The organism is Streptomyces sp. NPDC057287, assembly GCF_042667905.1.
Lineage (GTDB): Bacteria > Actinomycetota > Actinomycetes > Streptomycetales > Streptomycetaceae > Streptomyces.
The window spans coordinates 156069-212684 of sequence record NZ_JBHUYV010000011.1 but is presented as its reverse complement, the minus strand read 5'-3'; the positions used below and the strand labels follow the sequence as shown (position 1 = coordinate 212684).

Below are 56616 nucleotides of genomic sequence, written 5' to 3'. Positions count from 1 at the left end.
ACGCGGTGTCCCGCGCCCGGCCCGGGGCGGCGTCGCTTTCGGGGCCGGGGGCCGCGGCGGGAGCAGGGGTGTCCTCCTGCGGGATGCCGGCCAGTTCGTCCACGCGCTGCACGGCGGCCCGGCCCTGCTGGTAGGTGCCGAGCGAGAGGAACACCAGGACCAGCGGGGAGACGAGGTAGAAGAGGTACATCGTGAAGGCCGTGAAGTCGGCGACGCTCAGGGAACCGGTCGCCACCCTGGCCATGCCTACGCCCATCACGGCCGCCAGCGAGGCCTGCAGGCCGACGTTGAGGACCGGCGAGAACAGGGCGTTGAGCACGGTGACCCGGTTGCCGGACCGGCGGACCTTGTCCGCGCGCACCGCGAGCCGGTCCTCCTCGCGGCCCTCGGCGCCCGCGGCCTTCACGGTGGGCAGGGCGGCGAGCACCCGCTGGAGGTCCGCGCCGAACTCGCCGGTGTCCGCGCGGTTGACCAGGGCCGCCCGGCGCAGCCCGCGGGCTACCCCGATGGAGGCGACGCTCGCGACACCGAGGCAGCCGACGGTCACCAGCAGCAGCCAGACGTCGATCAGGGCCATCATCACCACGCCGCCGAGCACGATCAGCCCGTTGAGGAGGATCTGCGCGAGGCTCTGGGTGAGCGCGATCTTCATCAGCGCGGTGTCGCCCACCAGCCGGGTGTGCACGTCGCCCTGCCGCTGGGTGTTGAGGTACGAGAGGTCGGCGCGCAGCACCCTGCCCGAGAGCAGGACCCGGGCGTCGCGGACGATGTTCTCGCCGGCCCGGCCGATGAGACATCCCTGGGTCGCGGAGAGCGCGGCGTCCGCGACGAACAGGACGGCCAGCAGGGTGATGAGGAGGGCGACCGGCTCGTGCCGGCCGACCGCCTCGATGAGATGCGCGACGAGCTTCGGCTGCACGAGAGTGGAGGCCACACCGAGTATCCCGAGCAGCACCCCGCCCGTCAGGAGTCGGGTCTGGGCACGGGTCAGCTCCGCGACGAGGCCACGCGGCGCGGTCGTGGTGCTGGTCATGACTGCTCCGTACGGTCGGCACGGACGAACCGGCTGATGTGCACGGGGCTCTGGGCGGCGACGAACGGCCCGCCCGACCAGTCGCCGTGGAGGCTGACCCGTTCGAGTCCGGCTTCGGCCGCGTAGGCTTCGATGTCCTCCGGGGTGGTGAGCCGCGTGATCTCGGTTCCTATCCGGGTCCCGCCGGGCTCGTGCAGCAGGTGTGAGGTGTGCCAGAGCCCCTGTTCGGCGAGGAGCGTGGAGTAGGTCTGGAGCCCGGTCCCTGGTGCGGGGTAGGGCGCGAAGAACGAGGTGCGGCTGAGTCCCTCGTGCAGGGTGTGGACGAAGCCCGGGTTGTGGGTCTCCACCACGAGGGTTCCCCCGGCCGTGAGACGGCGCGCGGCCCCGGCGACGGCGGCGCGCTGGCCCGCCGGGTCGAGGACGAGGGACATCGTGCCGCAGACGCAGTAGACGAGTCCGTGGCGGCCGCCGTCGTCGTAGGTGCGGATGTCGCCGTGCACGGGGGTCACGGCGACCCCGGACTCCGCGACGGCGGTCCGGAGCCGTTCGAGCATCTCCGGGGACGAGTCCACTCCGACGACCTCGCCGGTGAGACGCGCGAGCGGTACGGCGATACGGCCCGTGCCGACGCCGAGTTCGAGGGCGGACCCGCCTGGATGCCAGGCGGCCAGCGCCGCGGCCGTGCGGTCGGCCGAGCCGTCCTGGGGGAAGAGCCGGTCGTAGAAGTCGGCGAAGACCCTGCCGTAACCGATGTCCGCGATCGCGGGGGCGGCGGTGTCCGACGGTGCGGTCGCGGTGCTCATGCCTGCTCGCTTTCTGCCGCCGTAGCGGACGGGTTGCGCATCGGGGTGTAGGGAGAGACGAAGATGATCTCCGGCTCCTCGGAGTCGTCGTAGCCGGCGTTGCGGGCCAGCGTGAATTGGAAGCCCTTGACACCGGTGGCGCCCGAACGTTCGATGCCGGCTCGGAAGTAGGCGCTGAGGATGCGGTATCCGGGCAGGGTGCGGGCCGTCGCGAACCCCTTGTCGAGGTGGCGCATCACCTCGGTGCCCAGGTCGAATACGGCCTTCTCGGTCCGGCGGGCGGGGAACCAGACGATCTGGTGGGCCCTGCGCCCCGCGATGACCTCCACGGGCGCCCAGTCGGAGGTCTCGCCGGCCTCGTCGAGGGTGCGGCAGTAGAACTGGAGATCGTGCTGGGCCGGAGTCGGAGCGAAGAAGCGCCAGTTCGGGAAGAGCGTGGAGAAGACGTCGAGCCGGGCGAGCCTGCTGAACGTCGGCTGGGGGTGCTGGGTGCAGAGGGTGCCCACCAGCAGCAGGCCGGCGAGCAGCCGTACATTGCCGTCCGTGCCACCGAAGTGACGGGCGAGCAGGCGGCGGGCCTGGGCGGCGCGAGCGGTGCCGCTCATCGGTCCCCCTCCTGACCGGCCATGGCGGAGGGCCGTACTTCGGTGGCGGAAGGCGGCACGGCCGTGGTGTCGCCGAGGAAGGCCACGAGCCGGCGGGCCGCCTCGCAGGCGAGCTGCGGGTCGGTCAGGATGCCGTCGTGGTCGGCGGTCTCGACGACGGTGCTGCGGACGGTCCGGCCGGCCAGGTGCGCGTCGGCGAGGTCCTTGTGCAGGAGCAGGTGGTCGGGGTCCCGGTCGACGGTGTGCTGGGCGGACAGCACCAGCGCGTGGGCGTCCAGCCGGGGCAGGGGGCCCTCGAATGACCGGAAGTCCCTTTCCGCGGCCCGCCATTCACGCAGCGCGGCGGTCCACACGCGGTGGTCGGTGTACTCGGCCATCGCCCTGCTCCGCACCGGGGCGGGCAGGTTCCGGATCCAGCCGGGGGTCTGCATGAGCACGCCGAGGCCCGTCCGCAGGCTGACGGACGTGGAACGGATCATCTCCTCGACGTGCCGGGCGTTCGCGCCCTGCTGGCTGGACCGGTCGAGCTGCTGGGGGTGGGAGCTGTCCACGTAGACGACGGAGTGCACCCGCTCGCCGAGCCGCACGGCCGCCCGCCGGGCGAGCTCACCGCCCAGGGAGTGCCCGACCAGCGAGACCTGGCGTCCCTCCGGGACAGCTGCCTCGATCAGATCGACCAGGTCGTCCACCGATTCACCCAGGTGGTACGGCGTCGGAGCGTGCCGTCTGCTCGCCCCGTAGCCGGCCCGGCTGTAGGCCAGCCACGGGCGTCCGTCGGCGTTGAGGGCCTTGGCGTACCAGCTGAAGTGCGCGGGCAGGGCGCCGAGTCCGTGCACGAGGACGGCCACGGGGCCCTCGCCCGTCCGGCTGACCGTGCCGTCGTGGGCCAGCTCGTTGCCGTGGCGGGTGGTGACCGTGGCGCCGAACGCGTGATCGGTGGTCCGCATCCTGCGGTGGACCGCCACCCCGGCCGCCGCAGCCGCGGCGCCGGCCATGAGCAGTGCCGCGGCCGCCGGCATCCGGTCGTCCCGTCCGGCGACGGCGGGGTGGCTGCGGGGCGTGCTGGTGTACGCGACCATCGGATGCATCGCGGTGAAAGCCGGAATGAACCTCCCCAGTCCCATGACGGAGCCGTTGGCGACGTGGAAGGCGGCGACGCCGGCGATCACCGGGCGGGCCAGCAGACCGCCCTTGAGGTACAGCACAGGGAACAGGCATTCCATGGCCAGCACACCGTGGGCCAGGGCCCGTGCGGACCGGGGGTGACGGCGGGTCAGTCGCCACACCTTCTCGTGCCCGTAGGTCCTGGTGCGCATGACACCGGTCAGGGCGGAGCCGGTGCGCCAGTCCTTCCCGAGGAGCTTGATCCAGCCGGAGACGACGTACGACAGGTTGGACTGGAGCGCCACGTACCACACCAGCGCGTCCTGGGCGGCGGGCGAGGGGGCGAGCCGGGCCAGGCCGGTCGCGGTCTGCACGAGGTTGGACGCCTGGTCGGAGCCGTCCGTGCCGTAACGGTGGGTGGGATAGAGCAGGGCGCCGCTGAGACCGAGGAAGAGGTTGGCCGCTCCGCGCGCCCGGCTGTCGCCCGGAAGCAGGAGAGCGGCGCTCGCGGCCACCCGGGCGGCGTGCAGGGACCGGCTGGTCCGCTCGTCGGCGACGAGGTCGAGCAGCTTGCGCAGTGGCCTGCCGTAGTGGGCGTGCCCGTACCGGGCGAGTGCCCAGTCGTTCAGTCCGCCCGGCCGTTTCTGGTCCGGGGTGGTGAGGTGCTCCAGGCTGGACAGCAGGGAGGTGACCGCCGCGATCCGTTCGGAGGCGCCGATGGCCTGGCTGCGGGAGACGGGCAGGGGGCCGGTGAGCGCCGAGAGCGCCGCCCGGGCGGTCGGCCCGGCGGCTCTGAGCTTGGCGAAGCGAGCGAGCATGGAAGGTACTCCTGGGCGGAAGTCGGGCAGGGCCGGCCGGCGGCGTGGGCGTTCGGCGTGCGGACTGCCCGGATACGGATGCGCTCCGGTGCGGGAGGCCGGTGTCCGGCCGTCCCCGTCCGGTCCCGGCCGGGCGGCACGCCGCTCCGGCCGGGACCGAACGTCTGTGTCAGCCGAGGATTTCGACCTCGATGGGGGGCTCGAGAGGCCCGCCGTCCCGCCCGGCCACGAACGCGTTCACCAGGGCCACACCGATGATCACACCAGCCGCGACGGCTGGCGTGGCCATGACAGGCGTATGGGCGGTGATGAACCGGCCCTGCGGGTCGTCGACCCTGATGTCGGTGAGGGCACCGGGTCGTGTCAGGAAGGAAACGTCGTTCATCTGGCTCTCCTTGTTCGTGTTCCGGTTCGGGTGGGGGCCGCGATCACTGCTCGACGGGCGACGTGTCGCCGATCGCGTCGCAGACCACCACACCGGCCACGAAGCCGGCAGTGAACACCGCCGCCACGAGCACGGGCGTGGCCGCGACGGGGGCCGTGCCCGTGGCGGTGCAACCGGGGTCCCCCTCGGTCAGTGGGCGCGCCGCGGCCGGGACGGCCTGGAAAACGGCAGCGTTCATGGACTTCCTCCTAGGGTGTGAAGGTGTGTGGGGCGGTGTCGCGGGGTTGTTCAGAGCTGCGGCTCGTGAGTGCCGCCGGTGCCGTCGATCGCCGGACCGACGACGAACTCCGCCACGACGAACTGCACCGAGGCGATCGGGCTCGCGGCCGGGCCGGTGTACCCGGCGTCACTCTCGGACAGGGCGCGCGTCGTGACCGCGCTGGCAGGGCATACGGAGGCCGTCGCCCGCCGGGTGCCGGTCACAGCGAGGGCTCGGTGGTGCTGCCGATGATCGTTCCGGCCGCGTAGGCGACGACCACGGCGGCGGCGACCGTCACGATCACCTGGGTGGCGGCGATCGGCGCCGCACCGCCGAAGGTCTGTCCCTCGGTCCTCTCGTCGAGCGGACCGACGGCGGCCCAGCCCGGTGTTCTGACCTGCTGCATGTTCCCTCCTCTGTCAGCCTGGACGGCGCCCGGAGGCTGCCGCCACAGGTCCGTACGGCAGCGCGGCCCCCCGGACCCCGAGGGGCCCGGCCGGGCGGCGTTCCGTCTGTGCCGTCAACGATGGCGGGGCCACCGGCCGGGCGGAAGGCCGTCAGCTGGCACAAGGCTGCAGGGCTGCCCGCAGGATGGTGCAGGCGCGGCGCTGCCTCCGCCGGCGCGGTGAGGGGACGGCGAGAACGGCGCATGAGCGGTCGACGAGCAGATCGCGTACGGGTCTGCACCCGATGTCGTAGCAGTCGACCAGCGCCGCAACGTTCAGCTGCCCCTTGGACCGTGTCCTACGGGGTGAGCCGGACGAGTCGTTCGCAGCAGCGGAGGCCGGCTGCGAGACCGAGGGGGGCCAAGTAGTGGCGAGGCTGTCGTTCGTAACGGTGGTTGAGGCGGCAGTGGCCGGTCAGCCAGGACATGTGCCCAATGACCCGACGTCGGCGCCCTGTTCGTTCGCCGGACACGACTCCCTTGCGGGCAATGCGGACGCCGATGCTCTTCTCCCATAGCCGTTTCCGCAGATGAGGGACGCCGCAGGCCTGGCACTTGGCTCGAATGGGCGGCCGCGGTGGGGGCGTGTCTCGCCCGGTGCCCGGTGCCCGGTGACCAGCGGGCCGGTGGAATCCATGCATCGACACCACAGGCTCGGGCAGCGAGTTCACCTGGCACACACCTGACATGGCAGGAGTCTCGGGCGAGCAGGCGCCCTACATCCTGTGGAACTTCGCGGATGCGACCGACATCACCATCGAGGACGGCGACGAGGTCGAAGGAACGATCTACGCCCCTCGCGCCAGCCTCACCGACCTCGACCCGGCCAACCTCGAGGGCGACATCATCGCCCGCTAGCTGGTCGCGGGCCCGCTTACGTCGGGTCCGCCACGTTGGTCGGCGGCAGCAGAGTCACCCGCCGGTCCACCGTGATCAGTTTCGTCGGCAAACCCGTTCCCACCCGTATCTGCACGCCCGGCGCGGCCAGATCGTCCAGGCCTCGGGCCCGCCCCTGGAAGCTCAGCCCCTCACGGTCCACCGCGACGCGCACCCGTACCCCGCGCCTGACGGGTTCGGCCACGTCGAGCGGCGCGGGCATCCCATCCGCCTGACTGGCCGCGTAGGGCGGGCGGTCCAGAAGCGCCACCTCCTCGCTCGCCGACACCAGCAGCGAAGCCACCCGGGGCGGCGATCGCCGCCCCGCCTCGGACCGTCTCGATGCCGGTGGCACGGGGGGTGTTCGCGGAGCTCAGCAGCTGGGCGGCGATCCGGTCTACGCACCCGGTGAGCTCTTCCAGCTCCGCTGATCCGTGCAGGAGCTCGGCCTGACACAGGTGGATCAGGCTGCGCAGCGCGGTGGAGGGGGCCACGGTGGCGGGCAGCCCCGCCACTCCTCCGGCCGGGTGGGTGAAACTGTGCTCGGCCAGCTGGTCGAGCGCGGTCGTGACCCTGCGCACGGTCAGCCCGAGGGACTGGGCGAGGGCGGTGCGGGAGGCGGGTTCGGGTACGTCGAGCAGCGCTTCGTACACCCGGAGTTCGTCCGCTCCGAGCCCGAGCGCCTGCCAGTGCTTGTCCCACCCAGTCAGTCCCACTGGCCGAACTCTTACCTGTCAATGCAGGCCACACAAGTGTGGACGTCCACAAGTGCGCACCCGGAACGCATTGTTCACATCCCTGCTCCGGTACTTGCATGTCCGCATCCGATATCCGTTCATGCAGCAGTGGCACCGGAGGGCACCGTGCGGAGTTCATCGCGCAAGAGATCAGCCAGAGCAGGACAGGGATCCGGCAGCTTGATCGTCGGCCAGGGCATAGCCGCAGTGCTGGCCGTTGCAGGCCTGTTGGTGACGGCGATACCGGCCGCCCATGCAGACACTGCCACCGCGTCCACCTCGTCCGAGGTGACACCGGGTGCGGAGACCGAGACACCGTCGCTCGTCACCGGGCTGAACGAGGTGGCCTCTCCCACCGGCACCGCCGCCGACGCCGCCCGCGGCCACCTCAAGGCCAGGAAGGGCCGCTACCACATCGCGGACACCTCGACGAAGGACCTGGCCTCGACCGGGACCACGACCGAGAAGGGCGGCAGGGAGACGGTCCGCCTCCAGCAGAAGTACAAGGGTGTCGAGGTCCTGGGTGGCCAGTACCTGGTCCGGATGACCAAGAGGGACGGCAAGCGCACTGTCACCGGCACCTCCGGCAACTACTTCACCGAGCTCAAACTCGACTCGGTCGCCCCGAAGATCTCCGAGACGACCGCCATCGAGCGGGCGGTCGGTGCTGTCTCCTCGCAGCTGGGCGACGGGCTGCTCAGGGCCCCGGCCGAGGGCGAGAAGCCGGGCAAGGTCCAGCTGGCCGGTACGGCCGGTGCCGTGACCGTACTTCCGCAGGGCACCGGCGTGCTGACCCGGCACGTCACCGTCACGGGCACCAACCCGGCCGACGGTTCGCCGGTCCAGCAGGAGGTGTACATCGACGCGCACTCCGGCTTCCCGGTCATGCAGTACAGCGGCATCCAGACCTTCGGCGCCGCGAACACCGCAACCGGTGCGACGGACGGCTCCGCGGCCCCCGCCGGCGCCTCCACCGACGCCGCCGACCAGCTGATCGTCAAGGGCAGCGGCGTCCGGTACAACGGCCAGAAGGTCGACGTCAATCTGTACAAGGACTCCAAGGGACTCCTGCAGATGATCGACTACAGCAAGCGGGCCGCCGGCTCCCCGTACGAGGGCCCCATGATCGCCACGTACGACGCCCGCGGCCGTGAGGCGTCCGGCGCCTCCGGCGTATGGCCCGTCGGCGTCAAGTACTTCCAGCCCGCCACCCCGGAGCTCGGCGAGGACTACACCAACTCCGGTGCCGTGGACGCCCACTGGGCAGCCGGCAAGGTGTACGACTACTACAAGAACCACTTCGACCGGAACAGCCTCGACGGCAAGGACGGCTACATCTACTCCCTGGTCGGAGTCGTCAGCAACGGCCAGCCGTACAACAACGCCTTCTGGGACGGCACCAAGATGGTGTACGGCCAAGGCGGCGGCGACTACCGCACCTTCTCCGCCGACACCGACGTCGTCGGCCACGAGATGACGCACGGCGTCGTCACGCACACCGCGAACCTGGTCTACGCGGGCCAGTCCGGCGCGATGAACGAAGCCATCGCCGACTACTTCGGCAACGCCATCGACCTGGAGGCCAGCGGCCAGTCGATGGACGACCCGGAGGCCGGGCTGCTCGGCGAGGACCTGTGCACCACGCTCAGCCCGCGCGAGTGCGCCCTGCGCGACCTGAACGACGGTGCCACCACGTCAAAGGACTTCATCGGCGTCACCTACGGCGGTGACAACGGCGGGGTGCACCTCAACTCCACGATCTTCTCCGGTGCCCTGTGGGACATGCGCGAGGACCTCGGCGCCGAGCTCGCCGACCAGATCGTCTACCGGGCCCTGTCCGCGTACATGACCCCGCTCGACGGCTTCACCGAGGGCCGCTCAGCGGTCGTCGCCGCCGCGCAGGAGCTGGGCGTCACCAAGGCCCAGCTGAAGATCGTCAAGCGGTCCTTCGACGCTCACGGCATCGCCCTCGGCTGGGAGAAGGCCCTCGGCGTCGACACCGACACGATCCTCTCCAAGGTCAACATCTCCGGCACCGGCGTCGGCGCCGGCGGCGGCAAGTACGCCGTCTCCCGCTCCAATGAGGACGGTAGCGAGCCGTACTCGGTGTGGCTGGGCAACACGTCCGACAAGGGCCAGCCACAGCTGGTGAGCGCCAACAACGGCAACTACAACGTCTACGCCGACACCGACGGCAAGACGGTGGTCTGGGCCGACTACGGCAGCGACGGCGTCAGGATCATGGCGCGCCCCGTCAAGGGCGGCCTCACCAAGGTGATCGACGGCGTCGGCACCAACATCTCCGGCCTCGTCGTGGACGGCGACTACGTCGCCTACACCGCCTTCAACCCGCAGTTCGGGGTCACCAACGTCCGGTACGTCAACATGAAGACCGGCAAGGTCGGCCTGGTCGACGGCGGCCGTCCCTACAACGTCTCGGGCCTGCCCTCCATCAAGGACGGCAAGATCGCCTACGTCAAGCTGGCCCCTGACGCGAACAGCGACTTCCAGCTCGGCGTCGAGGTCTTCGACGGAGCCACCGGCGCCAAGACACAGATGCCCGTCGCCGCCGACGTCATGGGCGTCGGCCAGACCGCGATCACGGACGACGGAGTCTTCTGGATCGAGGACGACGACGCCACCGACGCCGGCCAGGCCGCGGCGCGCCGCGCGAACCCCGACGGCTCGAACCCGGTCACCGTCACCCCGGAGGCGGGCGAAGGTTCCCTCTTCGCCTACTCGCTGACGGCCTCGGACGACGCGGTCAGCATCTCGACCGCGCTTCCGGCCACGACGTGGGCCAACGAGACGATGATGAAGCTGTACCAGGTCGCGCCCGACGGCAAGGGCGGCTCGCAGCGCGTGTCCTGCAACCGCGGCGAGCAGGCGTTCGGCGCGGCCGACGAAGGCCGGCGCGTCCTCTGGCTGGACGGCACCACCGGCTACACCGAGCTGGTGACGCGCGAGCGTCCGGCGGGCCGTTGCTGATCTGATCCGGAACACATGAACGGGAGGCGGCCGGCTTTGGGGAGCCCGGCCGCCTCTCCGCATGTCCTCCGCCGGGAGCGTGCCGCCCCGGCCGGCCACCCGGGCCCGCGCATGATCCGTTCGGAGTAGCTCTGCTGGCAGCGGAGTGACGTTGCGGCAAGGCTGGCGGACAGGGCCGCCGGCGGGCGGCTTCTGTCTGTCGCACGGGAGCGCACCATGTCCGGGAGTACGCAGTCCAAGCCTGCCGAGTCTTCGATCAGTCGGGCCAACGAGGATACTCTGAGGCGATTTCCATTCGATGACACCCAGGACATGGACGACGCCCGGCGCGGGTTCATGGGAACGGCACAGAGCAGCGAGATCAGTACGGCCGACGGCACAGCCGTCTGGAATCTGGACGCCTACGGGTTCCTGGCACAGGACTGCCCGCCCACCGCCAATCCGAGCCTGTGGCGGCAGAGTCGGCTGGTCGCCGATCACGGGCTGTTCGAGGTCGTGGAGGGCATCTACCAGATCCGCGGATTCGATCTGTCGAACATGACGGTCGTCGAGGGCGAGCGCGGCGTCCTGGTGGTCGACCCGCTGATCTCCTCCGAGACCGCCGCGGCGGCCCTCGCGCTCTACCGCAGCCATCGCGGCGACCGCCCCGTGACCGCCGTGTTGTACACGCACAGTCATGTCGACCATTTCGGTGGGGTGAAGGGCGTGGTCACCGAGGAGGAGATTGCCGGGGGCGTGCCCGTGATCGCGCCGGAGGGATTCCTGGAGCACGCGGTCAGCGAGAACGTGTACGCGGGCACGGCGATGGCGCGCCGCGCCGCCTACATGTACGGGGCCGCCCTGCCCAAGGGACCGCAGGGACAGATCGGCGCGGGTCTGGGGCAGACGACCTCAACGGGATCGGTCGGACTAATCCCGCCGACGCTCGACATCACCCGCACCGGGCAGACGGAGACCGTCGACGGCATCCGCATGGTCTTCCAGCTCACCCCCGGCACCGAGGCCCCCTCCGAGCTGAACATCCATTTCCCCGACCACGCGGCACTGTGCCTCGCCGAGAACGCAACCCACAACCTGCACAACCTGCTGACCCTTCGGGGTGCGGAGGTCCGGGACCCGCGGGTCTGGGCCCTGTATCTGACGGAGGCAATCACCCTGTTCGGCGACTCCACCGACGTTGCCTTCGCCTCCCACCACTGGCCCGTGTGGGGGCGGGAGAAGACACAGGGCTTCCTATCCGAACAGCGCGACCTGTACGCCTACCTGCACGACCAGACGCTGCGCATGATCAACCAGGGAATGACGCCTCTGGAGATCGCCGAGACCATCGAAATGCCTCCGGCGCTCGAGCGGGCGTGGCACACCCACGGCTACTACGGTTCCGTGAGTCACAACACCAAGGCCATCTACCAGCGGTACATGGGCTGGTTCGACGGAAACCCGGCGCATCTGTGGGAACACCCGCCCATCGAGGCGTCGAAGCGGTACGTGGAATTCATGGGCGGTGCCGACGAGGTGGTACGCCGAGCACTCGACGCGTTCGCCGCAGGCGACTTCCGCTGGGTCGCGCAGGTCGTGAACCACGTCGTCTTCGCCGACCCGACCCATGCACAGGCCCTCGCTCTGCAGGCCGACGCACTGGAGCAGCTGGGGTACGGCAGCGAGAACGGCACCTGGCGCAACTTCTACCTGACGGGCGCTCTGGAGCTTCGGCGGGGCCCGGTCGGGTCGCCGACCGTCACCACGTCCCCGGACTTCCTGAGCGCCCTCTCGCTGGCCCAGCTCTTCGACGCACTGTCCATCCGGGTCGACGGTCCCCGTAGCTGGGACGCGGACATCACCGTGCGCTGGAACGTGAAAGGCGGGGAGCCCGTCACACTGCGGCTGCACAACGGCGTGCTCACCCACGTCGTCGGCACGGGCCCGGCGGCCTCCGCTCCGGACGTCGAGGTGACTCTGGACGAGGCCGCTCTGCGCGCTGTCCTGCTGGGCAGCCTCCCCCCGTCAGAACTTGCGGGACGAGCCACCATCACCGGTGACGCGGCGAAGATCACCGAACTCCTCGGTCACCTCAGTGCTCCGGACCCGGAATTCGCCATGGTCACTCACTGACCCGACCGGCCACGGCGGCGCGGACCGGCACGGGCTGGTCCGCGCCTGCCTGGTCCATGAACTGTTACCGGCAAGGAGAACGCCCATGGCATCCGTCGACGTTGCCACGCTGCGCCGGATGAGCGACGCGCTCTTCATCGAGCGGGGTCTGCGCAGCGCCGGCTCGACCCGGTTCTGGGGGCTGCTCGTCCTCGCGTCGGTCATCGCGAGCGCGGGCGTGGTCGGCGATTCGACTGCGACCGTCATCGGGGCGATGATCGTGGCTCCGCTGATGACTCCGATCCTGGGCAGCGCACTGGCGTTGGTCCTTGCCGACCGGTCGCAGGTGGTGCGCTGCGTGCTGCTGGTGCTGGGCGGTGCGCTGGCCGTGGTGGCGGTCGGCATGCTTCTGGGCTGGATCGCCGCTCCGCCTGACGCGTTCGCCTCCAACAGTCAGGTCACGTCCCGGATCAGCCCGCGTCTGATCGACCTGCTCGCCGCGCTGGCCACGGGTACCGTGGGCGCCTTTGCACTGGTACGCGCAGATATCTCGGACGCCCTGCCGGGTGTGGCGATCGCCATCTCCCTGGTGCCGCCGCTGGCCGTGACCGGGCTCCTCCTCACGGTGAGCCGCTATCACGACGCCGGTGAGTCCGCGCTGCTCTTCGCGACCAACGTGGCGGCCATCGTGGCGACCGGCACGGTCGTCTTCCTCGTCTTCGGCGTGCGAGGCGTGGCACAGGAGTCGGGCTTCGCCGTGGGACGGTTCCACGGCGGTTCACTGGCGGCTGTGGTGGGGCTCATGCTGCTGGTTGCCGTACCGCTGACCACCGGGACGATCAGCGTGGCCAGGGACCGCTCCCTGGCCGCCGACGCCCGCCCGGTCGCCGAGAGATGGGCCGCGACCGGGAAGTGGCAGATCGCCTCCGTCGAGGGCCGCAACGGTGTCGTGGTCATCGGCGTACTCGGGCTGCCGCCCCAGCCGGCGCCCACGGCGCTGCGTGCCGCCCTCGACCGCAACGGCATGCGGGACGCGGATCTCGAACTCCATCTGGTGGGCGGCCGCACCCACTGGTGCCCGGCGGACACCGACACCTGTACCGTGCGGGACTCGGCCATCGGCTGACCTGGGCCGACGGTAGTGCCAGAGCGCCGCGTGAACCCCGGCGTGGTGGCCGGGAGGCCGCGCCCCGGGCCCTGCGGGCTCAGAGTGCTCGGCTAAAGTGGCTCCCCCATGAACACGCAGCAAACACCCCCACCACCGGTCACCATGTCGCCCCTTTGCTGCGTCTGCACCTTTTCGGCCGCTTCCGCGTCTCGCGGGACGGTTGTCCCGAACCGACCGGCCGGTGGCCGCGGCTGACGGCACAGACACTGGTCAAGCTGCTCGCGTTCACTCAGGGCCATCGGCTGCACCGTGAGCAGATCATGGACCTCTGCCGGCCGGATACCGATCCGCACGCGGCCGCCGGCAATCTCCGCGTCGCTGCACGCCGCGAGGCGCGCGCTGGAGCCAGAGCTCGCCCCGCGCGCCGCGTCGTCGTACCTCGTGTCGGACGGGGCGCTCGACCACGCGGTCTTCGCCTCGTCGGACATCCCGTACGCGGACGGATACGCGATCGTCTACACCTGGATCACGCGCAGTGACCCCACGGTCGCGGTGAGCTGGACACCGCCACGCCCCGCGTCCTCATGGAGATCCGTGACGGACGCATTGGTGAAGTGCTGCACCAGGCGGTCGGCGGCAGTCCTTGGTCACACGACAACTACTTCATCGACGGCAAGAACAACCCGCTGTACCACCTCAGCTACGGCACGTTCCTGGGCTTCGGCGCGGATGGTGCGGACACCTCAAGCTCCGTGGTCGCCCCGTTGCGAGGCGTCCAGTTCATCAATGGCCCCGATGGCCGCAGGCTGCTGGCGGGCGGCATGGAGGGCGGCGTCGGCGCCTGGGACCTGTCGGTGCTGACCACGGGCTGGTCCTTCCAGGCAGGCCTGGGGACCGCTGCCCGGATGGGCGGTCGCAACTACCTGGCGGCCGACATCGACGGTGACGGTGTCGACGACATCATGCCGCTGAAATCCGACGACTTCGGTCGTAACCGGATGGCCGACCAACTGGGCGGAGGCGTCCTGTCGCTGAACAACGCCATCCAGCAGATGACCACGTACACACCGTCCTGACCCCTGCCGGCTGACCGCCGGACACTACTCCGAGAACCCCCTGGGCCCTGCCCAGGGGGTTCTCGGCATGGCTGGAGTGCACCTGCCTGCGCACCACAACTCCCTCTACCCACGCATGACACCGCCCACTACATTAATCCGGAACACATATCCAATATCTGGAACTTCTGAGAGATGAGGCGCTGTGCACACGCTCACCTTCCTGACCATCGGCCAGGCCCCGCGTCCGGACCTGTCCGAAGCCATCAAGGCGCATCTGCCAGCCACCGCGCGCATACGGCAGGCCGGCGTGCTCGACGGCCTGAGCCATGGGGAGGTCGAGCTCCGCTTCGGGGCGACAGAGGGACGAGCGACCCTGCTGAGCCGGCTGACCGACGGCAGTTCCGTGGCCCTGGACGCCGATGCGGTCGGAGCGGGGCTGCAGTCCTGCATCGATCAGGAGGAGGCCGCGGGCGCTGATGTCGTGGTGCTCCTGTGCACCGGTGAGTTTCCGAGCCTTCGGACCCGGCGGGCGCGGCTCGTCGAGCCGGACGCCCTGGTCACGGGGTACGTCGGCACCGTCCTGCGGGGCAGCCGTGTCGGGTTCGTCGTCCCGCTGCCCGAGCAGGTGACCGAGGCCCGGAACAAGTGGCGGGCCGTCGTTCCGGACCCCGCCTTCACCACGGCCTCGCCGTACGCCGAAAACGACGCGACCCTGCTCGCGGCGGCCTGCACTCATCTCGAGGCCGGCGCGGACGCCCTGATGCTCGACTGCATGGGGTACGGGGCGCGGCACCGCCGGTCCCTGCGCGCGGCAGGGATCACCGTGCCGGTCCTGACGCCGGGCGCGGTGGTGGGCGCCGCCCTCGGACCCCTGCTGGACTGAGGGCGCCTCAGCGGCCGGCGTCGGTCTCGACGTACCGCAGCCAGTACGGGTCGCCGATGCGCTTGCCGACGCGCAGGGCGGCGTCCCGTACCGCCCGGCCGAAGCGGGCCGCGTTCCCGTCGTGCAGCTCGGGCGCGGGCAGCGCGACGCCTATGCCGAAGATCTGCCCGGTGTCGCTGTCGAGCACGGCGGCGGAGACTCCGGCGACGTTCGGTACGTACTCGCCGCGCGAGGACTCCCAGCCGTCGGCGCGCACCCTGGCCAGGCAGGACGTCAGTTCGCCGGGGGTGCGCGGCGCCGATCCCGTGCTCTGTTCCAGGCGCGCGTCGACGAGGCGCAGCACCTGCGCGTCGTCCAAGCGGGCGAGCAGTGCCCGCCCCATGGAGCTGGCGTAGGCCGGTGCGCGGGTGCCGGCCGGGGTGTACGCCTGGAGGGCGCCGGTCGTCCCGAGCCGCATGTGGAGCACGAGCGACTCGGACCCGTCGAGCACGTCCACGTATCCCGTGTATCCCATGTCGGCGACCAGCCTGGCCAGTTCCTCCTCGAGGAGGGAGGCCGTGCTGCGCGAGGCACGGAAGTGGTACGAGGCCTCCATGACGAGTACGCCGGGGCGGTAGGCGCGGCTCGTCGGGTCGCGGTCGAGGAAGCCGTAGTCGGCCATCATGCTGAGCGTCCGCGAGACGGAGCTCTTGGGCAGATCCAGTGCCCCCGCGACATCCGTCACGGTCAGATCGCGCTGCAGACGCGCCATCAACCGCAGGACATCGCGCGCGTTGGCGAGTGTGCTCACCGTTCTCCCGCCTCCCCCGAGCTCCCCCGAGTCATGTCGTCCGATCGTAAAGGGCGCCCGGGCGCCTTCTAGACCGCCCCTCGTCCGTGACTCCGGACCGCCCACATTTCGAGAACCCCGGCTCAGCCCTTGACGGCGGACTGCGCCATATGGATGATCCAGATAGATCCCAGATATTCACACTCTGTTCCATATTTTAGAACTTCCCCAGGCGACTGACAAGGCGCCCACCCGCACGGGAGCACGAAGACCCATGAGCACTGACGCCTCTCCCCAGGCAGAGACCTCGCAATCCGCGAGTGAGGGCCACCGTCATCCCCGCGCCCTCGCCCCCGGCAATCTGATTCTCACCGTGGTGCTCAGCGTGTTCGGCGCGATCGTGGGAGTACAGCTGCTCGCCACCCTCGGCGTCACTCCCAGCACCTCGCTGATCGGCGCGCTGGCCGCGATGACGCTGGCCCGGGTGCCGCTCGTCTGGTTCCGCGGCTTCCGCTCGGTGCACGCCCAGAACCTCGCGCAGACCAGCATCTCCTCGGCCACGTTCGGCGCCGCGAACAGCCTGTTCCTGCCGATCGGCATCCCGTTCCTGTTCGGGATGGACAACATGATCATCCCGATGCTCATCGGGGTGGCCGCCGCGATGCTGGTCGACGCCTGGCTGCTCTATCGGATGTACGACACCCCGGCCTTCCCCGCGAAGAATCCCTGGCCGCCGGGGCTCGCCGCCGCCCAGGCCATCAAGGCGGGCGACGAGGGCGGCCGCCGCGCCAAGGTGCTCGGCCTCGGTCTGCTGACCGGTCTGGCCGGCGCCGCGTTCGCGCTGCCGATGTCGGCGTTCGGCGTGGCGCTGATCGGCGGCCTCGGAGCCATGGCCGCCTTCGGCGTCGGCCTGCTGTTCAACCAGTACGCCGATCCGCTGTTCGGCCTCGATCTGGGCGCCATGTACCTGCCCCACGGCATGATGATGGGCGCGGGCCTGGTCGCCCTCTTCCAGGTCGGCCGCACCATCGTCCAGGCCCGGCGCACCCCGGCGGACGACACCCGCGCGACCGGACCGGCCGACGCACCGGAAGGCGCCCGGCGTCTGGGGCGCTCCATGCGTCTGGGATTCGGCGCCTACCTCGTGATCTCGGTCCTGCTCGCGTTCGGCACCGGTGCCGCCACGCACATGAGCCCCGGCATGCTGATCGGCTTCCTCCTGTACGCCTCCGTCGCCGCGTTCCTGCACGAACTGCTCGTCGGCATTGCCTCGATGCACTCCGGCTGGTTCCCCGCCTTCGCGATCGCGCTGATCACTCTGCTGCTCGGCATCCTCATCGGCTTCCCGCCCGAGGCTCTCGTCGTGCTCTCCGGCTTCACCGCCGCGACCGGTCCGGCCTTCGCCGACATGGGGTACGACCTGAAGGCGGGCTATCTGCTGCGCGGCGAGAACGCCGACCCGGCCTTCGAACTGGAGGGCCGCCGTCAGCAGCTGATCGCCGCGATGATCGGCTTCGGCGTCGCCATCGCCGTCGTCCTCGTCTCGTACCGGATGTTCTTCGACAACGGGCAAACCGCCCCGATCGACGCCGCCTACGTCGCCGCGATCAAGGCGGGCCCGTCCGCGGAGACCGCCCGGGACCTCGCCCTGTGGGCGATCCCCGGCGCGATCGTGCAGCTGATCGGCGGATCGAAGCGCCAGCTCGGCATTCTGCTGGCGACGGGGCTGCTGATCACCACACCGATGGCCGGCTGGATGGTCGCCGCCGGCGTCGCCGTCCGCGTCCTCGCCCCGCGCGTCCTCGGTCCGAAGGCCAAGGACGACCTGGAGGTCTTCGCCGGCGGCGCGATCGCCGGTGACGCCCTCTACTCGTTCGGCAACGGCGTGTTCAAGGCCGCCAAGTAGGCCGAGCAGCCAGCCCCCGAACCTCCTCTCGCACCCCTGTACAGAACCACCCTGGGAGACCCCCGTGAAGCGACAGTTGACCCATGACGACATCCGCGCGGCCGTGTACGGCGGTGCCGTACTGGGCGGAGGCGGCGGCGGCTTCGTCGAGCGGGGTCTGCGCACCGCCGAACTCGCCCTCGACATCGGCGTGCCGGAGCTGTGGACGGCCGAGGAGTTCGCAGCCGACGACCTGACCGCGACGGTGGCCCTGGTCGGCGCCCCCGCAGCGCCCGACCCGCAGGTACTGCCCAAGCACCTGCTGCGCGCCCTGGAGCTGCTCCGCCGTGACCTGCCGCGCCCGCTCGTCGCGATCCACACGAATGAGAACGGCGCCGAGACCACCATCAACGGCTGGTTCCACTCCGCGATGACCGGCCTGCCCGTCATCGACCTGGCCTGCAACGGCCGCGCGCACCCCTCCAGTGTGATGGGCGCGATGGGCCTGCACCAGGAGGACGGCTATCTCTCCTCCCAGGGCTACGCGGGCGGCAAGCCGTACGCGTACGTCGAGGGCTCGGTCTCCGGCGGCCTGGAGGCCACGTCGAACGTGGTCCGGCGCGCCTCCGTCGAGGCGGGCGGCTGGGTGGGCGTAGCCCGCAACCCCGTCGAGGTCGGCTACGCGGTGCGCAACGGCGCGCCGGGCGCGATCGGTTTCGCCATCGACCTGGGCCGTCGCTTCCTGGCGGGCGGCGTGCTCGGCGCCGCCCAGCATCTCGGCGGCGAGATCGCCGTGACCGGCACGGTGCGCGAGTACAGCTGCGAGCAGCGGGAGGGCCTGGACGTCGGCGTCGCGGTCCTGGACGACGCGGCGCGCACCACCCTGTACATCGTCAACGAGTACATGGCGCTCGACGTCGCCGGTGCCCGCCGGGCGTCGTTCCCCGATTTGATCACGACGTTCGACGAGGCCGGTCAGCCGCTCGCATCGGCGGACGTCGAGGTCGGCAAGCAGGTCAGCGTCCTGGTCGCCCCGGCCGGGAACCTCCTGCTCTCCCGGACGATGTACATGCCCGAGGTGTACGCGCCGGTGGAGGACCTGCTCGGCATCAGCTTCGCCCCGGCCGCGAAGGTCCTCGCCGATGCCTGAGCAGGTTCCGTCCGGTGTCGCCGACGCCGGCCCCGTACGGGACTTCTGTGACGCCCAGTGGGAGACGGAGGTACTCCCCCTCATCCAGCGGCACATCCGCGTCCCGGCGGTCAGCCCCGCGTACGACCCGGACTGGGAGGCTCACGGACACCTCGACCGGGCCGTCGACGAGGCGGCCACGTGGCTGCGGGACGTACCGCTGCCCGGGCTGCGGGTGGAGGTCCTGCGCGCGGCCGGACGTACGCCGCTGATCTTCTTCGAGGTCCCCGGCGAGGGCACGCGGGCACAGGAGACCGTCCTGTTCTACGGCCATCTCGACAAGCAGCCCGAGGGCGACGGATGGACCGAGGGCCGCACGGCGTGGGAACCGTCATTCGATCACCCCCGGCTGTACGGCCGCGGCGGCGCCGACGACGGGTACGCACTGCCCGCGTCGGTGACCGCGGTGCGGGCGCTGGCCGAACAGGGCGCGGCCCGGCCGCGCTGCGTCGGCGTGTTCGAGGCCGGCGAGGAATCGGGCAGCCCCGACCTCGACCACTGGTTCGCCCAGCTCGCGCCGCGCATCGGCGAGGTGGGCATGGTGGTCTGCCTGGACTCCGGCGCGGGCGACTACGAACGGCTTTGGCTGGTCACGTCGTTGCGCGGGGCCTGTGGCGGGACGCTCGACGTGCGGGTCCTCGGCGACGGCGCCCACTCCGGGGACGCGGGCGGCGTGGTGCCCTCGTCGTTCCGGGTGCTGCGGCAGTTGCTGGACCGGCTGGAGGATGGCGCGACGGGTTCGCTGCGCCCGGAAGCGGTGCACTGCGAGGTGCCGGAGGAGCGCCGTGTCCAGACCCGTGACGCGGCGGCGCTCCTGGGCGAGCACGTCTGGGGCCGCTTCGACTGGTACGGGAACGCGTCCCCGGCGACGTGCGATCCCGAGGAGTTGCTCCTCAACCGGGCCTGGCGCCCGAGCCTGGAGGTCACCGGCGCGGACGGGATCCCTCCGGTCGCCTCGGCTGGCAACGTGCTGCGCCCGCGCACACGGGTGAAGGTCTCGCTGCGGCTGCCCCCGACGGTGGACAGCGCGGCGGCCCTCGCGGAGGTCGGCCGAATCCTCGAGGCGGACCCGCCGTACGGCACCTCGGTCCGGTTCACGCCCGACCGGGTGCTCGCCGACGGCTGGCACGCGCCCGCCGAACAGCCGTGGCTCACGGCTGCGCTGTCGGCGGCGAGCCGGGCCTGTTTCGACGGGGCGGACGTCGCCCGGATCGGTCAGGGCGGCACGATTCCCCTGATGGGGAAGCTGACCCGGCAGTTCCCCGAGGCGCAGTTCCTGGCCTGCGGAGTTCTGGGCCCGGGCGCGAACGCCCACGGCCCGAACGAGTCCCTCCACGTCCCCTACGCGCGACGCCTCACGTCGAGCCTGTCGCTCGTCCTGAACGATTACGCGCTGCGGGCCTGCCCTGTCTGAACGACTCGCAGGTGCCGAAGGGCCCGCCCCGGAGTGCTTCCGGAGCGGGCCCGAGTCAGCTGACGCGCGTACCGAATCAGCTCGTCAGATCAGGGCGCTGCGTCACCCGGATCGAGTTGACCAACGTCGTGCCGGTGACCGACTTGAAGGCCACGTTCAGCTGCCCGTCGGTGACCTTGACCGTGAACGTCCTGGACAGCGCGGTCCGGGCGCCGCCCGACTCCAGGCGGATGTCCACGTTCGGGACCTTCTCCATGCCTTCGGCCGTCACGTCGAAGACACGCTTGCCCGGCTTCCCCCGCCGGCTCGGCGAAGCCCAGCTCCATCTGGTAGACGCCGTTCGGAACGGCACCGAAGCGGTACTCGCCGACGCCCTCCCGGCCGGAGCGCAGCAGTTGCTGCTCCTGGGAACTGCCGGCGCCCGCGATGTCCTTGCGGGTGTAGGTGAGGGACGTACCGTCACCCAGGTATCCGAACGCCCCCTCCGCATACGGCCGATCCTGGGTCCAGGCGTCACCGCGTGCGTCCACGGACGCGGTGTCCGCACCGACGTCGACACCCCGCTGGTAGGCGGGGACGACCAGCTTCAGCGGCAGGAGAGCGTCGGCGTGCGGGCGCTCTCCGATGTCAGCACGAGGGTTCCCGTGTAGACGGTGCCGGGCTTGGCGGCCGCCGTGTCGAACGTCAGCGTGACCTGCTGTCGCGCGCCCGCGCCGAGGGTGCCGGGCGCCGGGGCGACCTTCAGCCAGGAGGCACCGGACTTCTCCGCGACGGTGTACGGGGCCGAGGATCCGTCGTTGGTGAGGGCCAGGGTGAGTTCGCGCCGCTCCCTCACCGGTACGACCAACTGCCAGCCGGCCGCGTTGTCCGCCCGAACGGCGCCGGTGGTGAGGGCGGTCTCGGTCCGCACCGTGGACAGGCTCCGCAGTTCGGCGGTGCGGGTCGCGGTGGTGTAGTGGGGCGCCGCGACCGTGACCTTGTGATCGCCGGCAGAGGCCGCCGGCACCTGGGTCAGGTACGCCCTGTCGGCCCGGGTGGTGGCGGTGGCGACGGTTGTGCCGTCGCGGGTGACGGTGACGGTGGCACCGGCGACCGGCTTGCCGTCGTTGGCGTCGTTGGCGTCGGTCACCGTGCCGGACACGGCCGCGTGGCCCTCGGGCCGGAACCGGATCGCCATCCCGTCGCGGATGGAGAGCTGGTTGTACGAGTACTGCAGGGCGTCGGTGCCGTCGTGGTTCTCGGCGCCGATGGTGGCGCCGGTGGCCTGCTCGAATCCCTTCTCGCGCAGGTCGATGTCCTTGTAGTGGAAGGGGTACGTGCCGTCCTCGCCGATCACGGCGGCGAAGCCGATGCGCTGCGTGGTGTCCCGGGCGAGAAGCATGTCGCGCCACTCGACGACGTACTCACGGTGCGGGGCGGTGCCGCGCACCGCTGTGTAGACGCCGGAGGAGGCGTCCATGGCGAGCTGGTCCCAGAACGGGGAGAGCGCGCCGTTGGAGGGCGCCTTGTTCGGCAGCGGGCTGTTGTCCAGCACCGAGAGGTAGCCGAAGACCGGCTGGCCGTCGCGGGAGACCCAGCCCTTGTCATACGTGTGGCCGTACAGCGCGACCGGGAACGGCGGAGTGACGACCGCGTACGCATCGGACGGCTTCACGAGGTCGACTTTCGTCTCGCCGATGGGAGAGTCCGCGGAGACCAGTCGGCAGGTGGTGCCGAAGGCGTCCGTGCGCGTGGCGAGGGCGACGTCCCTGGTGGCGGTGCCCGTGGCCACGTCGGCCACGATGCCGACGGTGGCCGCGCAGTGGTTGAGCGGGGTCAGGCTGATCCGGTACCCGCCGACGGGCAGGGTCAGCTTGTACGTGCCGTCGTCGCGCGCACCGGGGTGCCCTGCACCTTGATAGCGACGTCGGCCTCGGTACCGGAGTCGCTGCGCACGGTGCCGGTCACAGTGCCGGTGGGGGCGGTGGCGAGCGCCGTGTCGTGGAGCGCGGAGCCGCCGTCGGTGACGGTGAGCGTGGCCGTGTCCGTGTCCGTGTCCGTGAGGTAGCCGAACTTGGTCACGGTGACCGTGTACGCGCCGGAGACCAGGCGCGGGAAGGCGTAGGTGCCGTCCTTCTTCGTGGTCAGGGTCGCGTGCGTGGGACCGACCACGGAGACCTGGACGTCGGCGGCCCGGTCGCCACCGATGGTGACGGTGCCGGTGAGGGCGCCGACGTGGTCGCGCGGGGCCGCGTTGACGGCGGCGTACGCGTCGAGCCGGCCTTCGCCGTACACGTTGTTGAACGCCGCGTGCCGCCGCAGGTGGTGTCGTCGACGTCGGTCGCCGACTTGTTCAGCACCGCCTCGGTGGCGGTGACGTCACCGCGCAGCGCCGGAGCCGCCGACCAGAGCAGAGCGACGGTGGCCGCGGTGTGCGGTGAGGCCATCGACGTACCGGACTTGGCCGTGTAGCCGCCGCCTGGGGCGGCCGAACGGATGTTCACACCGGGTGCGGCGATGTTCGGCTTGACCGTGCCGTCGACTCCGGGGCCGCGTGAGGAGAAGGAGGCGATCTTGTCGTTGTAGTCGAAGGCGCCCGAAGCATACGTGTTGACGTAGGCGCCCGGGGATCCGGCCGTGTCGCAGCCCGGGCCGACGTTGCCGTTGGAGAAGGCCGGGAAGATACCGTCGTCCCGCCAGGAGTGGACCATCGCCTGGTACCAGGTGTCCCGGATGTCCGAGCCCCCACGTACTACACGGAGCACGGCACCCATGTCGCCGGCATCATCGCCGGCCAGGGCGCCGACGCGAAGGCGCGGGCCGCGCACGGCGTCGCCCCCGGCGCCTCCGTCCACGCCTACCGCGTCCTCGGCCCCTACGGCAGCGGCAGCACCAGCACCAGCATCGCCGCCATGGACAAGGCGGCCGACGACGGCATGGACGTCGTCAACATGTCGCTGGGCGCCGCCATCAACGACCCGCTCAGCCCGCAGTCCATAGCCGCCGACAACCTCGTCCTCGCGGGCCTCACCACCGTCATCGCCGCCGGCAACAGCGGCCCGAAGCCCGGCATGAGGCCGCCCAGCAGTACGTCATCGGGCGTCAGGTGGAACAAAGTGCGCGCGGCCATCTCGCAGTTGCGGCCGAGGTTTTCGTGGGTCAGCTCCGCTCCCTTGGGCAGACCCGTCGTTCCGGAGGTGTAAGAAAATACGGCCCGGAATCGCTGCGGAAGTAGGCCCAGGGGGCAACCGCTGTGCCGCCCCGTACGGGTGGGCAGCGGCGTCGGCGGTCGGGCGCCAGGGCCTGTCTCCCGAATGACCTGGCCGGTCAGGGTGTGGCAGCGGAGGCGTCGGCGAGGTTCGCGCCAGCGTCGGTAGCCCCCTCTACGTGGCCAACCCCGCGCCAGTCCAGGCACATGACGGTCGCGTCGTCCTGCAGGTGGCCCTCGTTGGCGTCGACGACCGCCGCGATGAGGGTGCCGGCGGCCTGGCGAGGTGGTGAAGGTGGAGGCAGTACACGGCGACGCAGGGCAGGGAGCGGGGTCTCGGAATTCCGGCACGCTCCGCTACATGACAGGTAACGGGCAGCTTCCCAAGTGCCAGGCGGCCCATATGCTGCCGCCTCCACCTGGCCCTATATTCCGTTTCCTTCACTTTGCACTCTTCTTCAGGCCTGCGCGGGCGGGCCAGCGCTCGAACTGCGAACACGTGACTGCTGACCGTCCCCGCTCCCGAGGACGGGCTTGTTGCGGTGCATCAGGTACCCGAGGGTAGCTTCTGACAAAAGGATGCTCTTCAGGCTCTGTGGAGACCACGGCCGACCTCCTGCCGACTTGCCGTACATCACAGCCGGGTGATCTGCCGGTGACAGCTCCCCGGCACGGTTGAGACGCGCGGCCTCACTGCTGCAGGTGACATTGTCTGGATCGGCCAGGATGCGACGGGCGACCTCTCGCAGCACTTCGGAGGCATGCGGATGCAGTTCGACCTGATCGATCTTCCCTCCCATCGCCTTCCGCACGTAATGGAAGTCGTACGATGGCTTGCCCTTCGGACGGCCGGCGGCACGGGTTTTGACGGTGGCGTCACGGTTCCTGCGCTGGATCGCACGCAGTTCCATCTGCGCGCCCCAGGCTTCCATGGTGAAGCGGTTCTCGTCAGCGGAGTCGTCGAGATCCCAGGCTCCGCCATGCCCGTACGTGACGAGCATCTTCTTCTCGTCCCGCATCTTGTAGCCAGTGTTCAGGCAGTCGACGACATTGCGGCCCAGCCGGTCCACCGCTGCCGCGACCAAGCCGTCGTACGGGCCCCTCTCGTCACGGAGCCACGGGCCCAGGCTCGGGCGGGTCACGGGATTAGTGGCGCCGGAGACCTCCCAGTCGTCCGCCCAGCCGATGATGTGCGCCCCGATGGAGGCGGCGGCAGTGAGCCCGTTCTCGCGCTGCCACTCAGGCGAAGACGTCGCCAGTTTCACGCGCGACAGTCGCCGCACGCCAAGCAGGCATTTACCGCATCCGTCGTAGGGACGCTCGATCGCATGTGGGGTCGTACCGTGCAAGATTCTCTCCGTACGCGCACGCATGGTACGGAGAATCGGCGGCACGACCCCTGGGAGCGATCTTGATCAGCCCAGGAAGCTCAGACGAACCTCACGGTTGTCTTTAGCAATGTTCGTGTCCACGAGGCACACCGACTGCCACGTCCCCAGCTCCAACTGCCCCCCGATCACCGGCAGCGTGGCATGTGGCGGCACCAGGGCGGGGAGCACATGGTCGCGGCCGTGGCCGGGGGTACCGTGACGGTGGTGCCAGCGGTCGTCGGCGGGGAGCAGGGTCTGCAGGGCGGCGAGGAGGTCCTCGTCGCTGCCCGCCCCGGTTTCCAGGATCGCGATCCCGGCCGTCGCGTGCGGCACGAAGATGTTGAGCAGGCCGTCTCTGCCATCGGCGGTGCGGGCGAGGAACCGCGCGCAGTCCTCGGTCAGGTCCATGACCGTTTCGGTCCGTCCCGTGGTGACGCTCAGCAGGTGCGTGGCAAAGGTGTCGGGCATGGCTCCATTCTCTCGCCGTCCGGGCGCATCGCGCCCAGGGAAGATCCAGGGCCCCCGCAGGGTTGGTAGAAACGTGAACGACTTTGGGACGCGCGAACTGGACGTGGTGGTCATCGGCGCCGGGCAGGCGGGCCTGTCCGCCGCCTATCACCTGCGGCGCGCCGGTCTCGTGCCCGACCAGGACTTCGTGGTGCTGGACCACGCGCCCCGGCCTGGTGGCGCCTGGCAGTTCCGCTGGCCCTCGCTCACGTACGGCAAGGTGCACGGCATGCACTCCCTGCCCGGCATGGAGCTGACGGGCGCCGACGACAGCCGCCCCTCGTCCGAGGTGATCGGTGCGTATTTCGACGCGTACGAGAACCGCTTCGGCCTGCGCGTGCACCGCCCGGTCGAGGTGAGCTCCGTGCGCGAGGGCGAAAGCGGGCGGCTGCTGGTCGGGACCTCCGAGGGCTCGTACGCCACGCGGGCGCTGATCAATGCCACGGGCACCTGGGACCGGCCGTTCTGGCCGCGCTATCCGGGCCAGGAGACGTTCCGTGGACGGCAGTTGCACACGGCGAACTATCCGGGGCCGGCAGAGTTCGCCGGCCTCCGCGTGATCGTGGTCGGCGGCGGCGCGTCGGGTACCCAGCATCTGATGGAGATCGCCGGGACGGCTGCCGAGACCTATTGGGTGACACGGCGGCCCCCGGTGTTCCGGGAGGGGCCGTTCGGCGAGGAGCAGGGACGCGCCGCCGTGGCCATGGTCGAGGAGCGTGTACGTCTCGGGCTTCCGCCGCAGAGCGTGGTGAGCGTGACGGGGCTCCCGCTCAACGACGCCGTCCGACGCGCTCGCGAACAGGGGGTCCTCGACCGGCTGCCGATGTTCGAGCGGATCACCCCGGCAGGGGTGGCCTGGCCCGACGGCCGGACGGTCGAGGCCGACGTGATCCTGTGGGCGACCGGATTCCGGGCCGCTGTCGATCATCTGGCGCCGCTGCGACTCCGCGAGCCGGGCGGCGGCATCCGCGTCGAGGGCACCCGGGCGGTGCGGGACGCGCGCGTGCACCTCGTCGGGTACGGCCCGTCCGCGAGCACCATCGGCGCCAACCGGGCCGGCCGGGCGGCGGTCCGTTCGGTCACCCGGCTGCTGGACCGTGTGCCGGCCTGATCGTTGACGTCGGCCATGGCACCGGGGCACAGGTAAAGGATCACGCGTACGGAGGATCGGGATCGGATGTTCGCCCGCGCCTGATCGTCCCGGCATGTTCGCTCAGTTGTCGCGCCGCGGCGAATGATTGTCGAGCGCACACGACGGGCCACGGGTGGCGGTCAGCCGACCCCGGACACCGCCACGGGGCGACGCCTCAGGTGGCGACGGGAGCCGGGTGGCTGTCGCCGCGGATCAGGGCGGCGTAGCGTCCGTCCTGGGCGAGCAGTTCCTCGTGCGTGCCACGCTCGGCCGCACGGCCGTCGTCCAGGACGACGATCTGGTCCGCGTCCCGGACGGTGGAGAGCCGGTGCGCGATGGTGAGAGTGGTGCGGCCCTTCGACAGCGCGTCGATGGCCTGCTGCACGGCGTGTTCCGTGCGAGTGTCCAGGGCGCTGGTCGCCTCGTCGAGGATCAGCACCGGCGGGTCCCGGAGAATCGTCCTGGCGATCGCCAGCCTCTGCTTCTCCCCGCCCGAGAAGCGGTACCCGCGCTCGCCTACGAGGGTGTCGTAGCCGTCGGGCAGCCCGGAGATGTGGTCGTGGATCTGGGCGGTGCGGGCCGCTGTCTCGATCTCCTCGTCGGTGGCGTCCGGTTTGGCGAAGCGGAGGTTCTCGGCGACGGAGGCGTGGAAGAGGTAGGTCTCCTGGGAGACCACGCCGACGGCCCGGGCGAGCGTGTCGAAGTCCAGGTCGCGGACATCGACTCCGTCGATCGTGACCCGGCCCGCCGAGACGTCGTAGAGCCGCGGAACCAGGTAGCTGAGCGTGGACTTGCCCGATCCGGTCGGGCCGACGACGGCCAGGCTGTTCCCTGCGGGCACCTTCACGTCGATGCCGCTCAGGGTCGGTCCGCTCTTCGTGTCGTAGCTGAAGGTGACGTCCTCGAAGGCGAGGTCGCCACGGATCTTCTCCAGGCGGACGGGTGTCTCGGGCTCGGTGATGTCCACGTCGAGGTCGAGGTATTCGAAGATGCGCGCGAACAGGGCGAGGGACGTCTGCATCTGCACGCCGGTGGAGAGCAGGCTCACGGCCGGACGGAAGAGGCCCTGCTGGAGGGAGACGAAGGCGACCAGTGTGCCGATGGAGACGGCTGTGACACCCGACTGGAGGGTGAGACCCGCCGCCCAGTAGATGACCGCCGGCATGGCGGCCATCACGATTCCGATGGTCGACATCCGCCACCGCCCGGCCATGCTGGAGCGCACCTCGAGGTCGACCAGGCGCTCGGACTCCTCGGAGAAGGCCTTGGTGAGGGAGTCGGAGCGGCCCATGGTCCGGCCGAGAAGGATTCCGCTGACCGAGAGCGATTCGGTGACCGTGGCCGCCATCGCGGCCATCTGCTTCTGGCGCTGGGTGGTGATCTTCTTGCGCTCCCGCCCGACGCGACGGCTGATCCAGACGAAGACCGGCAGCAGGAGCAGCGAGACGACGGTGAGCCGCCAGTCCAGAGCGAGCATCGCTACCACGGTGGCGACGACGGAGGTGAGGTTGGAGACCAGGGAGGTCGCCGTGGAGGTGACCGTCGCCTGCATGCCGCCGATGTCGTTGGCGATACGGGACTGGACCTCGCCGGTGCGGGTCCGGGTGAAGAAGGCGAGCGGCATCCGCTGCAGCTGGGTGTAGACAGCTGTGCGCAGGTCGTGCATGACGCGCTGGCCGACCGTCGTGGAGATCAGGGTCTGCAGGACGCCGAAGACGCTGTTCATCACGGCGGTGAGGATCATGCCGAGCGCGAGCAGCGTGAGCAGCCCCGTACGCCCCTGGGGGATCGCGGTGTCCAGGACTTCGCGGAGCAGGAACGGCGAGGCGACCGACACGAGTGAGGAGGCGCCGACCAGCAGCCCCACCACGGTGAGTCTGGCGCGGTAGGGACGGAAGAGCCGGAAGATGCGGCGCAGCTCGGCGGGCGGCTGCCCATTGTCTGCGGCTGGAGGCGTCCAGGCGGGTTCGTCGGGTTTCATGGGCTCCTTCGAGAGCGTGCGGCGGAAGGGGGTGGGGCGGGCGGGCGGTTCTCGCGGCTGACAGACCTCGGAGACCGACACGCGAGCCCGACGGTTGGGAGCTTAGCTCATTGTTACCACTATTCACAATGAACGAGGTCCTGATATTGTTCCCGTATGGACTCCCCCGACTCCGACGGCATGCTCGCCGAGCAGCTGCTGCGGCTCACCCGCCGGCTCCAGCGCATCCAGAGCCGGCAGCTGGAGCCGATCGGCATCACCCCGGCCCAGTTCCGCCTCCTGCGCACGACCGCTCACTACGACGGTCCGCCCCGGATGGCCGATCTCGCCGAGCGCCTGGACGTCGTCCCACGCGCGGTGACCACGCTCGTCGACGGCCTGGAGGCGAGCGGCAGGGTGCGGCGCGCCCCGGATCCGACCAATCGCCGGGTGGTCCGTATCGAGATCACGGAGGAGGGCCGGGCTGTGCTCCGTTCGATGCGCGACGCGCGGAAGGCCGCCGCGGAGGAGATCCTGGCTCCATTGACCGCCGAACAGCGTGAGGTGCTCGGCGGGCTGCTCACCGCTCTGGTGGACGGGATGCCGGAGCGCCGCCGCTGCTGAGGCATGCGGTGCGGCCACCGCACCGCGCCGCCGAGGGGACCCTGACATGCCGCTGCTGGAGCCGAAGCCGGAATCCCTGCGCCCCCGTGCGCCCCGCACGCCGTCCCCCGATCGGGTGCCCGGCTGGAAGGCGTCGGGGACCCCGGCGGAGCTGCGGGCCGGTCTGACGGCCCTGCTCGGTCCGGAGAAGGTGCTGTGGAAGGTCTCCGACCTCGTGCGGTACGCCTCCGACGCGAGCCCCTACCGCTTCCTGCCGCAGGTCGTGCTGGTCCCGGAGGACCTCGACGACATCTCCGCGATCCTCTCCTACGCGCACGGCAACGGCCGGGGCGTCGTCTTCCGGGCTGCGGGCACCAGCCTCAACGGGCAGGCGCAGGGTGAGGACATCCTCGTCGACGTACGCAGGCACTGGACGGGGATCGAGGTCCTGGACGACGGCGCACGGGCGCGGATCCGGCCCGGGACCACCGTCATGCGGGCCAATGCCGCCCTCGCCAGGCACGGCCGGATCCTGGGGCCCGATCCTGCCAGCGCCATCGCCTGCACCATCGGCGGGGTAGTGGCGAACAACGCCTCAGGGATGACCGCGGGGATCACCAGGAACTCGTACCGTACGGTCTCCTCGCTGACCTTCGTCCTGCCGAGCGGCACGGTGGTCGACACGGGCGAGCCGGACGCGGACGAGCTGCTGCGTCACGCGGAACCGCAACTGTGCGACGAGCTGCTGGCCCTCAAGGCGGAGATCGAGGCCGACGAGCGGCTCACCGCACGGATCCGGGCCAAGTACGAGATCAAGAACACCAACGGCTACCGCCTCGACGCGTTCCTCGACGGATCGACCCCCGTGGAGATCCTGCGGGGCCTGATGGTCGGCTCCGAGGGCACCTTCGGCTTCATCTCCGAGGTCGTCTTCGACACCCTCCCCCTGGAGCGCCAGGTCTCCTCCGCGCTGCTGTTCTTCCGCTCGCTCACCGCGGCAGCGGCAGCGGTGCCGCGGTTCAACGACGCGGGAGCGACGGCTGTCGAGCTGATGGACGGCAACACCCTGCGCGCCTCGGTCCGGGTCGAGGGCGTTCCCTCCGACTGGGCAGGGCTCCCGCAGGGGACGACGGCGCTCCTGGTGGAGTTCCGCGCCCCGGACGAGAGTGCGCTGGCCGCCTGCGAACGGGCGGCTGCCTCGGTCCTCGCGGACCTCGACCTCGTCGCTCCCGTCGTCTCCGTCACCAACGAGTTCACCCGGGACGCCGCCACCGTCTCCGGGTACTGGAAGGCGCGCAAGGCGTTCGTCACCGCCGTCGGCGGCTCCCGCCCCTCGGGCACGACACTGATCACCGAGGACTTCGCCGTCCCGCCGTCCCGGCTCTCCGAAGCCTGCGAGGCACTGCTCGCCCTCCAGGCCGTCCACGGCTTCGACGCGGCCGTCGCAGGTCACGCGGCGCACGGAAATCTGCACTTCCTGCTCGCCTTCGACGCCGCGCAACCGTCCGACGTCGACCGGTACGCCGCGTTCATGGACGAATTCTGCACACTCGTCGTCGAGCGGTTCGACGGTTCACTGAAGGCGGAGCACGCCACCGGCCGCAACATCGCACCGTTCCTGGAGCGGGAATGGGGCCCCTCCGCGACGGAGCTGATGTGGCGTACGAAGCAGGCCATCGATCCCGACGGGGTCCTGGCACCCCGGATCGTGCTCGACCGGGATCCGAAGGCGCACCTGCGCGGGCTCAAGACCATTCCCAAGGTGGAGCCGGTGGCCGACCCGTGCATCGAGTGCGGCTTCTGCGAACCGACCTGCCCCAGTGAGGACCTCACCACGACACCGCGTCAACGGATCGTGCTGCGCCGGGAGATGATGCGGCAGGCGGCCGGCTCTCCGGTGGAGGCAGGACTCCTGGACGCCTACGGCTACGACGCGGTCGACACCTGCGCGGGTGACTCCACGTGCAAGCTCGCGTGCCCGGTCGGAATCGACACAGGGGCGATGATGAAGGACTTCCGCCACCATCGGCACTCCCCTCGTGAAGAGCGCGTGGCGGCTCTGACGGCGCAGCACTTCAAGGTCGTCGAGGCCTCGGCGCGGGTCGCCCTGGGCGTGGCCGGTCTCGTGACGCGCCATGCCGGCGACCGGCTGCTGGAGGCCGTGACGCGGATCGCCCGCAAGGCCGTGGACCCGGACCTGGTGCCGGAATGGCTGCCCGAGATCCCCGGAGCCGCTTCCCGCTCCATGCCACCGACATCCCGGGCGGGGGCGAGCGCCGTCTACTACCCGGCCTGTGTGAACCGTATCTTCGCCGGCCCGGCGGACCCCGGGGCGCTGTCGCTCGCCGAGTCCGTCGTCTCCCTGTCCTCGCGGGCCGGCAGGCCCGTGTGGATCCCGGAGGACGTGGCCGGGACCTGCTGCGCGACGATCTGGCACTCCAAGGGGTACGACGCCGCCAACGCGGTCATGGCCAACCGCGTCGTGGAGGCCGCCTGGGGCTGGACCGCCGGCGGTTCCCTGCCTCTGGTCGTCGACGCGTCGTCGTGCACGCTGGGCCTGGCGCACGAGGTCGTGCCCTACCTCACCGAGGACAATCGCGCGCTGCACAGGGAGCTGAAGATCGTCGACTCGCTGGTCTGGGCCGCCGATGAGCTGCTCCCTTCGCTGACCGTGTTCCGCAGGACGGGTTCCGCGGTCCTGCACCCCACGTGCTCGATGGAGCATCTGGGCGACGTGGCTCAGCTGCGTACGGTGGCGGAGGCGTGTGCCGAGGAGGTCGTCGTGCCGGACGACGCGGGCTGCTGCGGGTTCGCCGGTGACCGGGGCATGCTGCACAAGGAGCTGCCCGACTCGGCGACCGCCAAGGAGGCGGCGGAGGTCAACACCCGGGAATACGACGCCTATCTGTCGGCGAACCGGACGTGCGAGATCGGGATGGACCGGGCGACCGGCCACCGCTACCACTCGGCGCTCATCGAACTCGAGCGCGCGACCCGCCCCGTCCTCTGACCGCGAGGGCGCGGACGGCCCACGCGGCCGCAAAGGCACGGACGGCCCACGCGCCGACAGCACCCCATCGGGCTCAGGGGGGGGCAGGGCAGCACCGCAGCACCGTATCGGGCTCAGGGGGCAGCAGGGCCGTCGGCCCGGCGTGCCGTTGCCGCGAGTCGACGAACGTCCCGTGGAGCGGCGGTGATTCCGAGGGCCGGAAATAATCGGTTGCCCCGGGCAGGGGCAGGAAGCGAACCTTGCACGGTTTGGTCCCCCCACTGTTCCACGAGGTCCGCCACGGACCTCCGCTTCCGATCCTTGGGACGTCATGCAGATTCGCGATCTTCCGTATTCGGATCCCGGCGATCCCGACGTACGCTCCGGCCCCCGTTTCCTGTTCTGGCTCGGGCGACGTCAGCTCACCGGCCAGCTCAAGTCCCTTTCCTGGGGGCTGCTCCACCACTGCGCGATCGCGGGCCTCCCGCTCGCCGTCGGCCTGGCGGTGCAGGCCGTCATCGACGACTCCGGCCGGGACCTCGCGACCGCCGGCGTCCTTCTCGTCGTCCTCGGCATCCTCATCGCCCTGGGCGACACCATGCTCCACCGGACGGCGGTCACCAACTGGATCACCGCCGCGGCCAGGGTGCAGCAACTCCTGGCCCGCAGGACGGCCGAGCTGGGCTCCGCCCTGACCCGGAGGGTGGCGGCCGGCGAAGTGGTCGCCGTCTCCACCGGCGACGTCGAGAAGATCGGCTGGTTCGTCGAGGCGCTGTCGCGCTTCCTGGCCGCCGCGACGGCGCTCGTTCTGATCTGCGTCGGGCTGGTCCTCTACCTGCCCTCGCTCGGTGTGCTGGTCGCGATCGCCACCCCCGTCCTGGCACTGGCCGTCCTGCCCCTGCTCCCCCGGGCCACCCGCCGGGCGGACCTGCAGCGGGAGAAGGCGGGCAAGGCCACGGAGCTGGCCTCCGACACGGTGGCCGGGCTGCGGGTGCTGCGCGGCATCGGCGGTGAGGAGCTGTTCCTCGGCCGCTACCGTCGCGCCTCCCAGGAGGTCCGCAAGGCCGCCGTGCGCAGTGCGCGGATGTGGGCGCTCATCTCGGCGATCCAGGTGTTCCTGCCGGGCGTTCTGCTGATCTCTCTGGTCTGGTACGGCGCCACGCTGGCCCGGGACGGACGGATCGACGTCGGCCAGCTGGTCACCGTGTACAGCGCGGCGACCCTGATGCTGTTCCCCCTGCGCAACGTGGAGGAGATCGCCATGGCGTACTCCTTCTCGCGGCCGTCCGCCCAGCGTGCTGTCCGGGTGCTGTCCCTGCGCCGTACGTCCCGGCCCCCGACGGCCGGTGCCGCGGCTCCCCGGGGCGATCTGTACGACCCGGTGACCGGACTGATGGCACCGCAGGGACTGTTCACCGCCGTGGTCTGCGGCGATCCCGACGAGGCCGGACGGCTGGCGGAGCGGCTCGGTGGCCACGCCGAACCGGACGACACGTCCGGGCCGGTGCCCTCGGTGCTGCTCGGCGGTGTGCCGCTCGACGAGCTGCCGCTCGACTCGGCACGGACCGCGGTGCTGGTTCAGGACAAGGACCCGGTGCTGCTCTCCGGGACGCTCCGGGAGCTCCTGGACGTCCCGTCCTCCGGCGGCGTGACGGCCGAGGACGCGCTCGACGCGGCCCGGTGCGGTGATGTGCTGGACGCGCTGGCGCAGGCGTCCGCCGACGCGGACGGCGACCCGATGAACACCCGTATCACCGAGCGGGGCAGGTCGCTGTCCGGCGGTCAGCGACAGCGGCTCGCGCTGGCCCGTTCGCTCGTCACGGACCCCGAGGTGCTCGTGCTCGACGAGCCGACGTCCGCCGTCGACTCCCACACGGAGGCCAGGGTCGCCGCCGGCATCGAGCAGTTGCGCCGGGGCCGCACGACGGTGGCGTTCGCCTCGTCCCCGCTGCTGCTGGACCTGGCGGACCGTGTCGTGCTCCTCCACGGGGACACGGTCGTGGCGGCGGGCACGCATCGCGAACTGCTGCGGGACGAGCCGCGGTACCGGGCGGTGGTGACCCGTGAGACCGGGGACGAGACCGCGGCACCGGTCCCCGAGGAGGGGCTCGCCGCGATCGACGGCCTCCGGCCGGTCCCGGCGGTCGAGGAGATGGCCCGTGCGGCCGAGGAAATCGAGGAGAGAGCATGATCGGCCTGGCTCCACCGGCGTACGACCCGGCCGCACCGGAGTCGGCGACGACTCTGCCGGTCGGTACGCCTACGACCGTACAGACGTATGTGCGCGCCCTGCTGCGGCGTCACCGGGCGCCCTTCGCGGCGCTCATCGCGGTCAACGCGGTCGCGGTGATCGCTTCGATCACCGGGCCGTATCTGCTGGGCGGACTGGTCGAGGACCTCTCGAACGGGGTCACCGACCTCCATCTGGAGCGCACCGCGGCGGTGTTCGCGCTGGCCCTGGTCGTGCAGACCGTGTTCACGCGGACCATGCGGCTGCGCGGGGCGATGCTCGGTGAGGAGATGCTCGCCGATCTGCGCGAGGACTTCCTCGTACGGTCGGTAGGACTGCCGCCCGGCGTCCTGGAGCGGGCCGGCACCGGGGATCTGCTGTCCAGGATCACCACGGACATCGACCGGCTGGCCAACGCGATGCGTGAGGCCGTGCCGCAGCTCGCGATCGGCGTGGTCTGGGCCGGGCTGCTGCTCGGCGCGCTGACCGTCACCGCCCCGCCGCTGGCACTCGCGGTGCTGATCGCACTTCCGGTGCTGGTCGTCGGCTGCCGCTGGTACTTCCGGCGGGCGCCTTCCGCGTACCGCTCGGAGGCGGCCGGCTACGCGGCGGTCGCAGCCGTGCTGGCCGAGACCGTGGACGCGGGGCGGACCGTCGAGTCCCACCGCCTGGGGGCCCGCAGGATCGCGCTGTCGGACCGCCGGGTCGAGGAGTGGACGGCCTGGGAGCGGTACACCCTGTTCCTGCGCTCAGTGCTCTTCCCGGTCATCAACACCACGTACGTGACCATTCTCGGCGCGGTGCTGATGCTCGGCGGCTGGTTCGTGATGGAGGACTGGCTCACCGTCGGGCAGCTGACGACGGGGGCGCTCCTGGCGCAGATGATGGTGGACCCGATCGGTCTGATCCTGCGCTGGTACGACGAGCTGCAGGTCGCCCAGGTGTCGCTGGCCAGGCTCGTCGGCGTACGGGAGATCGAACCCGAGGCGGGTGACGAGGGCATCGGTCCCGACGGCCGGGAGGTTCGGGCCGACACCGTGCGCTTCGGCTACCGCGCGGGCGTCGACGTCCTGCACGAGGTGTCGCTGGACGTCGCGCCGGGCACGCGGATGGCACTGGTCGGGCCGTCCGGTGCGGGCAAGTCCACGCTGGGAAGGCTGCTGGCCGGGATCTACGCCCCCCGGGCGGGCTCGGTCTCGCTGGGCGGCGCCGAGCTGTCCCGGATGACGGCGGAGCGCGTACGGACCCATGTGGCTCTGGTCAACCAGGAGCACCACGTGTTCGTGGGCTCGCTCCGGGACAACCTCCTGCTCGCACGTACGGACGCCGGGGACGCGGAGCTGTGGGCCTCGCTCGCTGCGGTGGACGCGGACGGCTGGGCGAAGGCGCTCGACCAAGGGCTGGCCACGGAGGTCGGGTCGGGCGGCCTGGCCCTCACCCCGGCGCAGGCGCAGCAGATCGCCCTGGCGCGCCTCGTGCTGGCGGACCCGCACACCCTGGTGCTGGACGAGGCGACCTCACTGCTCGACCCACGGGCCGCTCGTCATCTGGAGCGCTCGCTGGCACGGGTGCTGGAGGGACGGACGGTCATCGCGATCGCGCACCGTCTGCACACGGCGCACGACGCGGACGTGATCGCGGTGGTCGAGGACGGCCGGATCAGCGAACTGGGCAGCCATGACGAGCTGGTGGCCGCGGGCGGCGCGTACGCCGCTCTGTGGCGCTCCTGGCACGGCTGAGCGTCGCCCGGGGGCCGAGGGCGGTTCCTCCTTGCCGCCCACCGGGCCGGGGTGAGCGGGCGCGGGCCTCTCACCTGCGCCGGGTCCGGGAGCGCACAGGTGCGGTGTTGACGGCGGACGGGTGGTTCCGAGGCCGGTGCCCGCCGTGGCCGCCGGTCACACCCCCGCACCCGCACCCCGCCCCGCGGAGGGCGGAGCGGGGTGCCGACGCGGTCTACCGGCTGCCGTGGGCCGCCCACCGCACCGGGGCGAATCCGTCGCCCTCCCGCCGGATCTCCACGGCGCCCCCGCCGCCGAAGTGCGCGGGGACGAGAAGCTCTCCTTCCGTCGCGGCCCGTTCGAGGATCCGTCGGCGGCTCTTCGAAGCCTGCTCCGGGTCCAGGCAGAAGCAGCTGCTGCAGGAGGGGGTGAGGATCTGCACCGGGCTGTGCAGAAGGTCGCCGACGAAGACCGCCCTGTCGCTCCCGGAGGCGAGCCGCAGTACGGACGAGCCGGGTGTGTGACCCGGCGCGGACTCCAGTGTGAGGTTCTCGTCCACGCGATGGGTTCCCTCCCAGAGCACGGCCTGCCCGGCCCGGTGGACGGGAGCGATGCTGTCCTCGTAGACGAACCGGTCGTCCTCCTGGCGGCCGCCTCCGTACGCGTTGTCCGGACCGAAGTGGAAGTCGTCCGCGGCCGGGATGAGGTACTGGGCGTTGGGGAATGCCGGCTCCCACCCTCCGTCCGCACCGACGGTGTTCCAGCCGACGTGATCGGCGTGGACGTGGGTGTTGACGACAATGTCGACGTCCTCCGGCCGGACCCCCGCCCGCGCGAGCCGTCCCAGGAAATCGCCCTGGCTGTGGTGGAAGTGGGGGGAGCCGGGCCGCTCACGCCCGTTACCCACACCTGTGTCGACCAGGACGGTCCGTCCGCCGCTGCGCAGCACCCAGCTCTGGAGGGCCACCACGGCCCTGTCGCTGTCCGGCTCCCAGTGGTCCGGCGCCAGCCAGGCCTCGTTGGTCTTCCATACGTCGGCGCCGGACTCCGGAATCAGGCCGCGTGCGGGCGCAAACGCCGCTTGCCACTCGACGACCCGGATGACCTCGACGTCTCCGAGCACGATGTTCTGTCCGCTCTCGCTCTTCATGCCCTTGACGCTACGGAGAGCCGCGCGCGCCGCTCAATGCCTGTTCCACTCATCCGCATACGCGTCCGTCTCACCGTTGATGCTGCGGGTACCGTGGCGTCATGGATGTCGTGAGCGACGCGGTGTCGGCGATACGCGTCGGACGCCCTTCGTCGAACAAGGTACGGGTGAGCGGGAGTTGGTGCTCGCGGCTCGCCCCCTACGACGGGGCGGGCTTCCACGTGGTGCTGGAGGGCAGTTGCTGGCTACTGCCCGACGGTGGCGCCCCGGTCTCGCTCGGCGCGGGTGACGTGGTGCTGTTGCCGCACGGCACGGGCCACGTGATCGCGGACTCCCCCGCCGATGCGGCAGCGGTGGATCGGGCGACGCCGTTCGAGAACTGGCTCACCGGGCACACGCCGCGTCGGTCCGCGGACTCTCCCGGCACGGTGGAAATGCTGTGCGGCAAGTACCGGCTCGACCGGGTACACATGCACCCGCTCATGGCGGACATGCCGGCGGTCGTCCATCTGCCGAACCGTGTGGGCGCCCGTGCCGAGCTGCGTGCCGCCGTCGACCTGCTCGGCCACGAGCTCAGCACTCAAGGACCCGGCGCCTGCCTCGCCGTCCCCGGCCTGCTCGACCTGCTCCTCGTCTACATGATCCGCTCCTGGGCGGCCGAGGGGCACGGCACCTGGCCGTCCGTGCTGGGCGACCATGTCGCGTCGGCCGCTCTTCGCGCACTGCACTCGGACGTGGCCGCCCCCTGGACCATCGACCTGCTGGCCGCCGAAGCGGGCGTGTCCCGCGCCACCCTGGCGCGCCGCTTCACCGCACTGGTGGGCCGCCCGCCGATGGCCTACCTCACCTGGTGGCGCCTGACGTTCGCCGCCACCCTGCTCCGCGACACCCCGGACCCCCTGGCCGCCATCGCACGTCGCGTCGGCTACGGCACCCCGTACGCCTTCTCCCACGCCTTCAGCCGGGAGTTCGGTACGACTCCGGGGCAGTACCGGACGTCGGGACCCGGACGACCGGATCTCGCGAGGGGGGCCGCGGGGGATCACCGCCCCCTGCGTCCCACGGCCGAAGTCCGGCGACGGCACGTCGAAGGGACCGCGCGGTCACAAGAGGCGGACTCCGTCCCCTCCGGTGAGGATGAGGGAGTGACTGGCCCCGGATCCGGGGCAGGCGAGCGATGACCGCGTAAGCCCGAGAAGGGACGCACACCGTGGCACGACCCAGGATTCTCGTTGTCGGCGCCGGCTTTGCCGGGGTCGAGTGCGTGCGCCGGCTGGAGCGCAGCCTCGCGCCCGGCGAGGCGGACATCGCTCTCGTCACCCCGTTCTCGTACCAGCTCTACCTGCCACTTCTTCCGCAGGTCGCCTCCGGGGTGCTCACCCCTCAGTCGGTCGCCGTCTCCCTGCGCCGCAGCCGGCGCCACCGCACCCGGATCGTGCCGGGCGGGGCCATCGGCGTAGACACGAAGGCCAAGGTCTGCGTGGTCCGCAACATCACGGACGAGATCGTGTACGAGCCGTACGACTACATCGTGCTGGCCGCCGGCAGCGTCACCCGGACCTTCGACATCCCGGGGCTGGTGGACAACGCCCGGGGCATGAAGACGCTGGCCGAGGCCGCCTACATCCGGGACCACGTCATCTCCCAGCTCGACCTGGCCGACGCCAGTCACGACGAGGAGGAGCGGGCGTCCCGGCTGCAGTTCGTGGTGGTGGGCGGCGGGTACGCCGGCACGGAGACGGCGGCGTGCCTGCAGCTGCTGACCACCAACGCCTTGAAGCACTACCCCCGGCTGGACCCCAAGCTGATCAAGTGGCACCTCATCGACATCGCGCCCAAGCTCATGCCCGAACTGGGCGACAAGCTCGGGCGCAGCGCCCTGGAGATCCTGCGCAAGCGCGGCATCGAGGTCTCCCTGGGTGTCTCCGTGGCCGAGGCCGGACCGGACAAGGTGACGTTCACGGACGGCCGGGTGCTGCCCTGCCGCACGCTGATCTGGACCGCCGGGGTCGCGGCGAGTCCGCTCGTCGCCACCCTCGACAGCGAGACGGTACGCGGCCGTCTCGCCGTGACCCCGGAGATGACCGTGCCCGGCATCGACGGGGTGTTCGCGCTCGGCGACGCGGCGGCGGTACCGGACCTGGCCAAGGGCGACGGGGCGATCTGCCCGCCCACCGCTCAGCACGCCATGCGCCAGGGCCGCAAGCTGGCGGACAACATCATCGCGTCCCTCCGCGGCCGCGCGCTGCAGCCGTACGTCCACAAGGACCTCGGTCTCGTCGTGGACCTCGGTGGACGTGACGCGGTGTCGAAGCCGCTCGGCATCGAGCTGAAGGGCCTGCCCGCCCAGGCCGCCGCGCGCGGCTACCACTGGGCGGCGCTGCGGACGAACGTCGCCAAGACCCGGGTCATGACCAACTGGCTGCTCAACGCGATCGCCGGTGACGACTTCGTCCGTACCGGGTTCCAGGCCCGCAAGCAGGCCACCCTGCGCGACTTCGAGTACACCGACGCCTACCTCACGCCGGAGGAGATCCGCGCGCACACCGCCGAGGCGGGCATCCGCGGCTGATCCGCCCGGCCCGGCCCCCTCCCCCGGCTTCCGCCGCGCGGGCGGGGGCCGGGGTCATGTCCGGCGGGAGAGCACCGTCGCGACCGTGTCCGCGTCCTGGGGCCCCTTGTCCTCCCGGTAGCGCAGGACGCGGGCGAACCGCAGCGTGACTCCCGCCGGATAGCGGGTGGAGCTCTGGAGCCCGTCGTAGGCGATCTCCACGACGAGCTCCGGACGCACCGTCACCACGTGACCGTCGTCGCCGGTGGACAGCGCCCGCAGGTGTTCGGTCTGCCAGGCGAGCATGGTGTCCGTGAGCCCTTTGAAGGTCTTGCCCAGCATCGCGAAGGTGCCGTCGTCCCGGCGCGCCCCCAGGTGGAGGTTGGAGAGCTTCCCGGTCCGCCGGCCGTGGCCCCACTCGGCGGCCAGGACCACGAGGTCCAGGGTGTGCACGGGCTTCACCTTCAGCCAGGAGGCGCCCCGCCGGCCCGCGCTGTACGCCGCAGCGGTGCCCTTGACCACGACGCCCTCGTGTCCGCGGGCCAGCGTGGCCTCGGAGAACGCCACCGCGGCCTCGCGCTGCGACGCGTCCGCGGGGTCCTCCACGACGACACGCCGTACGCGCATCGGTTCGGGGACGAGCTCGGCCAGCTCCCGGTGGCGCCCGGCGAAGGGGAGGTCGAGGAGTTCGCGTCCGTCCACGGACAGGGCGTCGAAGAAGACGGGGACCACCGGGACGGCGCCGGCCGCGGTGGCGACGTCGCGGCGGGAGCCCACCCGGCCTGCGGTCTCCTGGAACGGCCGGGGCCTCCCGTCGTCCCCGAGCGCGATCACCTCGCCGTCGAGGATGAACCGGCCGGCGGGAAAGCCGGTCACCGCCGCGGCGACTTCGGGGACCCGGTCGCTGATGTCGTCGAGCGTTCGGGTGTAGACGCGCACCTGCGGCCCGTCCCGGTGCACCTGGACGCGGATTCCGTCCAGCTTCTCCTCGACCGCGCAGGGCCCCAGCCGGTCGATCGCCTCGGTGACCGAGCGGGCGGTGTGCGCGAGCATCGGCTGGACCGGCCGGCCGACGGTGAGCCGGAAGGACGCGAGGGCTCCGGGCCCCTCCGCGAGCAGCGCACGCGCGACGGGACCCAAGGCGCCGGCGAGCATGACGGCGCGCCGCACCTCGATGGGCGGTGCTCCGGCGGCGCCGGCCAGGGCGTCGACGGCGACGGCGTCCAGCGCTCCCTGGCGCACTTCTCCGGTGAGCAGCCCGCGCAGGAAGTACTGTTCGTCCGCGGTGGCGGCTCCGAGCAGTCGCACCAGCCGTTCCCGGCGGGCGGACTGCGAGCCGGGGCCGGTCAGGGCGCCGATCTCCGTCAGTTCCGCGTCCGTCTCCACCACGGTCAGCGTGGGTGCCTCGGCGGGGGTCACCGGAACGCGCAGAGTGCTCCAGCCGATCCCGAGCCGCCCCTGTGGGAGGCGGCCGGCGAGATAAGGGATGACGACCGGGACGTCGTCAGGCCCCGCCTCCCGGAAGAGCTCGGCCAGCAGGGCCGTCTTCCGGGTCCGGGCCGAGGTCGCGGCGACCTCCAGGGACACATGGGCGAGCCTGGCGAGCAGCATGCGGCCATGGTCCTACGCCGACGGGCCGTCCGCTCCCGGAGCGGCGGCCCGGACGTCAGATGATGTTGAGCGCGGCCGCCGCGCCCACTCCCCCGAGGACCATGAACGCGGGCATCAGCACCTTGATCTCCACCCAGCTGCCGGCCCGGAAGCGCATGAACTTCGGGGGGCCGAGCGGGTACCACCGCTTGCGCCCCAGCGGGATCGGCCACAGGATCGGGCAGCCCGAGACGGTGAGCGCATCGCCGATGCAGTGGACGAGCGCCCCGAGGACGATCGGCAGCCCCAGCCACATGTACTCCTGGCCGGGCTCGGTGAACAGCCAGGCCGAACCCTGGCCCGGCTTGTCGAGCACACCCGCCAGGATCCAGGCGCTGGTCGCGCCGAGCAGCCACACGAGGACGTCGCTGGACACCCGGGCCGCCCGCCACAGGAGTCCTTCGACGGCGAGGACGAGGTGGACGAAGAGGATCGCCAGGACCGCCCACCGGCCACCGGTGATCGCCGCGACGGAGGCTGCCGTGCCTGTCAGGACCGCCCACAGCCAGGTGTGGGTGAGTGTGCGGTGTCCGCCGGTCCTGCGCGGGTCGCCGGCACCCTTGGTGGCCTTGTAGACCGCGTACGAGAGTTTGTCGACGATCTCGCAGAGGCCCTTGGAGACGGGGCCGAAGGCGCGGGAGATGGTGGCCGACTTGTGGTCGAGGTCGGGGGCGAGCGCGGCACCCGCGGTGATCAGCGCCCCGACGACCAGGACGGGCCAGGGCATGGTGTGGCCCGCGGCGGCCGCCGCGGCACCCACCCCCAGCCAGGCCGCTGCCCCTGACAGAGAGTGTGCCGGTCCCATCATGGCTGTTTCCCGCCCCCATAGTGATTCGGCCGTGCGTCCAGGCCGGGCCGCCATGGCCTGTTCCGGGCAGCCGAGTTGAGTGGGAAGCGTATCGTCCGTGATCTTCGCCGCGTCCGCCGGTTCCCTCATCCGGGCAGGAGGCAGGCAAGATGGGGGCGTGACCCTTATCGATCAGCTCCCCCCGACCGCCGACCCGGACGCCCTCTTCGAGTCCTTCTCGTCATGGACCGAATCGCAGGGCATCACCCTCTATCCGGCTCAGGAGGAGGCGCTGATCGAGGTGGTCTCCGGGGCGAACGTGATCCTTTCCACCCCCACGGGATCCGGGAAGAGCCTGGTCGCGGCGGGTGCGCACTTCACGGCGCTGGCCCAGGACAAGGTCACGTTCTACACCGCGCCGATCAAGGCGCTGGTCTCGGAGAAGTTCTTCGACCTGTGCAAGCTCTTCGGCACGGAGAACGTCGGCATGCTGACCGGCGACGCCTCGGTCAACGCCGACGCCCCGGTCATCTGCTGCACCGCCGAGGTGCTCGCCTCGATCGCGCTGCGTGACGGCAAGTACGCCGACATCGGCCAGGTCGTGATGGACGAGTTCCACTTCTACGCGGAGCCCGACCGCGGCTGGGCCTGGCAGATCCCGATCCTGGAGCTGCCGCAGGCCCAGTTCGTCCTGATGTCGGCGACGCTCGGTGACGTCAAGATGTTCGAGGAGGATCTGACCCGCCGCACCGGCCGTCCCACCTCCGTCGTGCGCTCGGCGACGCGTCCGGTCCCGCTCAGTTACGAGTACCGGCTGACGCCGATCACGGAGACGCTCACCGAGCTCCTGGACACCCGGCAGTCGCCCGTCTACATCGTGCACTTCACGCAGGCCGCGGCGGTGGAGCGGGCCCAGTCGCTGATGAGCATCAACATGTGCTCGAAGGAGGAGAAGGAGAAGATCGCCGACCTGATCGGCAGCTTCCGCTTCACCACCAAGTTCGGCCAGAACCTCTCCCGCTACGTGCGGCACGGGATCGGGGTGCACCACGCCGGCATGCTCCCGAAGTACCGCCGTCTCGTCGAGAAGCTCGCCCAGGCGGGCCTCCTGAAGGTGATCTGCGGTACGGACACCCTCGGCGTAGGCGTCAACGTCCCCATCCGCACCGTGCTGTTCACCGCGCTCACCAAGTACGACGGCACCCGGGTGCGCACCCTGCGCGCGCGTGAGTTCCACCAGATCGCCGGCCGCGCCGGCCGGGCGGGTTTCGACACGGCGGGCTTCGTCGTCGCACAGGCCCCCGAGCACGTCATCGAGAACGAGAAGGCCGTCAAGAAGGCGGGCGACGACCCCAAGAAGAAGCGCAAGGTGGTCCGCAAGAAGGCCCCCGAGGGCTTCGTCGCCTGGTCGGAGACCACCTTCGACAAGCTGATCACCTCGGAGCCGGAGCCTCTGACCTCGCGTTTCCGGGTCACGCACACGATGCTGCTCTCGGTGATCGCCCGGCCGGGCAACGCCTTCGACGCGATGCGGCACCTGCTCGAGGACAACCACGAGCCGCGCCGTGCCCAGCTCCGGCACATCCGCCGCGCCATCGCGATCTACCGCTCGCTGCTCGACGGCGGTGTGGTGGAGCAGCTCGACACGCCCGACGCCGAGGGGCGGATCGTACGGCTCACGGTCGATCTCCAGCAGAACTTCGCGCTCAACCAGCCGCTGTCCACGTTCGCGCTGGCCGCCTTCGACCTGCTGGACGTCGAATCCCCGTCGTACGCCCTGGACATGGTGTCCGTCGTCGAGTCGACGCTCGACGACCCGCGTCAGATCCTGGCCGCCCAGCAGAACAAGGCGCGGGGCGAGGCCGTCGGGCAGATGAAGGCGGACGGCGTCGAGTACGAGGAGCGCATGGAGCGGCTCCAGGAGGTCACGTATCCGAAGCCGCTCAGCGAGCTGCTCTGGCACGCCTACGACGTGTACCGGACCAGCCACCCGTGGGTCGGCGACCACCCGGTGTCGCCGAAGTCCGTGATCCGCGACATGTACGAACGGGCCATGACCTTCACGGAGTTCACCTCGAACTACGAGCTGGCCCGCACCGAGGGCATCGTGCTGCGCTATCTGGCGAGCGCGTACAAGGCGTTCGAGCACACCATCCCGGACGACCTGAAGTCCGAGGATCTGGAGGACCTGATCGCCTGGCTGGGCGAGATGGTGCGCCAGGTGGACTCCAGTCTGCTGGACGAGTGGGAGCAGCTGGCCAACCCCGAGGTGGAGACCGCCGAGCAGGCACAGGAGCGGGCCGACGAGGTCAAGCCGGTGACGGCCAACGCCCGCGCCTTCCGTGTCCTGGTGCGCAACGCGATGTTCCGGCGGGTGGAGCTGGCCGCCCTGGACCGGGTCCGCGATCTGGGCGAGCTGGACGGCGACGCGGGCTGGGACGAGGACGCCTGGGGCGAGGCGATGGATGCCTACTGGGACGCGCACGAGGACCTTGGCACGGGCCCGGACGCGCGGGGCCCGAAGCTGCTGAAGATCGACGAGGACCCCGAGCACGGTCTGTGGCGGGTCTGGCAGGCCTTCGCCGACCCCGCGGGGGACCACGACTGGGGAATTCGTGCGGAGGTCGATCTCGCGGCCTCCGACGAGGAGGGCCGGGCGGTCGTCCGGGTCACGGCCGTGGGCCAGCTGTGACGGCGCGCCGGCCAGGAGAGTGGAGAAGAACCGCATGACGAACCCCGCCGACAGCCTGGTCGACTTGCTCGACCTGGAGCGGATCGAGGTCAACATCTTCCGCGGCCGCAGCCCCGAGGAGTCCCTGCAACGGGTCTTCGGAGGGCAGGTCGCGGGCCAGGCACTGGTCGCGGCCGGCCGCACCACGGACGGGGACCGTCCCGTGCACTCGCTGCACGCGTACTTCCTGCGTCCGGGCCGTCCGGGCGTGCCGATCGTGTACGACGTGGAGCGGGTGAGGGACGGCCGGTCCTTCACCACGCGCCGGGTCACGGCCGTGCAGCAGGGCCGGACCATCTTCAACCTGACGGCGTCCTTCCACCGTCCGGAGGAGGCCGGCTTCGAGCACCAGCTGCCGCCGGCCCGTGTCGTGCCGGATCCGGAGGAGCTGCCGACCGTCGCCGACGAGGTGCGTGAGCACCTGGGCGGCCTGCCGGAGGCGCTGGAGCGGATGGCCCGGCGCCAGCCCTTCGACATCCGCTACGTCGACCGGCTGCGCTGGACGAAGGAGGAGATCAAGGACGCGGACCCGCGGAGCGCGGTGTGGATGCGCGCGGTCGGCCCGCTGGGCGACGACCCGCTCGTCCACACGTGCGCGCTGACGTACGCGAGTGACATGACGCTGCTGGACGCGGTACGGATCCCGGTCGAGCCGCTGTGGGGGCCGCGGGGCTTCGACATGGCCTCGCTGGACCACGCGATGTGGTTCCACCGGCCGTTCCGCGCGGACGAGTGGTTCCTCTACGACCAGGAGTCGCCGATCGCCACGGGCGGCCGCGGGCTGGCCCGGGGGCGGATCTACGACCGCCAGGGGCAGTTGCTCGTGTCCGTGGTGCAGGAGGGGCTGTTCCGCCGGCTCGGCGGCGCGTAGCCGCCGACGGGTCAGGTGCCCGGGAGCGGGTCCTGGTCCACCTCGTGGCGGCGGCTCCGGATGTCCGGCCCCGGCGGATGCAGTTTCGCGTCGCAGGCGGGGCCGAGTCCGGCACGGCGTGACTCCGAGCCGGTGAGGGGGCGCCCGCACAGCGCGCAGCGCACCGGACGACGGCCGGAGGGCGGGACCGGCTCGGCCGGCGGTCCGGGGAATTCTGGGAAGGGCTCGGGGGACTCCACGCATGGATCCTCTCAAGCGGGTACGGCGATGACGAAGGAGACCTGCGGTTGAGCACCGTGCTGAGGATGGAACCCGCGCCCCGGGGCCAGGGGCCGGCTCCGGTCGCCCGCCTGGTGCGGTGCGCGGACGGCCCGGAGCCCGGCCCCGTGACGGCGTACGTGGAACGAGAGCTGCCTCCGGGCGGGATATCCGCCTACCGTGCGGCGCGGGGCGGCGGCGCGCGCTCCTTCGTCCTGTGGGCGGACGAGCACCGGCGGGAGCGGCTGGCCACCCTGGTGACCGTGTCGGCCGCGGGCGGTGTCGCGACATACCAGGTGCTCGGGGCGCACGGCGAGCTCATCGGCACGGTCGTCCGGGAGAAGGCGTTCTGGGGCAGGGGGCTGCGGACCCGCTGGACGGTGACGCCGGCGGGCGGCCGGGAGGCGGTGGGCCTCAAGGGGCGGATCCTCTGGTGGGGTGTGTGGTGGCTGCTCGTTCCCCTGCAGACGCTGATCGTCGTGCTGAGCCTGCTCGGCGGTGACGGTGACGCGGCGCGCGGGCCCCGACGCATCGTGTGGCGTGCCGGCAGGGAGGCGCCGCTGGAGTTCAGGTCGAAGGACGACGCCCTGCTCGTGCACGCGCAGGGGTACGACCGGCGGCTGGCCGCGGCGCTCCTGGCCGTGGTGCGTACGTTCGACAGCCCGCTGCTCGGTACGGAGTGGGACGACACGAAGGACTGACGGTCAGTCCCGCTGCCGGTCGAGTGCCTCGTCGAGGGTCCGGGCCGCGGTGATGAGGGACAGGTGTGTGAACGCCTGGGGGAAGTTGCCGAGTTGCTCCCCGCTGGGGCCGATCTCCTCGGCGAAGAGGCCGACGTGGTTGGCGTACGTGAGCATCTTCTCGAACATGTACCGGGCCGGCCTCAGGCGCCCGGCGCGGGCCAGGGCGTCGACGTAGAGGAACGTGCAGAGGCTGAACGTGCCCTCCGAGCCGCGCAGGCCGTCCGGGGACGCCGCGGGGTCGTAGCGGTAGACGAGGCTGTCGGAGACGAGGGTCCTGTCGATCGCGTCCAGGGTGGACAGCCAGCCCGGGTCCTTGGGCGCCAGGAAGCCCACCCGGGGCATCAGCAGGAGCGACGCGTCCAGGACATGGCCTCCGTAGTGCTGGACGTACGCCTGTTCCCGGTCGCTCCAGCCGCGTTCCATGACCTGTTCCAGGATGGTGTCCCTGGCCCGGGTCCAGCGCGCCGTGTCGGCAGGCCTGCTGAAGGCGGAGGCGAGGCGCAGCCCGCGGTCGAAGGCCGCCCAGCACATCACCCGGCTGTACGTGAAGTCCTTGCGCCCGCCGCGGGTCTCCCAGATGCCCTCGTCCGGGCGGTCCCAGGAGTCCGCGAGCCAGTCCAGCACCCGGGAGACCTTCTTCCATCCCCGGTAACCGGCCTGCACGCCGACCTCGCGCCCTTCCGACAGCGCGTACATGGCCTCACCGTAGATGTCGAGCTGGAGCTGACCGGAGGCGGCGTTGCCGAGCCGTACGGGGTGCGATCCCCGGTAGCCCTCCAGGTGCCCGAGGAGCTCCTCCGTCAGCAGGGGCTCCCCGTCGACGCGGTACATGATCTGCAGGGCCTCGCCGTCGATGTCCAGGTCCCCGAGGCGGGCACCGAGCCAGTGGGTGAACGCGGTGGCCTCCTCCACGAAGCCCAGGTCAAGCAGGGCCCGCACCGACAGGGCTCCGTCCCGGACCCAGGTGTAGCGGTAGTCCCAGTTGCGCTCGCCTCCCACCTGCTCGGGCAGCCCCATGGTCGCAGCGGCGACCGGCGCACCGGTGGGGTGGTAGGTGAGGAGCTTGAGGGTGATGGCGGAGCGGTTGACCATGTCCGACCACCGCCCCCGGTACCGGGAGGTGCGCAGCCACTTCTGCCAGAAGTCGGCGGCCTCCCAGAGCTGTTCGGTGACGCCGTCGACCGTGGGGGGCGCCGGCGCGGGCTCGTCCGCGCCGCAGGCGGTGAACACGGCTGCCGCGACCTCGCCCGACTTCAGCGTGACCGCTCCCCGTACGTCGTCGCCCTCACGCTCCAGGGGGAAGCTGGCGCTGAGGTGGCCGGTGGCACCTGCCGACCGGAACGAGGCTCCCCGCTGGTGGAGTTCGAGTGCGTGGGACGCACGGCCGTAGTCGAAGCGCGGCCTGCACTCCATCGAGAACCGCACGGTGCCCCGTACCACGCGCACGGCCCGGAACAGCGTGTGGCTGCCCGCCGCCGCGCCCGATGTGACCGGGCCCATCCAGTCGAGCACCTCGCCGACCCCGTCGGGCGACATGAAACGCGTGACGAGCACGGCGGTGTCGGGGTAGTAGAGCTGTCTCCGGGAACAGTCGGGATCGTCGGACGACAGCCGGAAGAAGCCTCCGCGATCGTGATCGAGCAGCGCGGCGAAGATGCTCGGGGAGTCGAACCGGGGCGCGGTGAACCAGTCGACGACCCCCTCCGCCGAAACCAGCGCACCCGTCTGCAGGTCGCCCACCAGACCGTGCGCCGCTATGGGAGGGTATCGGTCCATGACCGTCCAATCTCCGGCATATCCCCAAGAAGGCCACTATCCGGCAAACACCCCTCTGCCGCTCCCCCAGCCTCGGGGAGGTGCCGCGTGGACATGATCCACGTCCGCGCCGTCAGCCCGCCGGACCTCACCGAGCGGGTCGAGGAGCTCCTCTCCGGCAGCCCGTACGCCCTGAACCTGATCGTGCAGCGGGGGGCCGCACGCCGTCCCGACGGTGACTCCGTCTCGTGCGACGTGCCGACGGGGGCCGCCAACGAGCTCCTGCGCGGCCTGCGGGAGTTGGGGGTCGACCGTCGCGGATCCCTCGCCATCGACCAGGTCGGCATGGCGTTCTCGGGGCGCGCCTCGCAGGAGGCGACGCGCAGACTCGGGGCACTGGCCGGCGCGCCGGTCTGGGAGCAGGTGGAGGCACGCATCCGCTCGGAGGGGCGGTACGCGCCGAGCTTCTACCTCTACCTGGTCATCGCGGGTCTCATCGGTTCCGTCGGCATCGTCACCAATTCCCAGATCCTGATCGTCGGGGCGATGGTCGTCGGCCCCGAGTACGGGGCGATCGTCGCCGTCGCCCTGGGCATCGACAGGGGGGACCGGACCATGATCCGCACAGGGCTGTCCGCCCTGTGCGCGGGCCTGCTGCTGACGATCGCGGTCACCTTCCTGTTCAGCCTGCTCATCCGCGGGTTCGGCCTCCAGTCGGAGGCGTTCGAGCGCGGGCTGCGACCGGTCTCCGACCTGATCAACACCCCGAACTTCTTCTCCTTCGCCGTCGCGGCCCTGGCCGCCGTCGTCGGCATCGTGTCGCTCACCGAGGCCCGCACGAGCGCTCTGCTCGGGGTGTTCATCTCCGTCACGACCATCCCGGCGGCCGCGGCCATCAGCGTCTCCACGGCCTTCGCCAGCTGGTCCGAGGCATGGGGGTCCCTCATCCAGCTCCTCGTCAACATCACGGTCCTCATCGTGGTGGGCGCGGGCGCGCTCAGGTGCCAGCGGGCGATCTGGCGGCGCGCGGGCCTCCGCGGGGCGCGGGACGGCGGGGCCTGAGCCCACCCGGCCCGTGTGGCCGCCGGGGGCGGGCCGAGCGGCCGGAAACGGCCCTGCCCGGGATGATGGGAGGGAGGCCGCTCAGGCCGCCTCCCACGCAGCTTGGAGGGCCGACATGCCCCAGGAACGCACCTCACCGCTCCGCGCCGTGCCGGACGCGACACCGCAGGAGCGGGCCGCGCTCGGCAAGGCGGCGCGCAAACAGGCCTCCCGGTCCAGCCATGAGGCGTACGCCCCGTCGGCGGACCGTCCCGATCCGCTGGCGCTCCTGGAGACCCAGTCGGCGGCCAGGCTGCCGGAGCTCGTCCCGATCCGGTACGGACGCATGACGGAGTCCCCGTTCCGCTTCTACCGCGGCGCTGCGGCGATCATGGCCTCCGACCTGGCGGGCACGCCGCACTCCGGTATCAGGGCCCAGCTGTGCGGGGACGCCCATCTGATGAACTTCAGGCTGCTCGCCTCGCCCGAGCGCAACCTGCTGTTCGACATCAACGACTTCGACGAGACCCTGCCGGGCCCCTGGGAGTGGGACGTCAAGCGGCTGGCCGCCAGTCTCGTCATCGCGGGGCGCGCCAACGACTTCACGGACAAGGAGCGGGCCCGCATCGTGCGGGCGACCGTGCGGTCGTACCGGGAGTCGATGATCCGGTTCGCGGGCATGCGCAATCTCGACGTCTGGTACACCAAGACCGATGCGGACCGCCTCCGGACCGTGGCCACCGACCGGCTCGCCGCCCGGGGCCGCAGGCAGGTGGCCAGGGTGACGGCGAAGGCCCGTACCAGGGACAGCCTGCAGGCGTTCGGCAAGCTGACCGAGGTGGCCGGTGGCCGGCTCCGGATCGCGGCGGATCCTCCGTTGGTCGTGCCGATCGCGGACCTGCTGCCCGATGCGGAACGCCTGGCGACGGAGGGGCGGCTGCGGAGGCTTCTGCACCGCTACGGACGCAGCCTCCCCACGGACCGCAGGGACCTGCTCGCCGACTTCCGGCCCGTGGACATGGCCCGCAAGGTGGTCGGCGTGGGAAGCGTCGGGACGCGCTGCTGGATCATCCTGCTGCTGGGCAGGGACGGCGAGGACCCCCTCTTCCTCCAGGCCAAGGAGGCGGACACCTCGGTCCTGGCACCGCACGCGGGGCCGAGCACCTACCGGAACCAGGGCCGGCGGGTGGTGGCAGGCCAGCGCCTGATGCAGGCGGCCGGCGACATCTTCCTGGGCTGGGAGCGGGTGGACGGCTTCGACGGGAAGCGCCGGGACTTCTACGTGCGGCAGCTGCGCGACTGGAAGGGTGTCGTCGAGCCGGAGCTGATGGTGCCGCGGGGCATGGCGGCCTTCGGAGAGCTGTGCGGGTCGACACTGGCCCGCGCGCACGCCCGGTCCGGTGACCGCATCGCCATCGCGGCGTATCTGGGCCGGAGCGACGTGTTCGACCGGGCGCTGGGGACGTTCGCCGAGCGCTACGCGGACCAGAACGAGAGGGACCACCGGGCGCTCGTCGACGCGGTGGCCGCGGGCCGGCTTCCGGCGGCCGAAGAGGTGCGGAAGTAGCCCGGACCTGATTCACCACTCCTCGACAGCGGGTACATCACAGACATAACCGGGCATCGTGGTATCACCGTGAGGACCCCGGCGGGGCGGTACGACCCGGCCGGGACCCGACACCGAGGAGACCATGACCATGTCGGCCGAACCGGTCGGTACACCCGGCACGGAGTCGCCGGATCCGCTCACGGTGATCCGGACCCGGGGGTACGCGGTGCTTCTGATCATGGTCGCGATCCTCGGAGTCCCCATCTCCGCCGCGGCGTTCGGCTTCCTGGCGCTCGTCCACGAGATCCAGGAACTGACCTACGAGGACCTCCCCCGCGCGCTGGGCTTCCACGGCACACCCTCGTGGTGGCCGGTCCCGCTGCTGGCCGTGGCCGGCCTGCTGACCGGCCTGGCCATCCGTCACCTCCCCGGAACGGGCGGGCACAGGCCGGCCGAGGGGTTCGTGAACACGGGGGCACCCACGGCCGCGGAGCTTCCCGGGGTCGCGCTCGCCGCCCTGGCGTCCCTCGGGCTCGGCGCGGTCCTCGGCCCCGAAGCCCCCCTCATCGCCCTGGGCGGCGGACTCGCCGTGTACGCGGCGCGGCTGATGAAGCCCGGCATCGCGCCGAGCGCGGGTGCCCTGGTGGCCGCGGCGGGCAGCTTCGCCGCGGTGAGCGCGCTGCTGGGGTCACCGCTCCTCGGCGCCTTCCTGCTCATGGAGGCGTCCGGAGTCGCCGGGATGACGCTGGGTCTCGTCCTCGTACCGGGGCTGCTCGCCTCCGGCATCGGGTCGCTCATCTTCGTCGGCCTGGGGTCGTGGACCGGACTGGGGACGTACTCCCTGACCCTCCCCCACGTGCCGCACACCCCCGAGCCCACGTTCGGCGAGTTCGGCTGGGCGATCGCACTGGGGGTGGCGGCGGCTCTCGCGGGCACCGGTATCAAGCGGCTGTCCCTGTCGCTGCAGGCGCAGGTGGAGCAGCGGCGGCTGACGACGACGGTGGCGATGGGCCTGACCGTCGGCGTGCTCGCGCTCCTCTACGCCGAGAGCACGGGGAGGAACGCGTCCGAGGTGCTGTATTCGGGCCAGGACGACCTGGGCGGCCTGCTCGCACAGGACGCCACGTACACGGTCGCCACGCTCCTCGTGCTGATCGTCTGCAAGGCGCTCGCGTACTCCGCGTCCCTTGGCGCCTTCAGGGGTGGCCCGATCTTCCCGTCGATGTTCCTCGGAGCGGCGGCCGGGCTGGTGCTGTCGCACCTGCCCGGCCTGAACGCGACCTCGGGTTTCGCGATGGGCATCGGCGCCATGTGCGTGGCGATGCTCAGGCTGCCCATGACGTCGGCCCTGCTGGCCACGCTGCTCCTGGGATCCGAGGGCATCACCGTCATGCCGCTCGTGATCGTCTCCGTGGTGGTCTCCTACGTCCTGGTGCTCAGACTCGAGCGTCCCGGTGCGACCCCGAGCACAGCGCCCAGATGACGAAGACGTTGATCGCGATGAGGACGATGGACCAGAGGGGGTAGTACGGGAGCCACAGGAAGTTGGCGAGTGCGAGGAGTCCGGCGAGCACGACACCGACGCCGCGAGCCCAGAGCGCGCCGGTGAACACTGCGCAGCCGGCGACCAGGACGACGATGCCCAGAATGAGGTGTACCCAGCCCCAGCCGGTCAGGCTGAACTGGAAGACGTAGTTGCTGGTCGTGACGAACAGGTCGTCCTTGGCGATGGCGGAGATCCCCTCGAAGATCGCCATGGCGCCACCGAAGATCATCATCACACCGGCGAAGACGGTCCAGCCGGACGGAGCGGCTTTGCGCTCCCCGGCCCCGGCGGAGTCGCGGTCCGTCCGCATCCCACTCGTGCTTCCAGCCATGTCGGCCTCCTCGGTCACAGTGCAATACAAGCCGCAATACGACTCATATCTCACCCATCAGCCTGACACGTCATCACCCGATCGGCATGCGGACCACCTTGGCCGTCCTCTCAGAAATGGGATAGCATCCCGAATATGAGAGAAGAGGGAGTGTCGGACACCGTCGACGGCCGCCTGGCGGCGCGGCTGGCCGCGCTCCGCACCGAGCGCGGCTGGTCACTGGACGAGCTGTCACGCCGCACCGGCGTGAGCCGCTCGACCCTGTCCAGGCTGGAGCGGGGCGAGTTGAGCCCCACCACCGCCGCGCTCGGGCACCTGTGCACGGTGTACGGGCGGACGATGTCCCGGCTGCTGATGGAGGTGGAGGCGGAACCCCCACAGCTGGTCCCCGCCGCGCGTCAGCCGGTGTGGCGGGACGACCGCGTCGGCTTCGTGCGCCGCTCCGTGTCACCGCCGCACGCCGGGCTGCGCGCCGAGGTCATCGAGGGCACGCTCGACCCGGGCGCGGACATCGCGTACGAGGACGCGCCGGTGCCCGGCGTGGAGCAGCACATCTGGGTGCTCGAAGGCACCGTCGAGATCACCGTCGACAGCACCGTGCACACCCTGCACGAGGGCGACTGCCTGCGCTTCCGGCTGCGCGGGCCCTCCCACTTCCGCTGCCCGGGCCCGCTACGGGTCCGCTACGCACTGATGATCGTCCTGCCGTGAACGTGAAAGGACCCCGCTCCATGACCGAGATCGTCCCCTTGTCCGGCCCCGAGCTGGTCACGTACGCCGATGAGCTCGCCGCCTTGTTGGTCGAGGCCGTGGAGGGCGGGTCCTCCGTGGGTTTTCTCGCCTCCCTGGACCGGGCCGCGGCCGCGGACTGGTGGCGGGGACGGGCCGCCGCGGTCGAGACGGGGAGCCAGCAGATCTGGATCGCCCGGGACGACGAACGGGTGGCGGGCACGATCGCCCTGGTCAGGACGGCTCTGCCGAACGCCCGCCACCGCGCGGAGGTCGCCAAGCTGATGGTCAGGCCATCGGCCCGCGGGCGGGGAGTCGGCCGCGCGCTGCTCACGGCGGTGGAGGAGTTCGCGGCTGCCGAGGGGCTGACCCTGCTGGTCCTGGACACCGAGACGGGAAGCGACGCCGAGAGGCTGTACCGCTCCGCGGGCTGGACTCCTTGCGGCTCCGTCCCGAGCTACGCGGCGGACCCGTACGGCACGCTCAGGGCGACGACCTTCTACTACCGGGCGCTCGCCCCTCGGGCGGGGCAGTCACAATGAGCACGACGCCACGCTACCGAGGAGACACCCCATGACGCTGCACGACATCCCGCTCCGCACGCTCACCGGCGAGCCGACCACGCTGGGAGCCTACGAGGGCTCGGCGGTCCTGCTGGTGAACGTCGCGTCCAAGTGCGGGCTCACCCCGCAGTACGCCGGCCTGGAGAGGCTCCAGAAGGAGTACGGGGACCGCGGGTTCACCGTCCTCGGAGTGCCCTGCAACCAGTTCGCGGGCCAGGAGCCGGGTACCGCCGAGGAGATCCAGACCTTCTGCTCCACGACGTACGGCGTCAGCTTCCCGCTCCTGGAGAAGATCGACGTCAACGGCGAGAACCGGCACCCGCTGTACACGGAGCTGACGAAGCTCGACGACGCCGAGGGCGCGGCCGGTGACGTCCAGTGGAACTTCGAGAAGTTCCTGGTCTCCCCCGCCGGCGAGCCGGTCGCCCGGATCCGCCCCCGCACCGAGCCGGACGCCCCCGAGGTCGTCGCGCTGATCGAGGCCAACCTGCCCCGGAACTAGGGCCGACGGCGCGCGGGACCGGACCAGGCGCACGGTCCGGCCCCGCGGCACGGTCAGCGGATCGGCATCCCCGACAGGGTGCGCGCGATCACCAGGCGCTGGATCTCGCTCGTGCCCTCGAAGATGGTGTAGATCGCGGCGTCCCGGTGCATGCGCTCGACCGGGTACTCACGCGTGAAGCCGTTGCCGCCGAGGATCTGGACGGCCTGGGCGGTGACCGTCTTCGCGGTCTCGCTCGCGTACAGCTTGGACATCGAGCCCTCGGCCGCGGTGAACGGCTTGCCGGCACTGGCCATCCAGGAGGCGCGCCAGACGAGCAGCCGCGCGGCGTCGATCTGCGTCCGCATGTCGGCCAGCTGGAAGGCGATGCCCTGGTTGTCGATGATCGGACGGCCGAACTGCGTCCGGGTCTTCGCGTAGTCGAGCGCGACCTCGTAGGCGGCGCGGGCGGTGCCGACCGCCATGGCCCCGACGGCGGGACGCGACGCCTCGAAGGTGGCCATCGCCGCGTTCTTGACGCGCTCACCACCGGTCCTGGCCCGCTCTCGGGCCCGTGCCAGGCGCTCGTCGAGCTTCTCCTTGCCGCCGAGCAGGCAGTGCCCGGGGATGCGGACGTCCTCGAGGACGACCTCGGCCGTGTGCGAGGCACGGATGCCGTGCTTCTTGAACTTCTGGCCCTGCGAGAGACCGGGGGTGGCGGGCGGGACGATGAAGGAGGCGTGCCCCTTCGAGCCCAGCTCCGGGTCGACGACGGCGACGACGACGTGGACGTTGGCGATGCCGCCGTTGGTCGCCCACGTCTTGGTGCCGTTGAGCACCCACTCGTCCTTCGCCTCGTCGTACACCGCGCGGGTGCGCATGGAGGCCACGTCCGAACCGGCGTCCGGCTCGGACGAGCAGAAGGCCGCGACCTTCACGTCGTCGGCGTCCCCGTACATCTGGGGGATCCAGGTGCCGATCTGCTCCTCGGTGCCGTTGGCCAGGACACCGACGGCCGCCAGGCCCGTACCGACGATCGACAGCGCGATCCCAGCGTCGCCCCAGAAGAGCTCCTCCATGGCCATGGGGATGCCCAGGCCCGTAGGGTCGAAGAACTGCTGGGCGTAGAAGTCGAGGGAGTAGATGCCTACCTTGGCCGCCTCCTGGATGACCGGCCAGGGCGTTTCCTCACGCTCGTCCCACTCCGAAGCGGCCGGCCGGATCACCTCGGCGGCGAATCCGTGCAGCCAGTCACGGACCTGCTTCTGGTCGTCGTTGAGCTCGAGCGTGAACTCGGCCATGGTTTCCTCCATGCACTTCCGGATAAACCCGTTACTAGCGGTAACAACAGTCTGTTACCAGCAAGTAGCTTCTGTCAACCGCCCGGCGACGGATCCGCGTGCGACAGAGCAGGGTGTTACGTTGCCGGGGCGTGACCAGATCGCAGGACAGCTGGGTGGGGCGGGAGATAAACGACATGGAGACCACAAGAGGGGCCGAACGGCAGCGGACAGCGGCCGAGCGCCGCCGTCGCGAGCTGCTCGAGGCCGCGGACCGGGTGGTGCTCAGGGACGGCCCGCAGGCCTCGATGAACGCGATCGCCGCGGAGGCCGGGATCACCAAGCCCATCCTCTACCGGCACTTCGGGGACAAGGGCGGCCTCTACCGCGCGCTCGCGAAACGCCACACAGACGCCCTGCTGAGCGCCCTGCGGGCCGCCCTCGACGCGCCCTC

The 56616-nt window shown here is 71.0% G+C and carries 50 protein-coding genes and 3 pseudogenes (2 of these 53 running past the window's edge); 27 read left to right on the top strand and 26 right to left on the bottom strand.

Annotation, left to right across the window (positions count from 1 at the left end):
• The 9 genes and pseudogenes from ACFUNE_RS22645 to ACFUNE_RS22605 form a co-directional block, all read right to left on the bottom strand.
• A protein-coding gene (locus tag ACFUNE_RS22645) for an ABC transporter ATP-binding protein (RefSeq protein WP_383570842.1) crosses the window boundary here: on the bottom strand, window positions 1-1033 show its 5' portion. The gene continues 821 nt to the left of window position 1, outside the view; the window shows 1033 of its 1854 coding nt (coding positions 1-1033); its start codon is at window positions 1031-1033; the stop codon falls past the left edge of the window.
• The gene (locus ACFUNE_RS22640; RefSeq protein ID WP_383570839.1) at window positions 1030-1836 is read right to left on the bottom strand and encodes a class I SAM-dependent methyltransferase; all 807 of its coding nucleotides are present in this window, start codon (window positions 1834-1836) and stop codon (window positions 1030-1032) included. Before ACFUNE_RS22640 ends, ACFUNE_RS22645 begins: the two co-directional genes overlap by 4 nt.
• Window positions 1833-2441 carry a hypothetical protein gene (locus tag ACFUNE_RS22635; protein WP_383570836.1) on the bottom strand — a complete coding sequence of 203 codons (609 nt, stop codon included), beginning with the start codon at window positions 2439-2441 and terminating at the stop codon, window positions 1833-1835. The genes ACFUNE_RS22640 and ACFUNE_RS22635 overlap by 4 nt, the downstream gene beginning before the upstream one ends.
• On the bottom strand, window positions 2438-4363 hold the full coding sequence (locus tag ACFUNE_RS22630) for an alpha/beta fold hydrolase (RefSeq protein ID WP_383570833.1): 1926 nt from the start codon (window positions 4361-4363) through the stop codon (window positions 2438-2440). Before ACFUNE_RS22630 ends, ACFUNE_RS22635 begins: the two co-directional genes overlap by 4 nt.
• 169 nt (window positions 4364-4532) lie before the next feature.
• Window positions 4533-4748, bottom strand: a complete 216-nt coding sequence (locus ACFUNE_RS22625; protein ID WP_383570830.1) for a hypothetical protein — start codon at window positions 4746-4748, stop codon at window positions 4533-4535.
• A 43-nt stretch (window positions 4749-4791) separates the two neighbouring features.
• Window positions 4792-4986 carry a hypothetical protein gene (locus ACFUNE_RS22620; RefSeq protein WP_383570827.1) on the bottom strand — a complete coding sequence of 65 codons (195 nt, stop codon included), beginning with the start codon at window positions 4984-4986 and terminating at the stop codon, window positions 4792-4794.
• A 50-nt stretch (window positions 4987-5036) separates the two neighbouring features.
• Complete coding sequence (locus tag ACFUNE_RS22615; protein WP_383570824.1) at window positions 5037-5231, bottom strand: hypothetical protein; 195 nt, start codon at window positions 5229-5231, stop codon at window positions 5037-5039.
• Complete coding sequence (locus ACFUNE_RS22610; protein WP_383570821.1) at window positions 5228-5413, bottom strand: hypothetical protein; 186 nt, start codon at window positions 5411-5413, stop codon at window positions 5228-5230. Before ACFUNE_RS22610 ends, ACFUNE_RS22615 begins: the two co-directional genes overlap by 4 nt.
• A 338-nt stretch (window positions 5414-5751) precedes the next feature.
• Window positions 5752-6086 (bottom strand): annotated as a pseudogene (locus ACFUNE_RS22605) (IS5/IS1182 family transposase); the annotation flags it as partial.
• Window positions 6087-6091: 5 nt separating this feature from the next.
• Here ACFUNE_RS22605 and ACFUNE_RS22600 point away from each other — a divergent pair.
• A complete protein-coding gene (locus ACFUNE_RS22600) occupies window positions 6092-6310 on the top strand; it encodes a collagen-binding domain-containing protein (protein ID WP_383571024.1) in 219 nt (72 codons plus the stop codon).
• Window positions 6311-6480: 170 nt separating this feature from the next.
• Here the strand turns inward: ACFUNE_RS22600 and ACFUNE_RS22595 are convergent, their stop codons facing one another.
• The gene (locus tag ACFUNE_RS22595; protein WP_383570818.1) at window positions 6481-7044 is read right to left on the bottom strand and encodes a hypothetical protein; all 564 of its coding nucleotides are present in this window, start codon (window positions 7042-7044) and stop codon (window positions 6481-6483) included.
• 201 nt (window positions 7045-7245) lie between these two features.
• Here ACFUNE_RS22595 and ACFUNE_RS22590 point away from each other — a divergent pair, with 201 nt between their 5' ends.
• From ACFUNE_RS22590 to ACFUNE_RS22570, 5 genes are all read left to right on the top strand, one after another.
• Window positions 7246-10053: a M4 family metallopeptidase gene (locus tag ACFUNE_RS22590; RefSeq protein ID WP_383570815.1), complete on the top strand. Its 2808-nt coding sequence runs from the start codon at window positions 7246-7248 to the stop codon at window positions 10051-10053.
• A gap of 216 nt (window positions 10054-10269) precedes the next feature.
• Window positions 10270-12165, top strand: coding sequence for an alkyl/aryl-sulfatase (locus ACFUNE_RS22585; RefSeq protein ID WP_383570812.1), 1896 nt, complete (start codon window positions 10270-10272; stop codon window positions 12163-12165).
• Window positions 12166-12250: 85 nt separating this feature from the next.
• Window positions 12251-13270 carry a DUF389 domain-containing protein gene (locus tag ACFUNE_RS22580; protein WP_383570809.1) on the top strand — a complete coding sequence of 340 codons (1020 nt, stop codon included), beginning with the start codon at window positions 12251-12253 and terminating at the stop codon, window positions 13268-13270.
• Window positions 13271-13836: 566 nt separating this feature from the next.
• Window positions 13837-14328, top strand: coding sequence for a hypothetical protein (locus tag ACFUNE_RS22575; RefSeq protein WP_383570806.1), 492 nt, complete (start codon window positions 13837-13839; stop codon window positions 14326-14328).
• Between the two features lie 184 nt (window positions 14329-14512).
• The gene (locus ACFUNE_RS22570; protein WP_383570803.1) at window positions 14513-15193 is read left to right on the top strand and encodes an AroM family protein; all 681 of its coding nucleotides are present in this window, start codon (window positions 14513-14515) and stop codon (window positions 15191-15193) included.
• A 7-nt stretch (window positions 15194-15200) separates the two neighbouring features.
• Here the strand turns inward: ACFUNE_RS22570 and ACFUNE_RS22565 are convergent, their stop codons facing one another.
• The gene (locus ACFUNE_RS22565; protein ID WP_383570800.1) at window positions 15201-15983 is read right to left on the bottom strand and encodes an IclR family transcriptional regulator; all 783 of its coding nucleotides are present in this window, start codon (window positions 15981-15983) and stop codon (window positions 15201-15203) included.
• A 253-nt stretch (window positions 15984-16236) separates the two neighbouring features.
• Here ACFUNE_RS22565 and ACFUNE_RS22560 point away from each other — a divergent pair, with 253 nt between their 5' ends.
• The 3 genes from ACFUNE_RS22560 (at window position 16237) to ACFUNE_RS22550 (ending at window position 20450) form a co-directional block, all read left to right on the top strand.
• Window positions 16237-17868 carry an OPT/YSL family transporter gene (locus ACFUNE_RS22560; RefSeq protein WP_383570797.1) on the top strand — a complete coding sequence of 544 codons (1632 nt, stop codon included), beginning with the start codon at window positions 16237-16239 and terminating at the stop codon, window positions 17866-17868.
• Between the two features lie 64 nt (window positions 17869-17932).
• Window positions 17933-18997 carry a DUF917 family protein gene (locus tag ACFUNE_RS22555; RefSeq protein WP_383570794.1) on the top strand — a complete coding sequence of 355 codons (1065 nt, stop codon included), beginning with the start codon at window positions 17933-17935 and terminating at the stop codon, window positions 18995-18997.
• On the top strand, window positions 18990-20450 hold the full coding sequence (locus tag ACFUNE_RS22550) for a M20/M25/M40 family metallo-hydrolase (protein ID WP_383570791.1): 1461 nt from the start codon (window positions 18990-18992) through the stop codon (window positions 20448-20450). The genes ACFUNE_RS22555 and ACFUNE_RS22550 overlap by 8 nt, the downstream gene beginning before the upstream one ends.
• A gap of 76 nt (window positions 20451-20526) precedes the next feature.
• Here the strand turns inward: ACFUNE_RS22550 and ACFUNE_RS22545 are convergent, their stop codons facing one another.
• The 4 genes and pseudogenes from ACFUNE_RS22545 to ACFUNE_RS22530 form a co-directional block, all read right to left on the bottom strand.
• Complete coding sequence (locus ACFUNE_RS22545) at window positions 20527-20721, bottom strand: hypothetical protein (RefSeq protein ID WP_383570789.1); 195 nt, start codon at window positions 20719-20721, stop codon at window positions 20527-20529.
• Window positions 20722-21036: 315 nt separating this feature from the next.
• Entirely contained in the window at window positions 21037-22230 is a 1194-nt protein-coding gene (locus ACFUNE_RS22540) for a carboxypeptidase-like regulatory domain-containing protein (protein WP_383570786.1), read from the bottom strand.
• A 68-nt stretch (window positions 22231-22298) separates the two neighbouring features.
• Window positions 22299-22724: a carboxypeptidase regulatory-like domain-containing protein gene (locus ACFUNE_RS22535; protein WP_383570783.1), complete on the bottom strand. Its 426-nt coding sequence runs from the start codon at window positions 22722-22724 to the stop codon at window positions 22299-22301.
• 89 nt (window positions 22725-22813) lie between these two features.
• Window positions 22814-23140, bottom strand: a pseudogene (locus tag ACFUNE_RS22530) (S8 family serine peptidase); the annotation flags it as partial.
• Here ACFUNE_RS22530 and ACFUNE_RS22525 point away from each other — a divergent pair.
• Complete coding sequence (locus tag ACFUNE_RS22525; RefSeq protein WP_383570780.1) at window positions 23132-23632, top strand: S8 family serine peptidase; 501 nt, start codon at window positions 23132-23134, stop codon at window positions 23630-23632. The pseudogene ACFUNE_RS22530 and the gene ACFUNE_RS22525 overlap by 9 nt on opposite strands.
• Here the strand turns inward: ACFUNE_RS22525 and ACFUNE_RS22520 are convergent.
• From ACFUNE_RS22520 to ACFUNE_RS22510, 3 genes and pseudogenes are all read right to left on the bottom strand, one after another.
• Window positions 23569-23844 (bottom strand): annotated as a pseudogene (locus tag ACFUNE_RS22520) (AMP-binding protein); the annotation flags it as partial. The gene ACFUNE_RS22525 and the pseudogene ACFUNE_RS22520 overlap by 64 nt on opposite strands.
• A gap of 251 nt (window positions 23845-24095) precedes the next feature.
• Window positions 24096-24986: a recombinase family protein gene (locus ACFUNE_RS22515; protein ID WP_383570777.1), complete on the bottom strand. Its 891-nt coding sequence runs from the start codon at window positions 24984-24986 to the stop codon at window positions 24096-24098.
• 66 nt (window positions 24987-25052) lie between these two features.
• Window positions 25053-25475 carry a secondary thiamine-phosphate synthase enzyme YjbQ gene (locus tag ACFUNE_RS22510; protein WP_383570774.1) on the bottom strand — a complete coding sequence of 141 codons (423 nt, stop codon included), beginning with the start codon at window positions 25473-25475 and terminating at the stop codon, window positions 25053-25055.
• 73 nt (window positions 25476-25548) lie between these two features.
• Here ACFUNE_RS22510 and ACFUNE_RS22505 point away from each other — a divergent pair, with 73 nt between their 5' ends.
• Window positions 25549-26625 carry an FAD-dependent oxidoreductase gene (locus tag ACFUNE_RS22505; protein ID WP_383570771.1) on the top strand — a complete coding sequence of 359 codons (1077 nt, stop codon included), beginning with the start codon at window positions 25549-25551 and terminating at the stop codon, window positions 26623-26625.
• 196 nt (window positions 26626-26821) lie between these two features.
• Here ACFUNE_RS22505 and ACFUNE_RS22500 read toward each other — a convergent pair whose 3' ends face one another.
• On the bottom strand, window positions 26822-28627 hold the full coding sequence (locus ACFUNE_RS22500; protein ID WP_383570768.1) for an ABC transporter ATP-binding protein: 1806 nt from the start codon (window positions 28625-28627) through the stop codon (window positions 26822-26824).
• Window positions 28628-28783: 156 nt separating this feature from the next.
• Between ACFUNE_RS22500 and ACFUNE_RS22495 the strand changes: the two genes are divergently transcribed.
• The 4 genes from ACFUNE_RS22495 to ACFUNE_RS22480 all read left to right on the top strand — a co-directional run bounded on the left by ACFUNE_RS22495 (window position 28784) and on the right by ACFUNE_RS22480 (window position 36167).
• On the top strand, window positions 28784-29230 hold the full coding sequence (locus ACFUNE_RS22495) for a MarR family winged helix-turn-helix transcriptional regulator (RefSeq protein ID WP_383570765.1): 447 nt from the start codon (window positions 28784-28786) through the stop codon (window positions 29228-29230).
• A 46-nt stretch (window positions 29231-29276) separates the two neighbouring features.
• Complete coding sequence (locus tag ACFUNE_RS22490) at window positions 29277-32219, top strand: FAD-binding and (Fe-S)-binding domain-containing protein (RefSeq protein WP_383570762.1); 2943 nt, start codon at window positions 29277-29279, stop codon at window positions 32217-32219.
• A 310-nt stretch (window positions 32220-32529) separates the two neighbouring features.
• The gene (locus ACFUNE_RS22485) at window positions 32530-34389 is read left to right on the top strand and encodes an ABC transporter transmembrane domain-containing protein (protein WP_383570759.1); all 1860 of its coding nucleotides are present in this window, start codon (window positions 32530-32532) and stop codon (window positions 34387-34389) included.
• Complete coding sequence (locus ACFUNE_RS22480; RefSeq protein WP_383570756.1) at window positions 34386-36167, top strand: ABC transporter ATP-binding protein; 1782 nt, start codon at window positions 34386-34388, stop codon at window positions 36165-36167. The genes ACFUNE_RS22485 and ACFUNE_RS22480 overlap by 4 nt, the downstream gene beginning before the upstream one ends.
• A 214-nt stretch (window positions 36168-36381) precedes the next feature.
• Here the strand turns inward: ACFUNE_RS22480 and ACFUNE_RS22475 are convergent, their stop codons facing one another.
• Entirely contained in the window at window positions 36382-37296 is a 915-nt protein-coding gene (locus ACFUNE_RS22475; RefSeq protein WP_383570753.1) for an MBL fold metallo-hydrolase, read from the bottom strand.
• A 101-nt stretch (window positions 37297-37397) separates the two neighbouring features.
• On the opposite strand from ACFUNE_RS22475, the gene ACFUNE_RS22470 reads away from it, so the two are divergent.
• Entirely contained in the window at window positions 37398-38477 is a 1080-nt protein-coding gene (locus tag ACFUNE_RS22470) for an AraC family transcriptional regulator (RefSeq protein WP_383570750.1), read from the top strand.
• 29 nt (window positions 38478-38506) lie between these two features.
• Window positions 38507-39868 (top strand): NAD(P)/FAD-dependent oxidoreductase, encoded by a 1362-nt coding sequence (locus ACFUNE_RS22465; RefSeq protein ID WP_383570747.1) that lies wholly within the window; start codon window positions 38507-38509, stop codon window positions 39866-39868.
• Between the two features lie 54 nt (window positions 39869-39922).
• Here ACFUNE_RS22465 and ACFUNE_RS22460 read toward each other — a convergent pair whose 3' ends face one another.
• Together ACFUNE_RS22460 and ACFUNE_RS22455 are read right to left on the bottom strand one after the other, a co-directional pair.
• On the bottom strand, window positions 39923-41458 hold the full coding sequence (locus ACFUNE_RS22460) for an ATP-dependent DNA ligase (protein ID WP_383570744.1): 1536 nt from the start codon (window positions 41456-41458) through the stop codon (window positions 39923-39925).
• A gap of 55 nt (window positions 41459-41513) precedes the next feature.
• Window positions 41514-42305: a metal-dependent hydrolase gene (locus tag ACFUNE_RS22455; RefSeq protein ID WP_383570741.1), complete on the bottom strand. Its 792-nt coding sequence runs from the start codon at window positions 42303-42305 to the stop codon at window positions 41514-41516.
• Window positions 42306-42462: 157 nt separating this feature from the next.
• On the opposite strand from ACFUNE_RS22455, the gene ACFUNE_RS22450 reads away from it, so the two are divergent.
• Window positions 42463-44976, top strand: coding sequence for a DEAD/DEAH box helicase (locus ACFUNE_RS22450; RefSeq protein WP_383570738.1), 2514 nt, complete (start codon window positions 42463-42465; stop codon window positions 44974-44976).
• Between the two features lie 34 nt (window positions 44977-45010).
• Complete coding sequence (locus ACFUNE_RS22445) at window positions 45011-45886, top strand: acyl-CoA thioesterase (protein WP_383570735.1); 876 nt, start codon at window positions 45011-45013, stop codon at window positions 45884-45886.
• A gap of 11 nt (window positions 45887-45897) precedes the next feature.
• Here the strand turns inward: ACFUNE_RS22445 and ACFUNE_RS22440 are convergent, their stop codons facing one another.
• Entirely contained in the window at window positions 45898-46125 is a 228-nt protein-coding gene (locus ACFUNE_RS22440; RefSeq protein WP_383570732.1) for a DUF6011 domain-containing protein, read from the bottom strand.
• 57 nt (window positions 46126-46182) lie between these two features.
• Here ACFUNE_RS22440 and ACFUNE_RS22435 point away from each other — a divergent pair, with 57 nt between their 5' ends.
• Complete coding sequence (locus ACFUNE_RS22435) at window positions 46183-46845, top strand: hypothetical protein (protein ID WP_383571021.1); 663 nt, start codon at window positions 46183-46185, stop codon at window positions 46843-46845.
• A 3-nt stretch (window positions 46846-46848) separates the two neighbouring features.
• Here the strand turns inward: ACFUNE_RS22435 and ACFUNE_RS22430 are convergent, their stop codons facing one another.
• Window positions 46849-48663, bottom strand: coding sequence for a glycoside hydrolase family 15 protein (locus ACFUNE_RS22430; RefSeq protein ID WP_383570729.1), 1815 nt, complete (start codon window positions 48661-48663; stop codon window positions 46849-46851).
• Between the two features lie 87 nt (window positions 48664-48750).
• Here ACFUNE_RS22430 and ACFUNE_RS22425 point away from each other — a divergent pair, with 87 nt between their 5' ends.
• The 3 genes from ACFUNE_RS22425 to ACFUNE_RS22415 all read left to right on the top strand — a co-directional run bounded on the left by ACFUNE_RS22425 (window position 48751) and on the right by ACFUNE_RS22415 (window position 52715).
• Window positions 48751-49704: a DUF389 domain-containing protein gene (locus tag ACFUNE_RS22425; RefSeq protein WP_383570726.1), complete on the top strand. Its 954-nt coding sequence runs from the start codon at window positions 48751-48753 to the stop codon at window positions 49702-49704.
• A gap of 115 nt (window positions 49705-49819) precedes the next feature.
• Window positions 49820-51250: a DUF2252 domain-containing protein gene (locus ACFUNE_RS22420; protein WP_383570724.1), complete on the top strand. Its 1431-nt coding sequence runs from the start codon at window positions 49820-49822 to the stop codon at window positions 51248-51250.
• A gap of 130 nt (window positions 51251-51380) precedes the next feature.
• Window positions 51381-52715, top strand: coding sequence for a chloride channel protein (locus ACFUNE_RS22415; RefSeq protein WP_383570721.1), 1335 nt, complete (start codon window positions 51381-51383; stop codon window positions 52713-52715).
• Here the strand turns inward: ACFUNE_RS22415 and ACFUNE_RS22410 are convergent.
• A complete protein-coding gene (locus ACFUNE_RS22410) occupies window positions 52669-53109 on the bottom strand; it encodes a hypothetical protein (RefSeq protein ID WP_383570718.1) in 441 nt (146 codons plus the stop codon). The two genes, ACFUNE_RS22415 and ACFUNE_RS22410, sit on opposite strands and share 47 nt — an antisense overlap.
• A 135-nt stretch (window positions 53110-53244) precedes the next feature.
• Between ACFUNE_RS22410 and ACFUNE_RS22405 the strand changes: the two genes are divergently transcribed.
• The 3 genes from ACFUNE_RS22405 to ACFUNE_RS22395 are packed head-to-tail and all read left to right on the top strand — an operon-like array spanning window position 53245 to window position 54903.
• Window positions 53245-53820, top strand: coding sequence for a helix-turn-helix domain-containing protein (locus ACFUNE_RS22405; protein ID WP_383570715.1), 576 nt, complete (start codon window positions 53245-53247; stop codon window positions 53818-53820).
• 20 nt (window positions 53821-53840) lie between these two features.
• Window positions 53841-54380, top strand: coding sequence for a GNAT family N-acetyltransferase (locus ACFUNE_RS22400; RefSeq protein WP_383570712.1), 540 nt, complete (start codon window positions 53841-53843; stop codon window positions 54378-54380).
• A gap of 31 nt (window positions 54381-54411) precedes the next feature.
• Entirely contained in the window at window positions 54412-54903 is a 492-nt protein-coding gene (locus ACFUNE_RS22395; RefSeq protein ID WP_383570709.1) for a glutathione peroxidase, read from the top strand.
• A 53-nt stretch (window positions 54904-54956) separates the two neighbouring features.
• On the opposite strand, the gene ACFUNE_RS22390 is transcribed toward ACFUNE_RS22395, so the two are convergent.
• Window positions 54957-56183, bottom strand: a complete 1227-nt coding sequence (locus ACFUNE_RS22390; protein ID WP_383570706.1) for an acyl-CoA dehydrogenase family protein — start codon at window positions 56181-56183, stop codon at window positions 54957-54959.
• A gap of 176 nt (window positions 56184-56359) precedes the next feature.
• Between ACFUNE_RS22390 and ACFUNE_RS22385 the strand changes: the two genes are divergently transcribed.
• A protein-coding gene (locus tag ACFUNE_RS22385) for a TetR family transcriptional regulator (protein ID WP_383571018.1) crosses the window boundary here: on the top strand, window positions 56360-56616 show its start. The gene runs 394 nt beyond the window's last position; the window shows 257 of its 651 coding nt (coding positions 1-257); its start codon is at window positions 56360-56362; its stop codon lies off the right edge, out of view.

Excerpts from the sequence above, each read along its gene's own strand:
- ACFUNE_RS22560 (WP_383570797.1), top strand. The coding sequence starts at position 16,237 with ATGAGCACTGACGCCTCTCCCCAGGCAGAGACCTCGCAATCCGCGAGT.
- ACFUNE_RS22480 (WP_383570756.1), top strand. The coding sequence starts at position 34,386 with ATGATCGGCCTGGCTCCACCGGCGTACGACCCGGCCGCACCGGAGTCG.
- ACFUNE_RS22580 (WP_383570809.1), top strand. The coding sequence starts at position 12,251 with ATGGCATCCGTCGACGTTGCCACGCTGCGCCGGATGAGCGACGCGCTC.
- ACFUNE_RS22460 (WP_383570744.1), bottom strand. The coding sequence starts at position 41,458 with ATGCTGCTCGCCAGGCTCGCCCATGTGTCCCTGGAGGTCGCCGCGACC.
- ACFUNE_RS22445 (WP_383570735.1), top strand. The coding sequence starts at position 45,011 with ATGACGAACCCCGCCGACAGCCTGGTCGACTTGCTCGACCTGGAGCGG.
- ACFUNE_RS22620 (WP_383570827.1), bottom strand. The coding sequence starts at position 4,986 with ATGAACGCTGCCGTTTTCCAGGCCGTCCCGGCCGCGGCGCGCCCACTG.
- ACFUNE_RS22585 (WP_383570812.1), top strand. The coding sequence starts at position 10,270 with ATGTCCGGGAGTACGCAGTCCAAGCCTGCCGAGTCTTCGATCAGTCGG.
- ACFUNE_RS22470 (WP_383570750.1), top strand. The coding sequence starts at position 37,398 with ATGGATGTCGTGAGCGACGCGGTGTCGGCGATACGCGTCGGACGCCCT.
- ACFUNE_RS22455 (WP_383570741.1), bottom strand. The coding sequence starts at position 42,305 with ATGATGGGACCGGCACACTCTCTGTCAGGGGCAGCGGCCTGGCTGGGG.
- ACFUNE_RS22610 (WP_383570821.1), bottom strand. The coding sequence starts at position 5,413 with ATGCAGCAGGTCAGAACACCGGGCTGGGCCGCCGTCGGTCCGCTCGAC.
- ACFUNE_RS22495 (WP_383570765.1), top strand. The coding sequence starts at position 28,784 with ATGGACTCCCCCGACTCCGACGGCATGCTCGCCGAGCAGCTGCTGCGG.
- ACFUNE_RS22430 (WP_383570729.1), bottom strand. The coding sequence starts at position 48,663 with ATGGACCGATACCCTCCCATAGCGGCGCACGGTCTGGTGGGCGACCTG.
- ACFUNE_RS22575 (WP_383570806.1), top strand. The coding sequence starts at position 13,837 with ATGGAGATCCGTGACGGACGCATTGGTGAAGTGCTGCACCAGGCGGTC.
- ACFUNE_RS22640 (WP_383570839.1), bottom strand. The coding sequence starts at position 1,836 with ATGAGCACCGCGACCGCACCGTCGGACACCGCCGCCCCCGCGATCGCG.
- ACFUNE_RS22410 (WP_383570718.1), bottom strand. The coding sequence starts at position 53,109 with ATGGCTGGAAGCACGAGTGGGATGCGGACGGACCGCGACTCCGCCGGG.
- ACFUNE_RS22485 (WP_383570759.1), top strand. The coding sequence starts at position 32,530 with ATGCAGATTCGCGATCTTCCGTATTCGGATCCCGGCGATCCCGACGTA.
- ACFUNE_RS22625 (WP_383570830.1), bottom strand. The coding sequence starts at position 4,748 with ATGAACGACGTTTCCTTCCTGACACGACCCGGTGCCCTCACCGACATC.
- ACFUNE_RS22475 (WP_383570753.1), bottom strand. The coding sequence starts at position 37,296 with ATGAAGAGCGAGAGCGGACAGAACATCGTGCTCGGAGACGTCGAGGTC.
- ACFUNE_RS22500 (WP_383570768.1), bottom strand. The coding sequence starts at position 28,627 with ATGAAACCCGACGAACCCGCCTGGACGCCTCCAGCCGCAGACAATGGG.
- ACFUNE_RS22630 (WP_383570833.1), bottom strand. The coding sequence starts at position 4,363 with ATGCTCGCTCGCTTCGCCAAGCTCAGAGCCGCCGGGCCGACCGCCCGG.
- ACFUNE_RS22390 (WP_383570706.1), bottom strand. The coding sequence starts at position 56,183 with ATGGCCGAGTTCACGCTCGAGCTCAACGACGACCAGAAGCAGGTCCGT.
- ACFUNE_RS22400 (WP_383570712.1), top strand. The coding sequence starts at position 53,841 with ATGACCGAGATCGTCCCCTTGTCCGGCCCCGAGCTGGTCACGTACGCC.
- ACFUNE_RS22415 (WP_383570721.1), top strand. The coding sequence starts at position 51,381 with ATGTCGGCCGAACCGGTCGGTACACCCGGCACGGAGTCGCCGGATCCG.
- ACFUNE_RS22395 (WP_383570709.1), top strand. The coding sequence starts at position 54,412 with ATGACGCTGCACGACATCCCGCTCCGCACGCTCACCGGCGAGCCGACC.
- ACFUNE_RS22635 (WP_383570836.1), bottom strand. The coding sequence starts at position 2,441 with ATGAGCGGCACCGCTCGCGCCGCCCAGGCCCGCCGCCTGCTCGCCCGT.
- ACFUNE_RS22510 (WP_383570774.1), bottom strand. The coding sequence starts at position 25,475 with ATGCCCGACACCTTTGCCACGCACCTGCTGAGCGTCACCACGGGACGG.
- ACFUNE_RS22420 (WP_383570724.1), top strand. The coding sequence starts at position 49,820 with ATGCCCCAGGAACGCACCTCACCGCTCCGCGCCGTGCCGGACGCGACA.
- ACFUNE_RS22405 (WP_383570715.1), top strand. The coding sequence starts at position 53,245 with ATGAGAGAAGAGGGAGTGTCGGACACCGTCGACGGCCGCCTGGCGGCG.
- ACFUNE_RS22550 (WP_383570791.1), top strand. The coding sequence starts at position 18,990 with ATGCCTGAGCAGGTTCCGTCCGGTGTCGCCGACGCCGGCCCCGTACGG.
- ACFUNE_RS22490 (WP_383570762.1), top strand. The coding sequence starts at position 29,277 with ATGCCGCTGCTGGAGCCGAAGCCGGAATCCCTGCGCCCCCGTGCGCCC.